This is a genomic window from Streptomyces mesophilus, from assembly GCF_040300965.1.
In the GTDB taxonomy this organism is placed as follows: Bacteria; Actinomycetota; Actinomycetes; order Streptomycetales; family Streptomycetaceae; genus Streptomyces; species Streptomyces mesophilus_A.
In genome coordinates, this window is the sequence record NZ_JBEPEW010000016.1 from 1 (window position 1) to 57671 (window position 57671).

The following is a 57671-nucleotide window of genomic DNA, read 5'->3' on the forward strand; positions in this document are numbered from 1 at the left end:
CGGCCGAGCCCGCCCATCCCGCGAGCGCGGCACGCAGCGTCTTGCGGCGCTGCGCGAAGGCCGCGTCGACGACCTTGAAGACCTCTTCCCGCGTGGCCGTGGTCTCGAGCGGCTCCTTGCGCCGCACCAGCGAGACGAGGCCGCTGTCCACGTTCGGCGCGGGCCAGAAGACGTTGCGCCCGATCGAGCCCGCCCGCTTCACCTCCGCGTACCAGTTGGCCTTCACCGACGGCACGCCGTACACCTTGTTGCCGGGCGCCGCCGCGAGCCGGTCGGCGACCTCCGCCTGGACCATGACGAGGCTGCGCTCGATGGTCGGGAAGGTCGCGAGCATGTGGAGCAGCACGGGCACGGCGACGTTGTACGGGAGGTTCGCGACCAGGGCGGTCGGGGCCGGGCCCGGAAGCTCCCGGACGAGCATCGCGTCCGAGTGCACCAGGGCGAACCGGTCGGCGCGCTCGGGCATCCGCGCGGTGATCGTGGCGGGCAGCGCGCCCGCGAGCACATCGTCGATCTCGACGGCGGTGACGCGGTCGGCCGCGTCGAGCAGCGCGAGCGTCAGCGAGCCGAGGCCGGGACCGATCTCGACGACCACGTCGTCGGGGCGCACCTCGGCGGTGCGCACGATGCGGCGGACGGTGTTGGCGTCGATGACGAAGTTCTGCCCGCGCTGCTTGGTGGGACGTACGCCAAGCGCCGCGGCCAGCTCGCGAATGTCTGCGGCCCCGAGAAGGGCGCCCGTCCCATCGGACTCAGTGGTGCTCACGGTTCAAGGTTACGGGGCGCGCCGGCCCGCTCAGCCCCACATCCAGCCCTGCATCCAGCCCCGCATCCAGCCCCTGCGGCGTTTGAGCAGATCCGAACGAAGTTCGGATGCCGGGGTCCGGGGCGAAGCCCCGGTTTCGGGAAGGGGCGGGTCGGGGAGAAAAGCCCGCCGCAGGCGCCACCCACCCCACCCCAGCCCAGACGCACCCGCACCCACGCCCACACCCTCAAGCCGGGCCCAGCTCACCCGTGCAACCGCCCCCCACAATGCGGCCAAGGACTCGCCCCCCGCTGGACGTACAGCTTCTTCGCCCGATACGTCTGCTCCGAGGCCGGGGCGTCCTGGGGCCGCCCACTCCCGCCGAGCCCCTGCCACGTGCGCGTATCGAACTGGTAGAGCCCGCCGTACGTACCGGACGGATCCGTGATGTGCGGCCGCCCACCCGACTCACACGCGGCAAGACCCGACCAGTTGAGCCCGTCCGCACCGCTCACCGAGGACGGCAGCTGCTTGGTGCCGACCTTGACGATCTGCGTCCGCGGCTCGCGTACGACCTCGGCCTTGAGCCGCCTCGGCTTCTGCTTCACGCCGTTCACGGTCCGCAGCGCGTACGTGACCCGGCGGGCGCCCTGGCGGCCGGGCTGCACCACGACCTCCGTACCGGAGTAGAGCGAGGCGTCCTGGGTGCGCTGCACGTCGAACGCGATCGGCTCCTCGCGCACCTCCTTGCTGCCGGTGACCCGCATGACCGTCACGGTCTGCCCGTCGCGCGGGAAGCTGGCCGGCGGCACGGAGGTGGTGTCCTGACCGCGCAGCGAGATCCCGGCCTGCTCGACGGCCTCGCGCACGGTCGCCGCGTTCGTCCGGATGGTGCGCTCACGGCCGTCGGCCATGATCGTGACGGCGCGCTCGGTGCGGATGTCGAGGTGCAGCCCTTCGCGGGCGATCCGCTTGGACCGCGAGGCCGACAGATACGCGCCCTCCGCCCGCACCCCGAGCTGGCGCAGGGCGCCGTCGACGGTGGGCGCGGTCGTCCAGACCTTGCGGCGCTGGCCGTCGAGGGTGAGGTGCACGGGCCGCCCGTAACGGACCACGACCTCGTCGCCGCTGGCCAGTTCGGTGCCGGGGGCGGGTGCGACGACGTCGTGCGCGCCGACCTCGAGGCCCTCGTCGGCGACGAGTTCGGAGACATCGTCGGCGAAGGTGTGCAGGGTGCGCTCCTTGCCGTCGACGGAGAGTTTCACCGCCTTGTCCTCGGCGACGAAGGCCGAGGTGCCGCCCGCGAGGAACGCCACGACCAGTGCCTGCGGCACCAGGCGGCGCAGCGTCTCGGGCCGCTCGGAGGTCTTCTTGCGCCGCGCGGCCCGGCGCGCCTCGGCCCGTCCGCCGGGGCGGGGCCCGGCGGCGACAGGACCTGACTCATCGGGGGCGACAGGGCCGGGCTCCATGCGAGCGACCGGCTCGACAGGCTCAGGCTGCCGCCCGGACGGAGAAGGCTCGACAGGCGCGGGCTGCGGCCCGGACGGGGGCGGCACGACGGGCCGCGTCTTCTCCTGCCGCAGCTCGGCTCGCGCCTCGTAGGAGGGCCGGTAGGTGTCGTACCGGGCCTGAGCGCCGTACTGCTCCTGCCCGTACGGCGCCTCTCCGTACGGCTCCTGCCCGTACTGCGCCTCCCCGTACTGCTCGCTCACCCCATAGGGGTCGTACGAAGTCCCATGGCTCACGACGTCGCTCCAGGCTCCAGGGGTCCCGATCAAGGGCTCCGGATCAAGCAAGGGGTCCGGATCAAGCGGAGCGAACCTAGCGGAGCATCCGTCACTCTCCCAAGCAGCGCGACTACGCAGTGTCGCGGCGCTGCCCAGCGGTGAGGCGGCAGGGCGTTATCGGTCAGTAATCAAAAGCCCGGGCCGTGTTCGCCGAGACGGCCTCTGCCAGCGCGTCCTCGCCCACATCCGCCACAAGCGCCATCGCCCGCAATGTGACCGGAATGAGATAAGGAGCGTTAGGCCGTCCGCGGTACGGCGCGGGGGTCAGGAAGGGCGCGTCGGTCTCGACGAGGACGAGTTCGAGCGGCGCCGCCACCAGGGCGTCCCGCAGATGCTGCGCGTTCTTGAAGGTCACGTTGCCGGCGAACGACATGAAGTAGCCGTTGCGCGCGCAGACTTGGGCCATCTCCGCGTCGCCGGAGTAGCAGTGGAAGACGGTCCGCTCCGGTGCGCCCTCCTCCTTGAGGATCCGCAGCACATCGGCGTGCGCCTCGCGATCGTGGATCACCAGCGCCTTGCCGTGCCGCTTGGCGATCTCGATATGCGCCCGGAAGGACTTCTCCTGCGCGGCCTTGCCCTCGGGCCCGGTGCGGAAGTAGTCGAGTCCGGTCTCGCCGACACCCTTGACGTGCGGCAGCGCGGCGAGCCGGTCGATCTCGGCGAGCGCCTCGTCCAGGCCCGCGTCGCCGAGCGGCTCGCGGGCGCCCTGCCGCGACCAGCCGTCGGGGTCTCCGTGCACGATCCGCGGCGCTTCGTTGGGGTGCAGCGCGACGGTCGCGTGCACGCTGTCGTGCGCCGCCGCCGTATCGGCCGCCCACTGCGAGCCCTTGAGGTCACAGCCGACCTGCACCACGGTGGTCACGCCCACGGACGCGGCCTTCGCGAGCCCCTCCTCGACCGTGCCGTCCTGCATGTCGAGGTGCGTATGCGAGTCGGCGACCGGGATGCGCAGGGGCTCGGGCAGGGGCGGGGGTGCGTCCTTGGGGCTCATGCCCCGATCCTACGAAGCGCGCCCGCGCCCACGGGAACGCACCGGCCCGACCCCGGGGCTGCCGCCTGTTCCGGCTGCCGGCTAGGGCTGCTGCCTGTTCTTGAACGGGTGCAGGAGATCGGCCAGATGCCAGTGGTGCTCCGGCACCGGGCCCGCGGCCCCGACGTCCGCGCCCTGAGCCGTCTCGTGCTTCTTCGCACGGGGCTTGCGGTCCTTGTGGCCGAGCAGATCGAGGATGGAGGAGACCTGTCCGGCCTGCATGATGCGGACGACATGCCCGCCGCAGTTGAGGCAGGTGGGCCGGGACAACGGCGAGGGGACCCGCTGACCGCCGGCCTTGTAGAGCACGAATTCATTGCCCTTGCCGTCGACGAAATGCTCGATGTCGTACGACTGCTCCCAGCCGTGTCCGCAGCGCATACAGGCGAACGCGTACGACTCATGAACCGTGGCTATCGGATGGGTCGGCAGACTGGTCGGGTCGACGGGGTTCGTCACTGCGGCGGTGGTACGTGCTGCTGCGGCGTCGACGTCGGCGGCGCGGCCGGTGATCTCACTCATGCCAGCTCCTCTTGTCCCTCGGACAAGTACGTCCGGGGTCATCCACGTGCGAAGGAACCATTCGGGTTCCTTCATCCAGTGGACGCCTCGTCCGGCCGGAACGCATCAGGCCTGTCGACTATTGGAGCGTTTTTGGGCGCCTCATGTGGAAAGGGTCCGATGCCCGGCTTAGCCTTTGCTTTTCACGATAGTCCTTTGCCGTCCTTTGGCGACCGGCCCGCCGCATTCTTTGCCGCTACGACGGCATCGAAGACTTCCCGCTTGGGTAGCCCGGCTTCGGCCGCGACCGCCGCGATGGCCTCCTTGCGCCGCTCCCCCGCCTCCTCGCGCACCTGGACCCTGCGCACCAACTCGTCCGCGTCCAGCTCGGCGAAGGTCTCGGGGGCGCCCTCGACGACGACGGTGATCTCTCCGCGTACGCCTTCGGCGGCCCATTCCGCCAGCTCGCCGAGGCCTCCGCGCTTGACCTCCTCGTACGTCTTGGTCAGCTCGCGGCACACGGCCGCGCGGCGCTCGGCGCCGAAGGCCTCGGCCATCGCGGCGAGCGTGTCGTCGAGGCGGTGCGGGGCCTCGAAATAGACCAATGTGCGCCGTTCGTCGGCCACTTCGCGCAGGCGCGACATCCGCTCGCCGGCCTTGCGCGGCAGAAAGCCCTCGAAGCAGAAGCGGTCAACGGGGAGACCGGACAGCGCGAGCGCGGTGAGCACCGCGGACGGACCGGGCACCGCGGTGACCTTGATGTCCTTCTCGACGGCGGCCGCGACCAGGCGGTAGCCCGGGTCGGACACGGACGGCATGCCCGCGTCCGTCACCAGGAGCACCCGGGCGCCGTCGGCCAGGGCCTCGACCAGTTCCGGCGTACGGGCCGACTCATTGCCCTCGAAGTACGACACGACCCGCCCGGTGGTCTGCACCCCGAGCGCCTGGGTGAGCCGGCGAAGCCGGCGGGTGTCCTCGGCGGCGACGATGTCGGCCGTCGCCAGCTCGGCGGCGAGCCGGGGCGGTGCGTCGGCGGTGTCCCCGATGGGCGTGCCGGCCAGGACGAGGGTTCCTTGCTTTCCTGTCACTCCCCCATCCTCGCAGCACAGGGCTGCCGGACGTACGGCGCGATCCGACGCCCGGACCACCCCCGTCCGCTTCTCTCGGCGGGCCGCACCTGGGAAGCCCACAGCCGCGTTCCCTACGATGGCGCGGTGACCTCTGCTCCGTCCCCTCAGCCGACGAGGGACTCCACCGCCCGGCCGGCCCCCGATCCGCAGCAGCCGCAGAGCTGGAGCGCGCGGCTGCGCAGATTCGGGTACACCGCGCAGCCGGGTCTGGACGTGGGGTGGCGCCTGGACCCGCCGTTCACCGAACCGGGTCCGCGCCTGTGGTCGGTGCTCAAGGTGCGCCCCGAATCCCGCCCCGCGCTCACCCGGGCGCTCGGCTGGGGCGGACCGCTGCTCGTCACGCTGTTCGCGGGCCTGCTGCGCTTCTGGCATCTGGGCCGGCCCAATGCGGTGATATTCGACGAGACGTATTACGCGAAGGACGCCTGGGCCCTGCTCAAGCGGGGTTACGAGGTCAACTGGCCCAAGGACTACAACAACACGGTCATCGAGCTCGGCTCGAAGGTGCCGGTCGGCCATGACCCGTCGTACGTCGTGCATCCGCCGATGGGCAAGTGGGTCATCGCGGCCGGCGAGTGGATCTTCGGTCTGACTCCCTTCGGCTGGCGCTTCATGGTGGCGCTGCTCGGCACGCTCTCGGTCCTGATGGTGTGCCGGATCGGGCGGCGGATGTTCCGCTCGACGTTCCTCGGCTGCCTGGCCGGTCTGCTGCTCGCGGTGGACGGGCTGCATCTGGTGATGAGCCGGACCGCGCTGCTCGACCTGCCGCTGATGTTCTTCGTCCTCGCGGCGTTCGGCGCGCTCGTGATCGACCGCGACAAGGCACGGGCCAGGCTTGCGGCGGCCCTTCCGATGGGCGAGGACGGTGTCGTACGGCCCGACGCGAAGATCGCGGAAACGCTCCGCCTCGGCTGGCGGCCCTGGCGGCTCGCGGCCGGTGTCTTCCTGGGCCTGGCCTTCGCGACCAAGTGGAACGGCGGGGTCTTCCTCGCCGCGTTCGGCCTGATGACGGTCCTGTGGGATGTGAGCGCACGCCGGACCGCGGGGGCCCGGCGGCCGTATGTCTCGGTGCTCAAGCGGGATGTGCTGCCCGCGTTCGTCTCGACCGTCCCGGTCTTCTTCGTGACCTACCTCGCGACCTGGACCGGCTGGCTGCTGCACACCGACAAGGGCGACCGCGGCTATCTGCGCGAGTGGGGTGCCGAGCACCCCTCCACCGGGTTCGGCAGCATCTTCCCTGACTGGTGGCGCAGCCTGTGGCACTACTCGCACCAGGTCTGGGACTTCCACGTGGGCCTGGTCTCGCCCCACGACTACGAGTCGAACCCCTGGAGCTGGCTGGTCCTGGGCCGCCCGGTCTCGTACTACTACGAGTCCCCGGCACCGGGGACCGCCGACTGCCCCGCGGACGTGCGCGAGAAGTGCGCCAGCGAGGTCCTGGCCCTGGGCACCCCGCTCCTGTGGTGGGCGGCGTGCTTCGCGATCCTGTACGTGCTGTGGCGCTGGTTCTTCCGCCGCGACTGGCGGGCGGGCGCGATCGCGTGCGCGTTCCTCGCGGGCTTCGCGCCGTGGCTGCGGTACCAGGAGCGGACGATCTTCCTCTTCTACGCGGTCGTCTTCATCCCGTATCTGTGCCTGGCCCTGTCGATGATGATCGGCTCGGTCATCGGCCCACCGGGGTCGAACGAGCGGCGCAGGGTCGTGGGCGTCGTGGGCGCGGGCGTGCTCGCCTTGCTCATCGTCTGGAACTTCATCTACTTCTGGCCCATCTACACCGGCCACACGATTCCGGTGGATTCGTGGCGGGCGCGGATGTGGTTCGACACCTGGGTGTAGCTCGGAAATTGAGAAGGCGGGCGCCATCGGCGCCCGCCTTTTCGTGGTCGTCATTGGTCGTCGTTGGTCACCTCGGGCCGTCTTCAGACGGCCCGGAGACGGCCCAGGATGGGGTGAGGCGTGATCAGAGACTGATCCCCAGTTCGAGCCCCACTCCGGTTCCAACAGACCATTCCTCGCAGACGAGCGTGATTGGGTTGAACCGGCCGTCGGGACACGAAGGCACGGTCGAGTCGTCATCTGGCGTGGGGGAAACGGAAGGCCGCGGTGAGCCGGTGCCGTGCGACGACTCCGCGGACGGCACTGCTGGTGCCTCGGCAAGGACAGCACCTGATGCTGTGCCCACCGCCAGCAGGCCGGCAGCAAGCAGACCTGCGCCGACGGTGGCCATGCCTGCTGTCGTGGCCCGTAGGTACTTACTTGATCGAGTAGTCATATGGTCACGGTGCCCGGAGCGTGGTGAGGCATCACTCGGACGACGCCCGTGTGGGGGAGCGACATCCGCGATGGGGCGACGCCAGCCGGCGCAGGTGCCATATCGGCACAGGTCGGGGAGAGCGTGCCCTCGGGGCAGCGCTCGTACTGCCACGACGGGACACCGAACTTCTGGCCCATCCACACCGGGCACACGATTCCGGTGGACTCGTGGCGGCTCGGATGCGGTTCGACACCTGGGTGTAGCCGGGAATTGGGGGTAGCCGGGAATCGAGAAGCCGCCGCGGGGAATCGAGAAGCGCCGCAGGGCCTACCACCCTCGGCGGGACCGGCCTACGCTCTGCAGGAGAAGGCACGGCACTGCTGAACGCCGACCAGCAGCGACCCGGCTTGCCTCGGCCCCCGGCCCCCGGGCCGTTCGATCGAAGCCCCGATTGCTCCGGCCGGCCGGAGCCGCATCACCGACAACACAGCTCCGGCCTCCGTCCTCCCGGCAAGAGACGGGGTACTCCCGCGATCCCGTCGCCGCGAGGACTCGCCGCGCGAGGGCCGATGAGGGGGAGCCTCGAGACCCCTGCGCGCACGGCCGCCGCTTTCCGGCGGCGGCCGTCCGGCCCACAGGATCCGGACCGGCGCCCACCCTCAGTCTTCTCTCTCGCGCCGGACAAAGCTCCTGCCTTCAACAAGGTCAAGTCGCCCTGCCTCACACGAGGGTGCGGCGACATGGCGGCGGCCGCCGACTCGACGGCGGCCGCATGCCCTGGGTGACCTCGAAGCTTCCCGCGCCGTCGTCACCGAGCACTCCCGGCGGACAGAACCCGGCGGCGTGGAAACCCGGGCCTCGAACCTGCTCCGCGGGACGCACCGGACCCGTTGGCCTCAGCGGGAGTCGAGGCCGGACCCGGCGATCAACACGTACGCCGCAGGCTCGCTCTGCCACGGGAACCCGGCCTCGACCACCGCGCCCGAACGGCACAGGGAGGCCTCGCTTCGACCATAGGCCCGTACGGCTGCGATCGCCCCCCCCTTCGGCCCGACACTGTTACCCCCGGGCGCACCGCGCAGGGCCCCCTCCGTTTTGACGCACCCCAACGAGCGCTCAGGTATAGCAATTCGAGACCTGATATCGCCCCGCGCTGTCACAGCAAGCGCTTAAGCTGCTCTCCATAACTTCCTGAACACGTTCAACACGCAATACGGGGGAACGGGTTCAGGACTCCTGGGGAGGGGAGCGCAGCCATGCGCAATGGAGTCAAAACGGGCCTGGTCGGCGGGGTCTTCACCGTGATGGTGGGAATTGCCGGGTATGGAGCCTTCAATTTGTACAACGGGGTGACGGGGGGAGAGACGGCGAGCGCGGATTCGCCGCCGACTTCGGGGCCTGTGACGGGTGAGGAAGTCACGGAAACGGTCGGAAAGTTCTTCAAGGCCTGGGCGAAGGGGGATGCCGACGCCGCCGCGAATCTCACCAACAACAATGCGGCCGCGTCCAAGGTGTTCGGTTCGTTCGCGGCCGCCGATCTCACCAAGGTGAAGATCGATCAGGGCAAGGTCTCCGGCACCAGCGTGCCGTTCACGGTCTCGGCGACGGTCTCGTACGAGGGGAAGTCCAAGCCCCTTTCGTACAAGAGCGAGTTGAAGGTCGTACGGGGGAAGACGACCGGGGCGGCGCTGATCGACTGGCAGCCGGCGGTGGTCCACCCGGACCTGAAGGAAGGTGACACGTTCGCGGTGGGTCAGGCGGACGACCCGCAGGTCGAGGTCGTGGACCGTGACGACAAGGTGCTGACGGCGGAGAAGTACCCGTCGCTCAAGCCCGTGATCGACGAGCTGCTCAACCGGTACGCGGACAAGGCGGGCGGCAAGCCCGGCCTCGAGCTGTGGATCGAGCGGGCCGACGCCTCCGCGTACAACACACCGCTGGTGACCTTGCAGAAGGGCGAGCCCGGGAAACTGAAGACCCGGCTCAGCGCGACCGCGCAGGCCGCGGCCGAGAAGGCGGTCAAGCTGCGCCCGGAGTCCTCCGTCGTCGCCGTGCAGCCCAGCTCCGGTGACGTACTGGCGGTGGCGAACAACCGCGCGGACGGCTTCAACGCGGCGTTCTCGGGAACGATGGCGCCCGGCTCCACGATGAAGATCGTCACCGCCGCGATGCTCATCGACTACGGAGTGGTCTCCTCCGCCCATGGGCCGGCGCCGTGCACGCCTGACGCGATGTTCCGCGGCCGGACCATCAAGAACCTGCCGGGTCTTCAGCCCGACAAGGGTGCGACGCTGGCCGAGACCTTCTCGCGGTCCTGCAACACCGGCTTCATCAAGCACATCGACGACGACAAGCTCAGCGACAGCTCCCTGACGGACGAGGCGGCGAAGTTCGGGATCGGGCTCGAGTGGCAGACAGGCATCCCCTCCTACGACGGCTCCGTGCCCGCCGACTACAACGAGCGCGCCACCAACGCCATCGGCCAGGGCACCGTCCAGATGAGCCCGTTGAACATGGCATCGATCGTGGCCACGGTGAAGAACGGCGGCACCTTCCTGCAGCCGTCCCTCGTCCCCGGCTCCTACGGGATCAAGCGGGCCCATGCGCCCGGCATCAGCAGTCACGCGGCACAGCAGGTCGCCACGATGATGAACATCACCGCGACCTCGGGCACGGCAAAGGACGTGATGGCGCAGGCGGGCCGCGGCTACAAGGGCGCCAAGACCGGCTCGGCGGAGGTCGACGGCCAGGGCAAGCCCAACAGCTGGTTCGCCGGTTTCCGTGAGGACATGGCGGTGGCAGCCGTGACGCAGGAGGGCGGCCGCGGCGGTGAGTCCGCCGGTCCGATCGTCGCAACGGTCCTGCGCGCCGGTTCCTGACCGGCACCGAACGGGACGGCTGGGGCCCGGGCACACCCGCCCCCAGCCGTCAACCCGGGCAACCACAGCCACGGATGACCTATAGGGTGCCCGGACGGCTAGGCACCGCAGGGCAAGGCGGAGGAACTGGTGGGTAAGCGAGGGCGCTCGGGCGGGCACAACGCCATGGGCAAGGAGACCAAGGTCGCGCTGATCGCGGTCGGCGTCGGGGTCGCGGTCGCGGGTGTGGGCGTCACCGCCTACGCCCTCGTCGGCGGTGGCTCGGACAGCTCCGCCGACGAACCTCTCACACCACAGCAGCTGCAGGCCAAGCCGCTGTCGGCGGCGGAGGTCGAGCAGACCACCGAGCAGTTCCTCGCCGCGTGGGCGAAGGGTGACGCGGCAGGCGCCGCCCGGCTCACCGACGACGCGGCGGCGGCGAAGGCCGCACTCGCCTCGTACGCGAAGGACGCCCATCTGACCGGGGTGACGTTCACGCCGGGCAAGAAGGCCGGCCCCAGGGTGCCGTTCAAGGTGGCGGCCACGGTCTCGTACGAGGGAAAGTCCAAGCCCTACGCGTATGACTCCGAACTGACCGTGGTGCGGACGACGGCGGGCAAGCCGGTCGTCGACTGGCAGCCGTCCGTGGTGCACCCGGGGCTCAAGGCGGGCGACATCCTGCGCGCGGGCGAGGCGGGTACGCCGCCGATCAAGGCGGTGGACCGCAACGGCGGGGAGATCACCGCCGAGAAGTACCCCTCGCTCGGCAATGTGCTCGACGGGCTGCGCGAGAAGTTCGGCGACAAGGCGGGCGGCAGCGCGGGGATCGAGCTGCAGATCGTGCGCGCCGAGCCCGGCAAGGGTGCCAAGGACACGAAGGACACCAAGGGCAAGGACGACGACGGCAAGGCGCTGCCCGACAAGACGCTGCTCACGCTCTCGAAGGGCACCCCTGGCACGGTCAAGACCACCATCAGCCCGACCGCGCAGGCCGCCGCCGAGCGTGAGGTGGCCTCGCGCAGCCGGGCCGCGATCGTGGTGCTCAAGCCGAGCACGGGCGAGATCCTGGCGGCCGCCAACTCCAACCCGTCGGGTATGAACGTGGCGCTGCAGGGGTCGCTCGCGCCGGGCTCCACGATGAAGATCGTGACGGCCTCGATGCTGCTCGAGAAGGGCCTCGCGGGGATCGACAAGCCGCATCCGTGCCCCAAGTACTTCACGTCCGGCGGCTGGAAGTTCCAGAACGTCGAGGAGTTCGAGATCAAGGGCGGCACCTTCCGCTCCAGCTTCGCGGCGTCCTGCAACACGGCCTTCATCTCGCAGGCCGACAAGCTGGGTGACGGCGATCTGACGAAGCAGACGCAGGAGGTCTTCGGCATCGGGCGCGGCAACTGGCAGATCGGCGTGCCGAGTTTCGACGGTGCCGTGCCGGTGCAGTCGGCCGCGCAGAAGGCGGCCTCGCTGATCGGGCAGGGCGGGGTCCGGATGAACCCGCTGAATGTCGCCTCGGTCATCGCCACCGCGAAGACCGGTGTCTTCAAGCAGCCCTACCTCGTCTCTCCCGAGGTCGACGGCCGTCAACTGGCCACGGCCTCGCGCACGCTCGACCCGAAGGCCGCGGCGCAGCTGCGCGAACTCCTCGCGTACACCGCCACGAACGGCTCCGCGGCCGAGGCGATGGCCTCGCTCGGCGGGGACATCGGCGGCAAGACCGGTTCGGCCGAGGTCGACGGCCAGAAGAAGCCCAACGGCTGGTTCACCGCCTGGCGCGGCGACACGGCGGCGGCCGCGGTGATGCAGGAAGGCGGCCGCGGCGGCAAGTCCTCGGGGCCGCTGGTGGCCGCGGTGCTGCGGGCCATCGGCGGATAGCTGCGGGGATGGCGACGAAGGGGGCCCGTCCGACAGGGCGGGCCCCTAGCCTCGGGTCATGACGACCTTCGAGCTCACCCCGGTAGGCACGGTCCGCAACGAGCGTACGGACGTCCAGAACTCCGACCACTGGGGTGCCGTCCGCTCCACGATCGTCTTCGAGGAGCGCTTCGGCGAGGCGTGTCTGCAGGGACTCGAGGGCTTCTCCCATGTGGAGGTCCTCTTCGTCTTCGACCGGCTCCCCGAGCGCGAGGACTACCGCGAGCCCCAGCCCTACCGGGGCCGCACCGATCTGCCGCTGCTCGGTGTCTTCGCCGGCCGCGCCCCGCGCCGGCCGAACCGCATCGGCGTGACCTCCTGCGCCGTCGAGTCGGTGCGCGGCCGCGAGCTGACGGTCGTGGGCCTCGACGCCGTCACGGGCACCCCGGTCATCGATGTGAAGCCGGTGATGCGGGAGTTCCTGCCCGGGAACGTCTCGCAGCCCCAGTGGGTCGAGGACGTGATGTCGGAGTACTTCAAGCCCTGAGCGAGAGTCAGGCCGCCCCCAGCATCAGCCCGATCCCCAGCACCATCACCCCGGCGGCGGCGATCCGGGGCAGTCCGAACCGTTCCTTGAAGAACACCGCCCCGATCGCCGCCCCCACGATGATCGACGACTCGCGCAGCGCGGCGATGGGTGCGAGGGGTGCGCGGGTCTGGGCCCACAGGACGAGGCCGTACGCCAGGACGGACAGGCCCGCGCCGAACAGGCCGCGGACCGCGTACGGCCTGAGCAGGGACGGGAGTTCGCGGCCGTGGCGGGCGAGCGCGTACGCCGGGATCGCGAGGCCTTCGAGGATCATCAGCCAGGCGATGTACCCGAGGGGTGTGCCGGAAGCGCGGACGCCCACCCCGTCGACCACCGTGTAGGCGGCGATCGACAGACCCGTGGCGCCGGCGGCGAGCAGTGCCTGCCAGTGCGGGCGGCTGCCGCGGATGCCCCACAGGGCGAGGCCCACCAGGCCCGCGCAGGCCACCGCGACGCCGGCGAGTTGCAGTCCGCCGATGCGTTCGTCGAGGAAGAGCGCCGCGACCGCCGTCACGACGAGCGGTGCGCTGCCGCGCGCGATCGGGTACATCTGCCCGAAGTCGCCGAGGGTGAACGACCGCATGAGCAGGGCCTGATACGCGATGTGCACGAGCGCCGAGGTGATCAGCGCCCACCAGGCGCCCGCGGCCGGCAGCGGTGCGAAGCACGCGAGCACACCGCCGATGAGCGCTCCGCCGCCCGAAAGCAGCGTGAACGCGAGGAGTTGGTCCTTGATGTGGTGCGCTATCGCGTTCCAGGACGCGTGCGTGACGGCCGCCAGGACGACGGCCGCCGCGACGAGGGGCGTCACGCGGCGGAGTTTTCGCGCACGTCCACCAGCGAGCCGCCGGCATACGAGATCAGGGACTTGGGGTCCATGGGGAACACCGTGTGCGGGGTGCCCGCCGCCGCCCAGACCACCGCGTGGTCGAGCAGTCCGCGGTCGGCGAGGACGCGGGTCTTCGTACGGTGGCCGAAGGGCGGCACTCCGCCGATCGCGTATCCGGTGGTCTCGCGCACCACGTCGGCGTTCGGCCGGGTCACCTTCTCGGCGCCCAACTCCCGCCGTACGAGCTCCATGTCGACTCGCGAGGACCCGTCCATCAGGACAAGAACCGGCACACCATCCGCGGCGAAGATCAGCGACTTCACGATCTCGCTGAGCTCGCAGCCGATGGCCTCGGCGGCCTGTGCGGCGGTGCGGGTGGCGTCCGGGAAGCTGCGGACCTCGGCGAGGACGTCGGTGAGGCCCAGTGCGGTGAGGGCCTCGGCGAAACGGGGATGCGCGGCGGGCTGCGATGCACTCATGGCCGCACGCTAGCGGTCGGTGTACCGGCCACGCGAGTCCGTTTCGCTACCCGGTCGCCGCGTGGGCGGCCCGGACCGCCCGCACCAGAGCCTGCGCCCGTGGATCCGCCGTGACGCCCTTCTGCAGACCGTTCGTCGTGTACCCGAAGGCGATCGACGAGTCGGGGTCCGCGAAACCGAGCGGACCGCCCCGGCCGGGGTGGCCGAAGGAGGACGGGCCGAGCAGCGGGGAAGCGGGCCCGTGCAGCATGTACCCGGGTCCGAAGCGGGTGTTGACGACAAGCGTGCGGTCGGGGCCCGCCGACTCCTCGGTGCGGGCGAGCGCCACCGTGGCCGGCACGAAGAGCGGCCGGTGCCCGTCGACCGGACCGATCAGCGAGGCGTAGAACTTGGCCAGCGCGCGGGCGCCCGCCATGCCGTTCGTCGCCGGGAGCTCGGCCGCGCGGTACGCCGGGGTGTTCTCGTCCGTGGGCGCCAGGGAGGCGAAGGCGCGACGGGTCAGCGAGCCGGGGGCCGCGTACGCCTCGGCGACGGCGCGCTTGGGGCGCAGCCGCAGCCCGTTCCCGACGGCCGGCGGCTCGACGCGCGTGACGGTGCCCGCGCGGTGCTGCTCGGCGTCGGGCAGCCCGATCCACAGGTCGATGCCGCGCGGCCCGGTGATCTGCTCGGCCAGCCACCGGCCCAGGCTGCGCCCGGTGACCCGCCGCACCAGCTCGCCGATCAACCAGCCGTACGTATGCGGGTGGTAGCCGTGGTCCGTGCCCGGCTCCCAGACCGGTGTCTGCGCGGCGACCGCGCGCGGTCCGGCCTCCGGGTCCTCGAACGGGACGGGGGTGTCGAGCACCGGCACACCGGCCCGGTGCGCGAGCAGCTGCCGCACGCGGGTGCGCTCCTTGCCGGCCGCCTTGTACTCGGGCCAGTACGTGCCCACCGGGGCGTCAAGATCCAGCTGGCCGCGCTGGTGGAGCAGCAGCGGGACGGCCGCGGCCACGCCCTTGGTCGCCGAGCGGATCAGGTGCGCGCTGTCCCGCTGCCAGGGCTCGGTGCCGCCGACGTCGCGCACGCCGCCCCACAGGTCGACCACGGGCCGCCCGTCCCGGTACACGGCGACGGAGGCGCCCTGCTCACCGCGCTCGGCGAAGTTGCGTACGAAGGCGTCCCTGACGCCCTCCCAGCCCGGTTCGACCGTGCCCTGGACTTCGGCCTCGACCCCGTTCACGTGACTGGCTCCATTCCGTACCGCCCGGACCTTCCTGGCCCGGCCGGTCACCATGGTGCAACGTGCACCGGTCCCGCACGATTCCGGGGGCCGCACCGGCGAACCTCCCCCTCGGGCCCCGGCCCGTACCCGCGGACCTCCCCCTCAGGCCCCGGCCCGCACCGACCGCGGATCGAACCCGAAGGGCAGCTCCAGACGGTTCGCCCGCATCAGCTCCTCGTCGGCGAGCAGCTCCCCCGTCGGACCGTCCGCCGCGATGACGCCCTCGCTGAGGATCAGGGCGCGCGGGCAGAGTTCGAGTGCGTACGGGAGGTCGTGGGTGACCATGAGGACCGTGACGTCCAACGAGCGCAGGATGTCGGCCAGTTCACGCCGCGAGGCAGGGTCCAGGTTGGAGGACGGCTCGTCGAGGACGAGGATCTCGGGCTCCATCGCGAGCACGGTCGCGACCGCGACCCGGCGCCGCTGGCCGAAGGACAGGTGGTGCGGCGGCCGGTCCGCGAACTCCGCCATCCCCACCAGGGTCAGGGCCTTGTGGACGCAGGCCTCGAGCTCGGCGCCGCGCAGCCCCGCCGCGGCCGGACCGAACGCCACGTCCTCGCGGACGGTGGGCATGAACAGCTGGTCGTCCGGGTCCTGGAACACGATCCCGACCCGCCGCCGCACCTCGGCGAAGTTCGCCTTCACCACGGGCGTCCCGGCCACATGGACGGTGCCCGCTCCCCCGCCGAGGATCCCGTTGAGATGCAGCACGAGGGTCGTCTTGCCGGCACCGTTCGGCCCGAGCAGCGCGACCCGCTCACCGCGCCCGATACGGAAGTCGACGCCGAACAGGGCCTGATGGCCGTCGGGGTACGCGTACGCCAGACCGCGCACTTCGAGAGAGGGCGTCTCGGACGTGTTCACCGAAGCGTTCATGGATGCCGTCACAAGAACCATCCCAACAGACAGACGAGCAGAGCGCAGACGGGCAGCGTGAGCGCGTACGACCACTGGGCACGCGAGGCGGTCACCTCGTCGATCACGGGCATCGATCCCGCGTAACCCCGGCTGACCATGGCCAGATGGACCCGCTCGCCTCTTTCGTACGAGCGGATGAAGAGTGCTCCCGCCGTCTTGGCGAGCACGCCCCAGTGGCGCACCCCGCGCGCCTCGAAGCCGCGGGATTCGCGGGCGATCCGCATCCGCCGCAGCTCGTCGGTGATGACGTCCCCGTACCGGATCATGAAGGACATGATCTGCACGAGCAGCGGCGGGAGCTTCAACCGCTGCAGGCCGAGCAGGAGTTCACGCAGTTCGGTGGTGGAGGCGAGGAGTACGGAGGCGGCGACGCCCAGGGTCCCCTTGGCCAGCACGTTCCACGCGCCCCACAGACCGCTGACGCTCAGCGAGAGACCGGCGACCTCGACGCGCTCGCCCTGCGCGACGAACGGCAGCAGCACCGCGAAGGCCACGAACGGCACCTCGATGAGCAGCCGCTTCAGCAGAAAGCCGGCCGGGATACGGGCCGCGTACGCGACGGCGCCGATCAGGACCGCGTAGAGCCCGAAGGCCCAGACCGCCTCGCGCGGGGTCGAGACGACCACCACGACGAAGGCGAACACGGCGGCGAGCTTGCAGTGCGGCGGCAGCGCGTGCACGGGCGAGTGCCCGTGCCGGTAGAGCTTGTGCGCGTGTCCCGCACCCATGTCAGACCTGTTCCGGCGTACGGGATGCCGAGGCTTCGGCCGCCGAGGTGCGCCGCTTGCGTACGACCACGAAGACGCCCGTACCGACGAGCGCCGTCGCACCGACGCCGATCACGCCCGCGAGGCCCCCCGAGAGCCGCGCGTCGTCCACGTCCTTGACGCCGTAGTCGGCGAGCGGCGAATCGGCGCTCGCGTGCTCACGGCCCTCCGCGCCCTTGTCGAAGCCCTTGTCCGCGGCGACCTTCTCCAGGCCGTCGGGGTCGGCGGAGGCGTAGAAGGAGACGAAGCCCGCGAGGATCAGGGAGGCGACGAGGCCGCCGATCCACACCTTGCGCGGGGAGCGGACGGGACCCTGGACGACGGTGGGCTCGGCATCCACCAGCTCGCCGCCGACGCGCAGCTTGAGCGGGGTCGTCAGACCGCGGGCGCCGTGCACCAGGTCGGGGCGTACGGCGATCACGGCGCCGACGGTCGCGGCGGTGATCGCGGCCTCGCCGATGCCGATCAGCGTGTGGACGCCGACCATGGCCGTGAAGACGGTGCCGAGCGGCACCTCGGTGGTGCCGCCGACCGCGTAGACGAGGACGAACGCGGCGGCCGCGGCCGGCACCGAGACCAGCGCGGCGACGAAGGAGGCGACGGTGACCGAGCGGCGCTTCTTGGGGAGCACCTTCAGGAGCCCGCGGAAGAGCGCGTAGGCGACGACGGCGGTGACCACTCCCATGACCGTGATGTTCACGCCGAGCGCCGTCAGACCGCCGTCCGCGAAGAGCACCCCTTGCAGGAGCAGGACCACGGCTATGCACAGCACACCCGTGAAAGGCCCGACGAGGATCGCCGCGAGCGCCCCGCCCAGGAGGTGTCCGCTGGTGCCGGCGGCGACCGGGAAGTTCAGCATCTGCACGGCGAAGACGAAGGCCGCGACCAGGCCCGCGAGCGGCGCGGTCCGCTCGTCGAGCTCCCTGCGCGCGCCCCGCAGGGACACGGCCACCGCGCCGGCGGCTACGACTCCGGCGGCGGCCGATACCGGTGCGTTGATGAATCCGTCGGGGACATGCATGGCGGGCGCTCCCTCTGCGGGTGGTGAACCGTTCGATGATAGTGGCTTCTTGCGAATGCCTTGCAAGAGCGGCCTGACCACAAGTAATGCCCGCGGACAGCAGGGGTTATATGCGACATAAAAGGGCATAAAGGAATAGTTGCGTTGGGGGTCGCGTCCGTCGGGGCGTGTGCCTCGTCTCAGTGGGTCATGTCTCGTACGCGCGTGGGCAGGCGTGACGTACGGGATGGACGAGTGTGAGGAGCGGTCTCGATGGACCAGGAGCAGCACACCCCGGCGACGGTGGAGGTCTGCACCCGGGCCCATCTGGTCACGGACGCGGACAGCGGCGACACCCACCGCGCGGTGCGGGTCGCGCTGCGCTACTCGCCCGAGCCCGAGAGCGAGGTCCGGATCGTGGTCCTGAACGAGGACACTCCCGGCTGGTCGCTGCCCCGCGAGGTCCTGGAGCAGGGCATGACCGCCCCCGCGGGCAGCGGGACCGCGCGGGTCTGGCCGTGCGGGCGGGTCGCGACGGTCGTGGAGTTCCACACGGCGCAGGGGGTCGCGGTGCTCCAGTTCGACAGCGCGCGCCTGACACGGTTTCTGAGCAGCACGCAGACGACGCCCACTCCCGTCGGGCACTGACTGCGAGTCACGGGCCCGCTCCCGTCATCCACCGACTCCGAGTTGCCGGGCCCCGTTCAGCGGAAAAGCATGAGTAGGTGAGCGACTCTGCTGCGTATCTCCGTTTCCCGCACCTCCACGGCAGCCTCCTGTGCTTCGCCGCCGAGGACGATCTCTGGCTGAGCCCCATCACGCCCGAGGGCGCGGTCCCCGAGCGGGCCTGGCGCCTGACCGTGGACCGCACCCGGGTCAGCCACCCGCGCTTCTCGCCGGACGGTACGCGGATCGCGTACACGACCTGGCGCAGCCTCGACCCCGAGATCCATGTGGTGCCGGTCGCGGGCGGCCCCGCGCAGCGCCTCACGTACTGGGGGAACACCGACACCCGGGTGTGCGGCTGGTCCCCTGACGGCGACATCCTGGCGGTGGCCAGCCACGGCCAGCCCTTCTCGTATTTCTCCTGGGCCTACACCGTGCCGACCGACGGCTCCCCCGGCGGCAAGATGCCCTGGGGTCCGGTCAACGACATCGCGGTCAGCGTCATGGACGACACGCAGCAGACGCTGCTGCTCACCGGAAAGCCGCCGCACGAGCCAGCCGCCTGGAAGCGGTACCGGGGCGGGGCCATGGGCCGGCTCTGGCTGCACGGCAAGCGGCTGCTCGAAGACCTGGGCGGTCATCTCGCCTCGCCGATGTTCGTCCGCGACCGGATCGCGTTCCTGTCCGACCACGAGGGCGTGGGCAACCTCTACTCCTGCACGCCCGACGGCACGGATCTGCGGCGGCACACCGACCACGACGAGTTCTACGCCCGGCACGCCTCCAGCGACGGCGAGCGGGTCGTCTACCAGTGCGCCGGTGACGTATGGCTGGTGGACGACCTGTCCGCGCAGGCCCGGCCGCGGCGCCTGGAAGTACGGCTGGGCGGGCCGCGGGTGGGGCGGCGCGCGTACCAGGTGCCGGCCGCGAACCACGTCGACGGCATCTCGGTGGACACCACGGGACGCGCGAGCGCGGTGTGCGTGCGCGGGTGCCTGTACTGGCTGACCCACCGCGACGGACCGGCCCGCACCATCGTCGACACTCCGGGCGTGCGGGTGCGGATGCCGGAGATGCTGGGCACGAACGGGCAGGTCGCGTACGTCACCGATGCCGACGGCGAGGACGCCGTCGAGATCTCCTATCTGCCGCGCGCCAGCGGCGAACGCTCCCCGCGCCGCCTCGCCTCCGGTGAGGTGGGACGGGTGCAGGAGCTGGTCTCGGCCCCGGACGGCGAGCGGATCGCGATCGCCTCCAACGACGGACGGCTCCTCCTGATCGATGTGACCGAGGACTCCAACGGCGAGGTCACCGAGCTGATCCGGTCCATCAACGGACCGGTGCGCGACCTCGCCTTCTCACCGGACGGCGCCTGGCTGACCTGGTCGCATCCCGGGATCGGACGGACCCTGCGGCAGATCAAGATGGCCCGGATCAAGGACCGTTCGATCATCGATGTCACCAACGGCCGCTTCGAGGACGAGAACCCGGTCTTCACCAGCGACGGCCGCTTCCTCGCGTTCCTGTCCTGGCGCGGCTTCGACCCGGTGTACGACGTGCACACCGGCGACCTGTCCTTCCCGCTGGGCTGCCGCCCGTATCTCGTACCGCTGTCGTCGGCGACCCCGTCGCCCTTCGCGCTGCTTCCCGACGGGCGGCCGGCCGCGGGCGGGCTCGATCCGGTCGAGGGGAACGACGGCGACGGCACGGTGATGGTGGAGATCGAGGGGCTTCCCGACCGTGTCACGCCGTTCCCGGTGGCGGCCTCGAAGTACTCCTCGCTGGCACCCGTCAGCGGTGGCGGGCTGGTGTGGCTGCGCTGGCCGATCTCGGGCGCCCTCGGCGAGACCTTCGCCAACCCGGACGACACCTCGGGACAGCCCACTCTCGAATACTTCAACATCAGCAAGGCCAAGAAGACCGAACTCGTCGGCGACCTCGACTGGTTCGCGCTCAGCGGCGACGGCACCCGGCTCGTGGTCGTCGACCAGGGCGATCTGCGGGCCGTCCCCTCCACGGAGACCGGTGACAGCGACTCGACGGTCTGGATCGATCTGCGCCGTATCGTGCACGAGGTCGACCCGCCCCACGAGTGGCGCCAGGCCTACGACGAGGCCGGCCGCATCATCAAGCACCTGTTCTGGGAGCCGAAGATGTGCGGCATCGACTGGCGGGGGGTGCTCGAGCAGTACCGGCCGCTCGTCGAACGCGTCGCGTCCCCGGACGAGTTCGCGGATCTGCTACGGGAGGTGCTCGGCGAACTCGGCACCTCCCACGCGTACGTCACCCCGGCCCGCCGCAACGAGGGGCCGCCGCACTACCAGCGCGCCCAGGGCCTGCTCGGCGCGAACTTCGTCTGCCGTGACGGGCAGTGGGTGATCAAGCGGATCCTGCCCGGCGACAACTCCGACTCCAAGGCCCGCTCCCCGCTGGCCGGCCAGGGGCTGCGCGAGGGCGCGGTCCTCACCCATGTGAACGGCCGCCCGGTCGACCCGGTCGCGGGCCCCTATCCGCTGCTCGCGGGCACGGGCGCGACCACGGTCGAGCTGACCTTCACGCCCGCCGAGGGCGAGGGCCGCGCGCGCCGGGTCGCGGTGGTCCCGCTGGTCGACGAACGGCCGCTTCGCTATCAGGACTGGGTGGCCAAACGCCGTGAGGTCGTACGGGACTTGAGCCACGGGAAGTGCGGGTATCTGCACATCCCCGACATGGGCGGCTCGGGCTGGGCGCAGTTCAACCGCGATCTGCGCATGGAGGTCTCGCGGCCCGCGCTCATCGTGGACGTACGCGGCAACGCGGGCGGCCACATCAGCGAGCTCGTCGTCGAGAAGCTGACCCGCTCGATCCTCGGCTGGGACCTGACCCGCGACGCCCAGCCCGTCTCGTACGCCTCGAGCGCGCCACGCGGCCCGATCGTGGCACTCGCGGACGAGGCGACCTCGTCCGACGGCGACATGATCACGGCGGCGTTCAAGCTGCTCGGGCTCGGACCGGTCGTGGGCCAGCGCACCTGGGGCGGCGTGGTCGGCATGACCGGGCGGCACAAGCTGGGCGACGGCACGGTCATCACGGTGCCGATGAACGCGGCCTGGTTCGACGAGTACGGCTGGTCCGTGGAGAACCACGGCGTGGAACCGGACGTCGAGGTCCTTCGTACGCCCCTGGACTGGGCGGAGGGCCGCCATGCCCAGCTGGACGACGCGGTGGCGATCGCCCTGGAGCTCCTCGACCAGGACCCGGCCGCCGTCCCGCCGGACTACTCCGCGGTACCGGATCGGCGCCGCCCCAAGTTGCCGCCCCGGCTTTGATGTGCCGAGCGCCCGGAGGCCTTGTCGCGTCTGGCCTGACACAGCGTGACGGAGATCGAAATGCGAGGAATGTCCGAGCGTGTAACGCTGGTCGAGGCCCAATCCCCTCACCCACCTCAGGAGTGAAATCTCATGGGCATTCAGGACCAGTTCAAGGACAAGGCGCAGGAGCTCGCGGACCGCGCGAAGGGCCTGGGACAGGAAGGCTCCGACAAGGCCAGTGAGGCCTCGGAGTCCGCCCAGGACCAGTTCGGCCAGGCGTCGGAGCGTGGCCAGCAGGCCGCCGAGCAGGGCCGCGACAAGGCCCAGGAAGCCGGCCAGAACATGCAGGACAAGTTCGACCAGGACTACGACAGCTGACCGGTCCTGAACACTGAGCGCACCGCACACTGCGCACCGAGGGCGCACCCGGAACTCCGGGTGCGCCCTTGGGTTTTGCCGCGGGTCATCCCCGCTACGTCAGCTCAGACCTCACTGCGAGCCTTCTCATCCGCAGCCCCGCCCGCCCCCACAAGCCCTCGCTTCGTGTCCCCGAACCGCCCCTCGAAGCGCTTCATCTCCCGCGCCCCCACCGTCCCGATCACCGACGGCAGGTAGCCCCGGATGGACTGCATCCCCCGCAGCCACCACTGCCCGTACACATGCGCCGAGCGCCGCTCGATCCCCGCCACGATCCGGTCCACGGCCGGACCCAGCGGATACGTCTTGTTGGACGGCCACGGCAGCCGCGACCTCAACTCCCGCATCACATCGTCCTCGTCGGCCCCGCGCACCATGTCGGTGTCGGTCCACGACAGGTAGCCGACACCGACCTTCACGCCCTTGTAGCCGACCTCGGCCCGCACGCTGTGCGCGAAGGCCTCGACCCCGGACTTGGACGCGCAGTACGCGGACATCATCGGCGCGGGCGTGATCGCCGCGAGCGAGGCGATCTGCAGGAAGTAGCCGCGCGACTCCATCAGGACGGGCAGAAACGCCTGCCCGGTCACGGCCGACCCGATCAGATTGACCTCGATCACCCGCCGCCACGCCGCCATGTCCGCGTCGACGAGCGGACCGCCCGCCGCCACCCCGGCGTTGGCGACCACGATGTCCACCTTGCCGAAGCGCTCCTTCACCTCCTGGGCGACGCGTGCCATCGCCTCGTGGTCGGTGATGTCGGCGTGCCAGTAGTCCGCTTCGGTGTGCAGCCGCGAGCAGACCTCCTTGAGCAGCTCTGGCTCGAGCCCGACCAGGGCGACCTTCGCGCCGCGCGCGGAGAGCTTGCGCGCGAGCAGTTCCCCGACGCCGCGCGCGGCCCCGGTGACGACGGCGACCTGTCCTTCGAGGGCTACCTTGCTCATGCCCCCTCCTTCACTTCGGCGTGGGTGGTGCGTACAGGGGCGGGGGTGTCGCGCACAGAGGCGTAGGCGGCGACGAGTTGACGTATCTGCGCGGTGACGAGATCAGGAGCCTCGACGGGCGTCATATGGCCGATCCCGGGCAGTTGGGCGAAGTCCACGCAGTCGGGCAGCGCCGCCGCGATGGCCTCCGCGGCCTCGGGCGGAGTCATCCGGTCGGCCGTCCCCACGATCACGGCGGTGGGAACGGTGAGCTTGGCGACGCCGGCCTCGATGTCCAGGGCGGCGAGCACACGGCCCCACCCCTGGCGCACCCTGCGCGGGCAGGCGTGCACGATACGGGTGCAGGCGTCGGTCTTCACCGGCGAGGAGCCGGGGCCCATCGTCGCGTACCGCATGATCCGGCGCGCGAGCGGAGTGACCGGCCCGAGCGGCGCCGCGGAGTGCAGCAGACCCCGGGTCAGACGGGTGCGCAGCCGGCCCGCCCGCAGCGGGATCACTGTGGACAGGGTGGCCAGGCGCACCGTGCCCGTGCTGCACAGGAGCACCGCCGCCGCGTGCTCGGCGACCTTGGGCCGCCCGGCCGCCGCCATCAGCGTCATGCCGCCCATGGAGTGCCCGACGAGCACGGCCTGTTCACCGGGTTCGAGCGCGGTGGCGAGCACCGCTTCGAGGTCGTCGACGAGCGCGCCGACGCTATAGCCGGTGGGGCCCGCGGGCGCCGGTGAGCGTCCGTGGCCGCGCTGGTCGTACGCGATGACGCGGTGGTCGCGCGCCAACTCCCGTATCTGCGCGGCCCAGAAGGCCGTCGAACAGGTCCAGCCGTGCACGAGCACCACGGCCGGAGCGGCAGGATCGTCGACGGGTCCGTGCACCTCGACATGCAGCCGGGAGCCGTCGGCCGATACGGCGACCAGTTCACGGGCGGCGACGGGCGGGGCGTAGGGCCCGGTGGTCACATGCATCAGTCTGCTCACGCGCCGACCTTTTCCGTACGGGGCTTCGACTCGGTGTCCGCCGGCCGCGGGGGCCGTACGACTTCGTACTCCGCGAGGTCGACCCGCCGCGTGGCGGACCGGAACTCGGTGGTGGTGCCGGGCCAGACGGTGGTGTTGACCCCGTTCTGGTCCAGGTACCAGCTGGTGCAGCCACCCGTGTTCCACACGGTCCGCTTCATCCGGTCCTGCACGCGCCGGTTCCAGGCGTTCACGGCGGACGGCCGCGCGGCGAGCGCGACCCGGCCACCGAGAGTGTCCAACTGCCGTACGTAATCGGCCATGTAGTTCAGCTGGGACTCGATCATCAGGATCATCGAGGAGTTCCCGAGCCCGGTGTTGGGCCCGATGATCGTCATCCAGTTGGGGAAGCCGGCCGCGGTCGCGCCGCGCAGCGACTTCATCCCGTCCTTCCAGCTCTCGGCGAGCGTCTGCCCGTCCGCGCCGGTCACCCGGTCCGCGATCGGCATATCGGTGACATGGAAGCCGGTGCCGAAGACGATCGCGTCGACCTCGGTCTCGGTGCCGTCGGCGGCGACCAGGGTGTTGCCCCGTATCGACGCGAGACCGCTGGCGACGAGGTCCACATTGGGCTGCGCGAGAGCCGGGTAGTACGTGTTGGAGAGCAGGATCCGCTTGCAGCCGATCCGGTACGTGGGCGTGAGCTTCTCGCGCAGCACCGGGTCCTTGATCGCCCGGTACATGTTGCGCTTGGCCAGCGACTCGATGAGGCCCAGCTCATTGGGCCGCTTCGTGAACGCCTGGACCTGCAACTCCCGTATCCCCCACAGGAGTCCGCGCCTGGCCTTGGACGTGAAGGGAAGCTGCCGGTGCAGCCAGCGCTCCGCGCCGGAGATGGCGCGGTCCGCGCGCGGCAGGACCCAGGGCGGGGTGCGCTGGAAGAGCGTGAGCCGCCGCACCTCCTTCTGGATCTCGGGCACGATCTGGATCGCTGACGCCCCGGTCCCGATCATCGCGACCCGCTTGCCGCGCAGGTCGTAGTCGTGGTCCCACTGCGCCGAGTGGAAGATCTTGCCCTCGAAGGTGTCGATGCCCTCGATGTCCGGGATCTTGGGGTCGGACAGCGGTCCGGTGGCGGAGACGACCACATCGGCCGTCAGCGTGCCGCTGCTCGTCTCCACCTCCCAGTGCAGCCGCTCGGCGTCCCAGCGCATGTGCTTGACCTCGGAGTCGAGGCGGATGTGCGGCCTGAGGCCGAAGGTGTCGGCGACATGCTCCAGATACGCGCGGATGTGCTCCTGCCCCGAGAAGGTGCGCGGCCACTCGGGGTTGGGCGCGAAGGAGAACGAGTAGAGATGGCTCGGCACATCGCACGCGCAGCCCGGGTAGCTGTTGTCCCGCCAGGTACCGCCGACGCGGCCGGCCCGCTCCAGGACCACGAAGTCCGTGACGCCCTCGCGGCGCAGCCGCACGGCGGCCCCGAGCCCGCCGAAGCCGGATCCGATCACCGCCACCCGTACATGTTCGTGTTCGTGCCCTGGTTCGCGCTCACCCTGACGCCCGGCCATGCAGCCCGCCTCCCGAAGTACACGACTGTGCCAGTAACCACTGGCATAGTGGGGAGAGTAGAGCAGCTCCGTACTCATGGGTAGGGGCTGAGCGGGATAAGTTACCGGCGGTACAACATAGGGTGCTGACGTGGCGGAGAAGGCTAACGATCCGAAGGCCCACAGCGGCCGGGCGGCGGTCCGCGAGTACCGCATGACGGAGCTCGCGGAAGCGGCCGGCATCACCGTGCGCACCCTGCGCTTCTACCGCGAGCGCGGACTGATCCCGCCACCGCGCCGCGAAGGGCGCCTGGCCTGGTACGACGAGCACCATCTGGCCCGCCTGCACACCATCGCGGCGATGCTGGAGCGGGGCCACACCCTGTCCGTCATCGCGGAGTTGAACGAGGCCCTGGAGTCCGGCCGCGACGTCGGCGAGATCCTCGGCATCCAGCCCACCGAGGAGACCCCGGTCCGCCTCAGCCCCGAGGAGCTGGCCGACGCCTTCGCCGGCGAGGTCACCCCCGAGAACCTCGCCGCCGCCCTCGACCTCGGCTATCTCGCCCCCGACGGCGACGAGATCGTCCACATCAGCCGCCGCCTCCTGGACGCCTCCACCGCCCTCGTACGCGCCGGGGTCCCGCTCGCCGAGGTCATGCAGGCAGGCGCACGGGTACGTGAACACGCGGACGCCCTGGCCGAGTTGTTCCTCACCACGATCCGTACGTACACCCAGGACGAGAGCATGGAGAAGCTCCGCCCCCTGGCGAAGGCCGTCGTGGAGGCGGAGCTTTCGCTGGCCCTGGACCGGCGCTTGGCGGCGGAGAAGGAATAGCGGACCGGCGGTGACTGTCGCCCTCCTACCGGGGCAGCCACCAACGCGCCTTGTAGATCCCGCCGTCGGTCAGTACGCGCGCCTCATCGGGCAGATGGAAGTCCACCCGAGTCGTCCACCAGGTCTCCTCGAGCCCGGCCTCCGGGACCGTGCTCACCACCTGCCCGGTCCGCGGATCGTCCCCGACGGCCTTCACCTTGGCCCGGCTGATCCGCCCGGCCCCCGCGAAGTCCTGCACGAACTCGCCCCGCCCGATGTCGTACTGGAACACCGCCGCATTCGTCGTCACCCACAGCCGCCCGCGCCGCCCCGCCACCGGGAACAGATCGTGACCGCCGGGCTTGACCCCTGGCAGCGCGACGGCCGAAGTCTGCGTGAGCGTCGGCCGTGCGGGGCTGCCGCCCACCTTGTACGTGACGAGCTCGTCGTCCCCGATCGCCCACAGCACCCGTAGCGCCCGGTCCCAGTGCAACCCGTGCGCGCCCTTCAACCCGGCCTCGGCATACGGCACATCACGCGCTCCCTGCGAGGCCGCGTACAACCGCACGATCGCGCCGGTACTGCCGGCGACGGCGACGTTCCCGTCCGGCAGGATCTCCATGCTGTGCGGATTGAGCAGATCGTCGCCTGGCCCGAGCCCCGCGCCCCAGTACCGCCGCCCGGTCGGATACTCGACGGCGGCCGCGAATCCGAACGAGGCGCAGGTGAGGAGCAGCGTCCGCCCGCGATGCCGCCGCACCTTGGCCTCACTGGGATAGATCCAGCTGATCTCCGGCTGCAGATCGGCGTATCTGCCGTCCCCGAGCGGCGAGAAGGCCCAGAGCGCGTCGTCGGCACTCCACACCGCACGCCCCGAATCGAGCACGAGAATCTTCTTGGACGCCTGATCGGTCACCATCACGGGCGGCGCACCCTTGTCCGCCGCACCGGCCGCCGGCGCGGTGGCGAGCGCGGCACCGAGTGTCGTACCGGCCGCGGCGAACAGCACTGAACGCCGTGAGTACGTCATGAAGTCCCCCTACACACAAGGCAGTTGACTTTCCGGACCGTACGCCCGGCAAATCTGCCACGCCCCCGCAGAACCGGGAACCCCGCCTGCCCCGCCCGGCGCTCGCCCAGGGGAAGAGCGGGCGGCCCACGCGCGTTGCAGCGGAACATGAGGATCGGTGAGGCCGCCAAGGTCAGCGGCGTGAGCGCCAGATCGCTGCGCCACTACGAGGACGAGGGGCTCATCGTCCCGGGACGCTGCGGAAACGGATACCGCGACTACTGCCGCTCCACCCTCGACCGCGTCGGCGCCATCCGCTCCCTCCTGGAGTCCGGCCTTCCCGTGCGGCTCATCCGGGAGCTGCTGCCACCGTCCGGCGCGGACGCGAGCGGGGAGGACGCGGAGTTCCTGCGCGAAGTGGCGCGCTATCGCGACCGCATCGCCGCGCGGATCGCCGGTCTCGTCGAGCAGCAGGAAGCCCTCGACGCGTACCTGCGCCGGGCCGCCGCCCCTCCGGGCCATCGCTGAGCGGGACTTGACCTTGCCACCTGCGTGAAGCTCGTACCTTCCCGGCATGAAGAGCACGGAACACACCCAGAGCACGGAACACACTCAGAGCGCGAAGAACACCGGGCGCCCCACCCAGCAACGCCTCGTCCAGACCTCCCACCGCGGGCCACGGGACCTGACCCTGCTCACGGACCAGCCGGTACCCGTACCGGGCCCCGGCGAATACCTGGTCCGCGTAGGCGCGGCGGGCGTGAACTTCGCTGATGTCATGCAGACCCACGGCACCTACGCCGGTGGCCCCGAGGCGCCCTACCCTGCCGGCTTCGAGGCCGCGGGCGAGATCGTGGCGGCCGGGCCGGACATCGGGCATCCGCTCCCGCCCGGCACCCATGTCGTCGGCACCGGACCGGGCGCCTTCGCTCGGTACATGACGATGCCTGCCGCACAGGCCCTTCCCGTACCCGCCGGCTGGTCCGACGCGCAGGCGCTCGGACTGGTGCTCAACTGGGCCACCGCCCTTGCGGCGTTGAAGCCGCTGGGCCGGATCGAGAAGGGCGAGGCGGTCCTGATCCACGCGGCGGCCGGAGGCGTGGGCCAGGCCGCCGTCCGCCTCGCCCGCCACTACGGAGCGCGGGTGATCGCCACGGCCTCACCGGGCAAGCACGCGACGCTCGAGGCACTCCGCGCCGACCACGTCCTGGACAGCGGCCGCTCCGACCTGGCCACGGAGATCACCCGCTTGACCGGCGGAGTCGACCTGGTCCTCGAATCGGTGGGCCGCTCCACCTTCGCCACCAGCCTGGCGGTCACCAAGCCCTTCACCGGCCGCGTCGTCGTCTACGGCGCGGCCTCCGGTGACGCGACGGTGAGCACCCACGAGCTGGTGTTCACGCACCAGGTCCAGCTGAAGGGCCTGCACATCGGCGCGCTCGCGAGCGCGGCCCCAGGCCTCTACCGCTCGCTGCTCGCCGAACTCACCGAACTCATCGCCGAGGGCGTCTACCCACCGGGCACCCCGCGGATCCACGCCCTGTCCGACGGCAGCTCCGTACTGCGGCAGCTCGCTTCAGGCCGGACCCAGGGCAAACAGGCGCTCGACCCCTGGCGTTGAAAACACAGCGCACAGCCACCGGCGTCAGCTCCCGTAGACGACCGTCACGGGCGCATGATCCGACCACCGCTCCGGATGCGTGGCGGCCCGTTCCACGAACGCCTTCACCGCCCGCCCGGCGAGTCCGGGCGTCGAGACATGGAGGTCAATGCGCCATCCTGCGTCATTGTCGAAAGCCCGCCCCCGGTACGACCACCAGGTGTACGGCCCCTCAACCCCCGGATGCAGCGCCCGCACCACGTCCACGTACTCCTCGTAGACCCGCCCGAGCCACTCGCGCTCCTCCGGCAGGAAGCCGGCGTTCTTGCGGTTGGTCTTCCAGTTCTTGAGGTCCGCTTCCTGGTGGCAGATGTTCCAGTCACCGCAGACCACGACCTCGCGCCCGTCGGCGGCGGCGCGCGTCTTGAGTTCCTTCAGATAGGCCAGGAACTCGCCCATGAAGCGGTACTTCTCGTCCTGCTTCTCGGTGCCCGCCTGCCCCGAGGGGAGATACAGGCTGGCGACCGTGACACCCGGCAGATCGATCTCGACGTAGCGCCCGCCGCTGTCGAACTCGTCCGATCCGAACCCGATCTGCACCCGCTCGGGTGCCCGCCGCGAGTAGAGCGCGACACCGGCGCGGCCCTTGGCCACGGAGGGGGCGAGGACGACGTGCCAGCCCTCGGGGGCGCGTACCTCCGCGGGGATCTGGTCGGCCTCGGCCCGCACTTCCTGCAGGCAGACGACATCGGCTTCGGTCTCCGCGAGCCACTCGGTGAAGCCCTTCTTGGCGGCGGCGCGGATGCCATTCACGTTCACGGAAGTCACAGTCAGCACCCCGGCACGATACCGGCACACTGGTCGGGACCCATCCCACTCAATGCATAGAAGTACGATGATTCGCATGAACATTCAGCCCGTGCGCTACGACCACCCCGATGCGATCAAGCTCGACGACCAGGTGCAGCTGGAGTACGTGGAGCGCTACGGCGACGGTGACGGCGACGCCACCCCGCTCGACGCCGGGATGTTCGTCCCGCCCGCCGGCCTCTATCTGATCGCGTACGACGAGCGGGGCCGTCCGGTCGCGACCGGCGGCTGGCGCACCCAGGACGCGAACGACCAGGGCTACGCGGACGGCGACGCCGAGCTGAAGCGGATGTATGTGGTGCCCGAGGCGCGGGGCCTGGGCCTGGCGCGGCGGATCCTGGCGCTCCTCGAAGAGGACGCGCGCGGCCGCGGGCGTACGCGGATGGTCCTGGAGACGGGTATCGAGCAGCCCGAGGCGATCGCCCTGTACACGTCCAGCGGGTACGCGCCGTGCGCCAAGGTCGGCCACTACCGCTTCCACGACAGCAGCCGCTGCTACGACAAGCCGCTGTCCTGATCCTGAGCTGCGTCCCGAGTGGCGCTCTCGGCGACGACGGCATTGCGCAGATCCAGTACGGCCAGGGCGCCCGAGTCCGGGAGATTCGCGAACCGCAGCCGTGCGCCGAGCACTTGGGCCTGACCAAGGGCGATGGTCAGCCCGAGTCCGAGTCCCGTCTCACGCGCTCCGGTACGGAAGCGCTGGGGCCCGGCCCGCAGGATCTGTTCGGGGAACCCGGGGCCGCTGTCGTACACGCGGAGCACCCCGCTCTCGGCCTCGACGCGTACGGGCGCGCAGCCGTGCCGCAGTGCGTTGCTGACGAGGTTGGCCACAATGCGTTCGAAGCGCCGGGGATCGGTCTCGACCTCGGCGTCGCGCACGACGACGACCTCGACTCCGTCGGCGGGCCCCGCCACGGTCCGCACGGCCTTGCGCACCAGGTCGCCCCAGGCGAGCGGCTCCGTCTCGGCGGTCTCGCTCGAGACGTCGAGCCGTGCCACCTCGATGACGTCGTCGACGAGTTCCCGCAGTCGCTGCGCACTGCCCTGGACGAGCTCGGAGGGCCGTCCCGGCGGCAGCAGTCCGGCGGAGGTGACCATGCCGGCGACGGGGGTGCGCAGTTCGTGCGCGATGTTCGCGGTCACTTCGCGTTCGGCCTGGATCCGGCGTGCGAGGGCTTCGGCCATGGTGTTGACGGCGGTGGTGAGTTTGGCGACCTCGTCCTTGCCGCGCGGTTCGAGGCGTGCGGTGAGGTCGCCGTCGGCGATGCGCTGCGCGGTGTCGGCGGAGGCGGTGAGCCGTCGCCCCAGCCGGGTCGCGACGGCGAGCCCGACCAGGCCGCCGAGCGCGGTGCCGATGGCTCCTGAGATCCAGAGGACCCGGTCCAGATCGCGCAGGGTCCGGGTCTCCCTGTCGTACGAGCGCCGCAGCGCGACGACTGCGTTCCCTTGTTTGCTGGCCGCCCACAGCAGCGGCGGCCCCTTGACGTCACGGTCGAGGTAGACGCCCCATTTCCCGTCCTCGACGGCCTGGCCGAGCGGTTCGGGCAGATCGGGCGGGTTGATCAGGGAGTTGCCCCCGTCGACGCCCGCCGCGTGATCCTGTACGGCGGTCTGCAACCGGTCGCCGATCTGCTGGACGGCGGCGTCGTACTGTGCGCCCACCGTCTGGTGGTGCACGAGGACGCCGATCACGACGGCCACCAGGGCGGCCGTGCCCGCGATCGCGGCACCGATCTTCGTACGGAGTCCCATGGGCCGCTCAGTACACCGGGACGGTGAGCCGGATCGCCTGCAGCTGCACCTTCACGGCCTCGGGCGGCAGCTTCGCGGGATCGTCGGGTACGACACTGGCGCGCCGGTAGTAGGCGACGCGCTCCTGCTGCTGCAGTCCGCTGAGCGTGACGGTCACGTCGTACGGCTCCTTCTCGCACCCCGGCAGACACCAGGACCCGCTCAGCTTGCCGGTGGCCACGGCGGTGGACCCGCCCCAGCTGCTCCACTTGAGGTCGCTGACGGTGACCAGTTCGCTCAGGCCCACGGAGGTCGGCCGGCGCAGCGGCTGCCCCATCGCGTCGGCGACGTACACCGGACCCTTCTGCGGCGAGGGCGATATCGCCGGCCCCTGTACATGCAGCCCGTCCGGCCGGCCACAGCCCACGAGCAGCGCGACACCGCATGCGGCGACGGCCGCACTCAGGACACGCACCACACGACGAGACCGGACAACAGGGGACATACCAACCAAGTATCCACGCCATCCACCGGAGCGGCCGTGACACAGATCGCAGCCCGCGCTCCCACGGTCCCGCACGCGGCTCCCGCGGCCCCGAACACGGCTCCCGCGGTCGCGCACGCAAAGCAAGAACCCCGCCGGAGATTTCCGGCGGGGTTCTCAATTGCGGTGGACCTGTGGGGATTTGAACCCCAGACCCCCTCGATGCGAACGAGGTGCGCTACCAGACTGCGCCACAGGCCCTTGCAACGAGTGAAACTTTAGCACCCCGATCGGGGTGCTTGGAAATCCGTTCCGCGCTGGTCAGGCAGGCGGCCCGGAACAGGGCTCATTCGTTGGCCGCACGCGGGCGCTCGGGGTCCGCGTACTGGTCGAACAGCGGGGTCCGCCCGCGCTCCCGCGAGCGCCGGCCGGAGGCCGCACGGCGGGCGGCGGCCTGCGGGTCGGACTTGGCGGGCCGGGCTTCCGGCTTCTCGGTCTCTTCGGCGGCCGGTGCGGCGGGCCGCGAAGTGGACTGCTGCCCGATCGTCGAGGACCGCGCCGAGCTCCAGGTGTCGGGCGCCCCGAGGTCGACCTCGCCCTGTGCGCGCGGGGCGACCGGCGCGGTGACGTAGGTCGGCAGCGGGACCGGGACGGGCTCCCAACTGTCACCGCGGGCACCGCCGCGGTCGCGCTCGCGCTGCTGGTCGACCCATTCGGCGTGATCGGTCTGCTCGACCAGGGCGCGCCGGTCGGCGGCGAGGTCGGGTCCGGCGGGGCCGCCTTCGCGGGCGGCCGCCTCGCGGCGCTGTGCGGCGCTGCGCTCACGGACGCGGCGTGCGGCGGTCTCGGCGCGACGGCGGTCCATGACGTAGGCGAAGCGCCGGCGCTCCTGGGCCCGCAGATGAAGGATGTACGCGCTCAGGAGTACGGCGGGCAGCGCGGGCGCCCACAGCAGTCCGAGTCCGCCGACCGCGGCGGCGATGGCGCCGACGGTGAAGGCGAGGAAGAGCATCATCGTGGTGCGCCGGCGGCGTGCGAGCACCTTGGAGCGGCGGGCGCGCGCGGCGGCCTCGGCGTCGGGGCGGCGGCGCTCCTTGGGCTCGGGCCGCTCGGAAGCCTGGGGCCGCTCGGCCCGCTCGGCCCGTTCGGGGGCCTGGGCCGGTTCGGCCGTGACCTCCGCGGACTCGGGCGCCGTAGGCGCGGCGAAGGACCGGACGTCGACGGATCCCGTCAGGGATTCCGCGCCGGCCGGCTCCGGCCCGGGCTGGTCGCTCTCGCCCCGGTCCTTGAGGCCCTTGGCGTAGCGGCGCTCCATCCCCGCCCGTCCGGACAGCAGACGGATAGCGGTGGAGAAGCGTTCCGTCGGACGGGCTTCGTTGAGCTCGTCCTGCCTACGGAGCCACATCGGCACCAAGTAGGCGGCCCAGGCCCCGACGATGACTGCGTAGATGAGGCCGCTGCTGCTCACGCCTCACACGGTAGAGGGGTTTCGGTGAGGCCATCTGCCAATTGGCCCGGTGTGTCGCACGATCTGGCTGATATCTCGAACTTTTTTTGTGACTGATGCGATCAGCAGGCTTCGAATACAGGCATATTCACGGTCAAGCGCCGGTCATTTTCGAACAAGTATTTTATTTGCGCGCGATCGCTCAGGCGGTGTCGGTAGCGTTGCGCGGACCGTCCTGAGCCTGGTCACGGTCCTGCAGCGAGGCGATCCTGCGGCTCGCATGCCAGCGCGTGAGCAGCCCTTCGGGCACCTCTTCCGCCGTGAGCGCGAACACCAGGTGATCGCGCCAGCCTCCATCAATGTGGAGATAGCGTGGACGAAGTCCTTCGGAACGGAATCCGAGTTTCTCCACGACTCTGCGGCTCGGTGTGTTCTCGGGGCGAATACAGACTTCGATGCGGTGCAGACCGACCGTACGGAAGCAGTGGTCCACCGCGAGCGCGACCGAGGTCGGCATGACGCCGCGGCCGGCGACCGACTGGTCCACCCAGTAGCCGATATGGCCCGAGCACATCGAACCCCAGGTGATCCCGGCGACCGTGAGCTGGCCGACGAGCCGGCCCTGGTACTCGATGACGAAGGGCAGCATCCGGCCCGCGTTCGCCTCCGCGCGCAGATGCCGGACCATCTGCCGGTACGTGGGCCGGTGGGCGGGCGGCGCGCCCGGGGCGGGCGGCGGGATGGTCGCCTCCCAGGGGCGCAGCCAGTCCCGGTTGCGGCGGTTGACCTCGCGCCAGGGGCGCTGGTCGCGCATCTTTATGGGCCGGAGGACGATATCGCCGTCCACCAGCTCCACCGGCCAGGAAGGGCTGTTCAGCTCGGGCTCCCCGTAACTCCGTCGGCGGGCCTGGGGTGGTCACCGCCGTGCAACTGCTCGACCGCGTGCCGCAGGACGGACTCGAGGACGGCGAGGCCGTCGCGCACTCCCCCGGTCGAGCCCGGCAGGTTCACGATCAGGGTGCGGTTCGCGACGCCGGCCAGGCCCCTCGACAGGGCGGCGGCCGGCACCTTGTCCCGGCTGAACGCCCGTACCGCCTCGGGGATTCCGGGCACCTCGTAGTCGATGACGCGGCGGGTGGCGTCCGGGGTCGCGTCGGTGGGCGAGATACCGGTGCCGCCGGTCGTGACGATCACGTCGTACGCGGCCTCGACGCCGGCCCGCAGCGCGGCCTCGACCGGGTCGCCGTCCGGTACGACCTGGGGTCCTTCGACCTCGAAGCCGAGGCCGCGCAGGCCTTCGGCGAGGATCGGGCCGCCCTTGTCCGGGTACACACCGGCGGCGGCGCGGTTGGAGGCGGTGACGACGAGCGCGCGATAGGTCATGACCGGCTCCAGTCGCCCGACTTGCCGCCCGACTTGGACTCGACCCGTACGTCGGTGATGACGGCGCCCTTGTCGACGGCCTTCACCATGTCGACCACGGTCAGACCCGCCACCGAGACCGCGGTCAGGGCCTCCATCTCGACGCCCGTGCGGCCGGTGGTCTTGACCGTGGCGGTGATCTCCACGGCGTCGTCGGCCACCGCGAGGTCGAGCTTCACGCCCGCGATGTCCAGCGGGTGGCACAGCGGGATGAGGTCGGAGCACTTCTTCGCGCCCATGATGCCCGCGATACGGGCGGTCGCGAGGGCGTCGCCCTTGGGCATGCCCTCGCCGCGCAGCAACGAGATCACCTGGGGCGAGACGAGCACGCGGCCCGAGGCGCGGGCGATGCGCTCGGTCACGTCCTTCCCGGACACGTCGACCATGCGGGCGGCGCCCGCCTCGTCGATATGGGTCAGTCGGTCCTGCGTGCTCATGTGCTGCTGCGCTCCCGGTCGGGCCGTAAAGCGGCCGCACATGGGCCCTGTGCGGGGGCCGAATGTGGGCCGTGTGTGGGCGACACGGTACCTCTACCAGAGGTCGCGCGGTCTGTCGGAGCCTGGCGTCGGCCGAGCGGGCGGGGTGTGGGGGCGCAGCCCCCACACAGACGTCAGCCCAACGGAATGACGTCCAGCTCCGTGCCCGGCGCCACCTCGGTGGTGTCCTCGGGGACGACGATCAGCGCATCGGCCTGCGCCAGCGCCGCGATCAGATGCGAACCGGCTCCGCCCACCGGACGCACGACCCCCGCCTCGGCGTCGTAGGACCCGCGCAGGAACTGCCGCTTGCCCTTCGGTGACGACAGCGGCTCTTCGCAGCGCAGTGCGGCGCGGACGCTCGGACGGTTCACCTCGTCCAGGCCCATGAGGGCGCGGATCGCGGGACGTACGAACAGCTCGAAGGAGACGTACGACGACACCGGATTGCCCGGCAGCGCGAGCAGCGGGGTGTGGTCGGGGCCGATCGCGCCGAAGCCCTGGGGCTTGCCCGGCTGCATGGCGAGCTTGCGGAACTCGATGCCGCTGCCCGCCTCGTCCTCGTCACCGAGGTGCTCGAGTGCTTCCTTCACCACGTCGTACGCGCCGACGCTGACCCCGCCCGTGGTGACCAGGAGATCCGCGCGGATCAACTGGTCCTCGATGGTGGAGCGCAGGGTCTCCGCGTCGTCCGCGACCGCGCCCACGCGGTACGCGATGGCGCCGGCGTCACGGGCGGCGGCGGTCAGGGCGAAGGAGTTGGAGTCGTAGATCTGCCCCTTGCCCAACTCCTCGCCCGGCTGCGTCAGTTCGCTGCCGGTGGACATCACGACCACGCGCGGACGGGGACGGACCCGTACCGAGGCACGGCCGATCGCGGCGAGCAGGGCGATCTGCGACGGGCCGAGCACGGTGCCGGCCGCGAGCGCCTGCTCGCCGGCCTGGACGTCGCTGCCCTGGGCGCGGACATGCGCCCGCGCCCCGGCGGGCCGGTGCACCCGGACCTCACCGCTCGCGCCCTCGGGGGACGCGCTGTGCGGGGTCATGGTGCCGACCGGGCCCGCGCCGAGGCCGCCGTCGGTCCACTCGACCGGGACCACCGCTTCCGCGCCGGGCGGCAGCGGTGCGCCGGTCATGATGCGCGCGGCCTGTCCCGCGCCCACGGTCAGATCGCCCGGGCTGCCCGCCGCGACATCCCCGATGACTTCGAGTACGGCGGGGAACTCCTCGCTCGCGCCCTCGACATCGGCGACCCGGACGGCATAGCCGTCCATGGAGCTGTTGTCGAAGGGCGGCAGCGAGAGCGGCACGGTGACCTCGTCCACGAGGACACAGCCCTGGGCGTCCAGGAGCTGGAGCTCGATCGGCTCCAGCGGCTGGACCGTCGCCAGGATGTCCTCGAGGTGCTCGGTCACCGACCACACGGGGGCGGCCTGATCCGTGGTGCTGCTGCTCAAGACTGCTGCATCTCCTCGGTGACGTAACTGCGAAGCCAGGTCCGGAACTCCGGGCCCAGGTCTTCACGTTCGCACGCGAGCCGGACGATGGCGCGAAGGTAGTCGCCGCGGTCACCGGTGTCATAGCGGCGGCCCTTGAAGACCACGCCGTGCACCGGGCCGCCCTCGTCGGACGTCGCGAGCTTCTGCAGTGCGTCGGTGAGCTGGATCTCGCCGCCGCGGCCGGGCTCGGTGTCCCGCAGTATGGCGAAGATCTCCGGGGCGAGTACATAGCGGCCGATGATCGCGAGGTTGCTGGGCGCATCGGCGGCGTCGGGCTTCTCGACCAGGCCGGTGATCTGCACGACGTCCTCGTCGTCGGTCGGCTTGACCGCGGCGCAGCCGTACAGGTGGATCTGCGCGGGGTCGACCTCCATCAGCGCGACGACGCTGCCGCCCTCACGGGCCTGGATCTCGACCATGCGCTTCAGGAGCGGGTCGCGGGCGTCGATGAGGTCGTCGCCGAGGAGTACGGCGAAGGGCTCGTCGCCGACGTGCGGGGCCGCGCACAGGACGGCGTGGCCGAGGCCCTTGGGGTCGCCCTGGCGCACGTAGTGCATCGTCGCCAGGTCGCTGGACTCCTGGACCTTGGCGAGGCGGTCGGCGTCGCCCTTCTTCTCCAGGGCGGATTCCAGCTCGTAATTGCGGTCGAAGTGGTCCTCGAGCGGGCGCTTGTTGCGGCCCGTGACCATCAGGACGTCGGACAGACCGGCCGCAACGGCCTCTTCCACCACATATTGGATGGCGGGCTTGTCGACCACCGGGAGCATTTCCTTCGGGGTCGCTTTGGTCGCCGGCAGGAAGCGGGTGCCGAGACCGGCTGCCGGGATGACAGCCTTGGTGATCGTGGGGCGCTCAGTCATGTCCCGCACCTTATCTGGCGAGAATGGGCGGAAGCTTTGCCTCCAGTTAATTCATTCTCATTGAGCGCGATTGGGACTGATTTGTGTGAGCGAGCTGTGAGCAGCGACACCGCGAGCAAAGCTGCCAAGGAAGGGTTGCGCAGAGAACTCCTCGGCATGAGGAGGGCATTGACACCGGATGACGTGCAGATGGCCGCGGCCGCCCTCGGCGAGCAGGCGCTGGCCCTGCCCCGGCTGACCGCACCGGGCGCGGTGGTCGCCGCGTATGTCTCGGTCGGACGTGAGCCCGGAACGCGGGTGCTGCTCGATGCGCTACGGGCCCGTGGTGTACGGGTGTTGCTGCCCGTACTGCTGCCGGACAACGATCTCGACTGGGCCGCGTACGAAGGACCTGAACGCCTGTCACCGGCCGCGCGCGGGCTGCTCGAACCGGAGGGCGCCCGGCTCGGGCCCGAGGCCGTCACCGAGGCGGATGCCGTCCTGCTGCCGGGGCTCGCGGTCGATGCGCGCGGCATGCGGCTCGGACGCGGCGGAGGCTCGTACGACCGCGTGCTCGCCAGGCTCGAGCGGGCGCGCGCCCACCCGGATCTGATCGTGCTGCTCTACGAGAACGAGGTGGTCGCGCAGGTTCCGGCGGAACCGCACGACCACCCCGTTCACGCGGTGGTGACCCCCTCGGGGGTGCGCACCTTTACGGCCTGAGCACAGCTGGAGCCCTTACGGCTTGAGCACCAGATGGTTCTCGGTCGCGTCCTCGACGGCCTTCGCCCCGTACGACCAGTCGTAGAGCTCGCCCTTGACCCACTTCTCGGTCTGGTCGGTGTAGTTGGGGCTGTACGCGTGCCCCGACGCACCGGTCAGGTTGATCCACTTGGACTTGTCGAAGTCGGCGAGGTTGACCACCATCCGCATCGACGGCACCCAGATCACCTGGTAGCCGCCGGCCGCGTTCCAGCCGGTCGCGTCGACCGCGGCCTCGCCGCCGCCGAGCTTGTACGGGCCGCGGTTGAGCAGCCACTGCATGAAGCCCGGGCCCTCGGTGCCGATGGTCTGGTTCTTCAGCTCCAGGGTGTGAAGGCGGCCCCAGCTCCAGGTGTCCATGTCCTTGCCGAGCTTGGCGGTCAGCTCCCAGCGCGCGTCCTCCATGGCCCGCGCGAACAGCTGGTCGCGGGTGGTGGTCGCCGTGTCGGTACGGCTCTTGGGCGTCTGCCACCACTCGCTGTCCTCGTCCTTGACGAGCTGCCGTACGACCTCGAACCAGCGGTCGCCGCCGTCCGGCTGCGCCGCGTCCGCATCCCGCTCGCCGCACTCGCGTACGCGCTCGTCGGGGTTGTCGATCGGGCCGGTCTTGTCGGCGGGCTCGACGAGGATGCAGGAGCCCTTGACCCGCAGTTCCTTGGGCAGCTTGTTGCCGAAGGCGAGCTTCAGGATGTTGCGCCAGACGGCGTTGAAGTACGCGGCGGCCGCGGAGTCCGCGTCCTGCGTACCGTCCCAGCCTTCGAGGAGCTTCTGCCCGTCGCGGACGTCGGGGTCCTCGATGTCGAGCTTGAGCAGCATCGGCTTGAGCAGCGTGGCGATCTCGCTGTTCGAGTCCATCTGCATGGTGCGCATGTCCTCGGTCGAGATCTTCCCGCCGCCCTTGAGCTTCCCCTCGATGAGGTCGTTGATCCGCTGGCTGCGCGCGCCGTAGCCCCAGTCCTTCGTCAGTTCGTGCGGGTAGGACTTGTCGACGACGGCCTGGTTGGCGGTCACGATGTAGCCGCGCTCGGGGTTGTACTCGTAGGGCAGAGCCTTGGGCGAGATCCACCCGGTCCAGCGGTACGACGGGTCCCAGCCCGGCGCGGGCAGTGTGCCGTCGTGCTTCGTGGAGCGAGTGGGGATCTTGCCGGGCGCCTGGTAGCCGATGTTGCCCTCGCGGTCCGCATAGATCAGGTTCTGCGAAGGGACCTCGAAGTTCTGGGCCGCGGCCTGGAACTCCTTGAAGTTCGTCGCCCTGTTGAGCGTGAACACGGCGTCCATCGACTTGCCCGCGTCGAGCGCGGTCCAGCGCAGCGCCACCGCGTAGCCGTCGGAGCGGTCCGGGGCGGAGGCGTCGACGGGCGCCTCCTCGCCGACCTTGCCGAGCTCGTCGCTGCGGTCGGAGAGCAGCGGGCCGTTGTTGGTCTCACGGACCGTGATCTTCCGCGCCTCGCCGCCGGCGACCTTGATGGTCTCCTGGCGGGTCTTGAACGGCTGCACCTTGCCGTCGTACAGGTAGCCGTCGCCCTGGATCTTCTCCAGGTAGAGGTCGGTGACGTCCGCACCGAGGTTGGTCATGCCCCAGGCGATCTCCTGGTTGTGACCGATGATCACGCCCGGCATGCCGGAGAAGGTGTAGCCGGAGACGTCGTACTGGCACTTCTCGGAGACGTTCCTGCAGTGCAGGCCCATCTGGTACCAGAGCGAGGGCAGCTGGGGCGCCAGGTGCGGATCGTTGGCGAGCAGCGGCTTGCCGGTGGTGGTGTGCTCACCGGACACCACCCAGGAGTTGGATCCGATGCCGTTGCCGTTGGGGCCGATGGCGTCCGGCATGTTCTCCAGGACCTTGGAGAGGCCGGACAGCTGGGTGTTGAGGGCGGCTCCGGCCGTGCCCTGCGTCGCCGGGTTGCCCGACTGCGGCTGGGTGGCGGTGCCCTTCGGGTTGTACGTGTCCGTCGCGGTATCGACGGCACCTTCCTGCACGATCGGCTTGTGCGTCTCGTACGGGTACTCCGGGTAGAGCTCGCCGATCTGCTTCGGGCCGAGCCGGCTGTACATCAGCGCGCGGTCGATCTCGTCCTGCATGTTGCCGCGCAGATCCCAGGCCATGGCCTTGAGCCAGGCCACCGAGTCGACCGGGGTCCACTTCTCGATCTTGTAGTCGGTGGTGAACCCGAGGGCCGCGTACTCGACCGAGACGTCCTTGCCCGACTTGCCCGCGAGGTACTGGTTGACGCCGTCGGCGTACGCCTGCAGGTACTTCTTCGCCTCGGGCGACAGCTTCTCGTCGTACTCCTGCTGCGCGACCTTGCGCCAGCCCAGCGTGCGCAGGAACGCGTCGGTCTCGACCTGCCCCTCGCCGAACATCTCGGACAGCCGGCCCGAGGTCATATGACGGCGGACGTCCATCTCCCAGAACCGGTCCTGCGCCTGCACGAAACCCTGCGCGCGGAACAGGTCCTCGCTGGTGTCCGCGTAGATCTGCGGGATGCCCTGGGCGTCCCTGCGGACGTCGACGGGGGCGGTGAGGCCCTCGAGGCTGATCGAACCCTTCGTCTGCGGAAGGGAAGCGCGCACGGTGCTGATGCTCCACCAGGCGCCGAACGCGAGGCCCGCGACCAGCGCCACTACCAGCGTGAGCACGATCAGTCGGGCGCGGCGCCCCTTCTTCCGGCCGGCCTTGCGGCCACCCGAAGGGGCGGTGGTGTTCGCGGGCATCGCTGTCCTTGTGGTCCTGGAGCGGTCCTTTGAGTGCAGGAGCAACCTTAGGTGCAGCTCGTCGTACGCCAGGACGCGGTGTCCGTTCCGGCCGTAGGACCGTAGCGGAACGGAGATCTTGCCCGTCAAGGAACCGTTAACGATTAGGTAAGGTAACGAAGTACCCCCTCCCCCGGATCCGGCGGCAGCCCGCTTCGGAGTCCACCCCGCGAGGAAGGAACGGCCACTGACTGTCCATCAGCTCAACGAGCTCCTCTTGATCAGCTCGCTCGTCCTGCTCATCGCCGTCGCCGCGGTACGGATCTCTTCGCGCAGCGGTCTGCCCAGCCTGCTCCTTTATCTGGGCATCGGCATTGCGATAGGCCAGGACGGGATCTTCAATGTCACCTTCAACAATGCCGAGTTGACCCAGGTCATCGGGTATGCCGCACTTGTGGTGATCCTTGCCGAAGGTGGCCTTGGCACCAAGTGGAAGGAAATCAAGCCCGCGTTGCCGGCCGCGGTCGTCCTTTCGACCGTGGGCGTGGCGGTCAGCGTGGGCATCACGGCTGCCGGTGCGCACTATCTCGTCGGGCTCGAATGGCGCCAGGCACTGATCATCGGCGCGGTCGTCTCCTCGACCGATGCCGCGGCCGTCTTCTCCGTCCTGCGCAAGGTGCCGCTGCCCTCGCGCATCACCGGCGTGCTCGAAGCGGAATCCGGATTCAACGACGCCCCGGTCGTGATCCTCGTCGTGGCCTTCTCCTCGGTGGATCCGGTCCACGCCTGGTACGTCCTGGTCGGCGAGATCGCCCTCGAGCTCGCGATCGGCGCGGCCATCGGTCTCGCGGTCGGCTTCCTCGGCGCGTGGGGACTGCGCCATGTCGCGCTGCCCGCGTCCGGTCTCTATCCGATCGCCGTCATGGCGATCGCGGTCACGGCCTATGCGGCCGGCGCCATCGCGCACGGCTCGGGCTTCCTCGCCGTCTATCTGGCCGCGATGGTCCTCGGCAACGCCAAGCTGCCGCACTGGCCGGCCACCCGCGGCTTCGCCGACGGGCTCGGCTGGCTCGCGCAGATCGGCATGTTCGTACTGCTCGGGCTCCTGGTCACCCCGCACAAGCTGCTCGACGACGTCTGGCCGGCGATCCTCATCGGCCTGATCCTGACGATGGTGGCGCGCCCCCTCGAGGTCGTGCTCAGCCTGCTGCCGTTCAGGATTCCCTGGCGTGAGCAGGCCCTGATGAGCTGGGCCGGGCTGCGTGGCGCGGTGCCGATCATTCTCGCGACGATCCCGATGGTGGCCGAGATCGAGGGCAACGAGCGGATCTTCAACATCGTCTTCGTGCTCGTGGTCGTCTACACGCTCGTCCAGGGTCCTACGCTGCCGTGGCTGGCCAAGGCCCTGAAGCTGGGCGATTCCGACGGGGCCGCCGACCTGGGCATCGAATCCGCCCCGCTGGAGCGGCTGCGCGGGCATCTGCTGTCGGTGGCGATCCCGGCGAAGTCCAAGATGCACGGCGTCGAGGTCGCCGAGCTGCGGCTGCCGGCCGGTTCGGCGGTCACGCTGGTCGTCCGCGACGAGAAGTCCTTCGTACCGCTGCCCACGACGGTGCTGCGGCGCGGGGACGAGCTGCTCGTGGTGGCCACGGATCCGGTACGGGACGCGGCGGAGAAGCGACTGCGGGACGTCGGCCAGGGCGGAAAGCTGGCCGGGTGGCTGGGGACGGGGGCGTAAACGCTGGCGTGAACGTTGGCTTAATCGCAGGCGTCGAGCGGCCCGAGCTTGGCAATTCCGAGGCGCGCCTTGCGGAAGACCCGTACAATGAAGGTAACCGCAAACGAATCACCTCTGTCTGATGAAGAGCTGGCGCGTTCGCACGGCGGCCGAGGTCCCCCGCAGGGACCGGGCATCACCGACGATCCCTGCGCACGATGGACAGCTCTCGGCGACGCCAATACGGGCCCGCTACCAGGCAGCAGAAAGGCAAGGACCGTGGTGTCCACGGTCAACTCCCGCCCTGGTTACGGCCAGCTTCTGCGCACTGAAGGCGCACTCTCGTTCGTCCTGCCCGGCTTCGCCGCACGGCAGCCCTTCGCCATGCTCACGATGTCGATCGTGCTCCTTGTGCAGCACACGACCGGCTCGTTCGGCACCGCGGGCGCCGTCGCCGCCGTGACGGGTATCTCCATGGCCCTGTTCGCACCGCAGAGCGGCAAGCTCGCGGACCGCTTCGGGCAGTCGGCCGTCCTGATCCCCGGCGTCCTGGTCAACGCCGTCTCGGTGATCCTGCTCGCCGCCCTGGCCCTCGCGGACGCCCCGCTGTGGGCGCTGTTCCTCGCGGCCGTACCGGCCGGCGCCTCGGTGCCGCAGGTCGGCCCGATGGTCCGCTCCCGCTGGGCCTCCGTTCTCGACCGCCCGGACCGCCGGCACCTGCTGCCGACAGCGGCGGCCTTCGAGTCCGTCACCGACGAGCTCACCTTCGTCGTCGGCCCCGTCCTGGCCACGATGCTGTGCACCGTCGTCCACCCCGGCGCCGGTCTCGCCGCCCAGGCGGTCCTGACCCTCGCCGGCGGTCTGCTGTTCGCCGCGCAGCGCGGCACCCAGCCGGCCCGTACGGCCGCGGGTGATGTTCCCGTGCAGCGAGCTTCGGCCCTGTCGATTCCGGGCGTGCGCGCGCTGGTCGTCGCGATGCTCGGCATCGGCGCCGTCTTCGGCGGCATGCAGGTCTCGCTGACCGCCTTCGCCGAGGAGATCGGCCAGGCGGGCGTGAACGGTCTGCTGTACGGGATCTTCGCGGCCGGCAACATGATCGCCGGTATCGCCTGCGGCGCCGTGGCCTGGAAGATCGGGCCTCGCCGCCGGCTGCTGCTCGGTTACACCGCTCTGACCGCCATGGCCGCCACGCTGTGGACGCTGGACTCGGTCGCGATGTTCGCGATCGTCGGCCTGCTCGTGGGCATGGCGATCGCACCGGCCCTGATCACCGCGTTCACGCTTGTCGAGCAGCTGGTGCCGGCCTCCGGCCGCACCGAGGCGTTCACCTGGCTGACGGGTGCGGTCGCCTTCGGGCAGGCCGCCGCCGTGACCGTGGCCGGACGACTCGCGGACGCGCATGGCGCGAGCTACGGGTTCCTGGTCCCCGCGGTCGCGACCGCACTGGCCCTGGGGACCCTGTTCGCCCTGCGCGGCAGGCTCGCGCCGGCGTCCAAGGGGCGGACCGTGGCACGTGGTGTGGGTCACCGCGCGCTCGCCACGGTGGACTGATCCAGCGGAATACGTCACTATGGAACGTCGTTAGCACTCATCGAGTGAGAGTGCCAGGAGGAAGCAAGTGCCGACGTATCAGTACCAGTGCACCGAGTGCGGCGAAGGCCTCGAGGCGGTGCAGAAGTTCACCGATGACGCTCTGACCGAGTGCCCGAGCTGCAGCGGACGCCTCAAGAAGGTGTTCTCGGCGGTCGGCATCGTGTTCAAGGGCTCGGGCTTCTACCGCAACGACAGCCGTGGCTCGTCGTCGAGCAGCACGCCGGCGTCGTCCTCGTCTTCGAGCTCCTCCTCGGCGAAGTCCTCTTCGGACGCATCGTCGAAGTCGTCGTCCACGTCTTCGTCGTCCTCGTCGTCCTCCTCGTCGTCGTCTTCCTCGTCGACGTCGGCCGCCTGACGCTTCGTACGTTCAGAAGGCCTCTTACGCCTCTTGGCTTTTCGGGAACCCCGCTGCCTCTCCGGCAGCGGGGTTCTCGCGTATGGCTACGCTGATCGCATGGCGAACGCAGAGATCGGTGTGATCGGTGGCTCCGGGTTCTACTCCTTCCTGGAGGACGTGACCGAGGTCACGGTGGAAACCCCCTACGGAGCGCCCAGCGACTCCCTCTTCATCGGCGAGATCGCCGGACGGACCGTGGCCTTCCTGCCCCGGCACGGCCGCGACCACCGGCTGCCGCCGCACCGCATCAACTACCGCGCGAACCTGTGGGCACTGCGCTCCATGGGCGTACGGCAGGTGCTCGGCCCGTGTGCGGTCGGCGGGCTGCGGCCGGAGTACGGGCCGGGCACGCTGCTCGTTCCCGACCAGGTCGTGGACCGTACGAAGGCGCGGGCGCAGACCTTCTTCGACGGGCACCCGCTGCCGGACGGCACGGTGCCCAACGTCGTCCACACCACCTTCGCCGACCCCTACTGCCCGGTGGGCCGCGGCGCCGCGCTCAAGGCGGCGCGCGGGCGGGACTGGGAGCCGGTCGACGGCGGCACGATGGTCGTGATCGAGGGGCCGCGGTTCTCGACCCGCGCCGAGTCGAAGTGGCATGCCGCGATGGGCTGGTCGGTGGTCGGCATGACCGGGCACCCCGAGGCGGTGCTCGCCCGTGAACTGGGGCTCTGCTACACGTCGATGTCGCTGGTGACGGATCTGGACGCCGGTGCGGAGACCGGTGAAGGGGTCTCGCACACCGAGGTGTTGAAGGTGTTCGGGGAGAACGTCGGGCGGCTGCGCGAGGTGCTCTTCGATGTGGTGGGTGCGCTTCCGCAGACGGCGGAGCGGGATTGTCTGTGCACGCATGCGCATGACGGGTGGGATCTGGGGATCGAGCTGCCGTAGGGCCTCGTCCGGCCTTGTACGGGCGGGGTGAATTTCTCGTTCCGGTGAGGGAGTTGTCCACAGGTCGGGGGTTGTCCACAGGGCTCAGCGGGCTTGCGGCGATGCGGGGATCGTGAGGGGCGTTCGACGGCGTCCCTCACGTCAGGCGGTGATTCCCGTGTCCACCACTCGTCCCCTTCCGCACTCCTCCCTGCCCGCGCCTCCCTCCCCCGCTGTCCCCGCGCCCGCATGCGATGTCCCGCACTTCTCCCCTCTTCATGTACGGGGCGGGAGTGCGCGGTTGAGGAGAGCTCTGCGGCGGCGCAGACGCACCCTCGCGGCCGGGCTCGCCGTGGCGGCGGCGACGCTGGCGCTCGGTGGGCGTGCCGCCCCTGAGCCGACGACGGATTCGGGCGCGGCCACGGCCTCGGCCCCTGCCGCCCGGCCAGTCGAGCTGGTCTCCGCTCCCGTACGGATCGCCGATGCCGCGGCCGTACGGCTCCTCGAGCCCGGCGACCGCGTCGATGTGGTGGCCGCGGGGGCGCAGGGCGAGCGGGCGCGTGTGGTGGCCGCGGACGCACGGGTGGCGCAGGTGCCCGAGGCCGGCGAAGAGGGCCTCGACGGCGGCGCGTTGGTGGTCCTGGAGGTTCCACGCTCCGTGTCCACCGCCCTGGTCGGAGCCGGTGTGGGCACGCCGCTCGCGGTGACGTTGCGATGACAACGGCCGTGTGCGGGAGCGAGAGTTCGTCAACTCACCTGTTCGTGTGCATGGATTGGACGCCGCTTCGGCCCGCCGTGCCTAATGGCAGCTTCAGCTTCCATAGCTTCCATTGCACATGCGACGAAAGGCTCCATTGTGAGCGAGGAGAAGCCCAGCCTCTTCGAAGGATTCAAAGCGTTCCTGATGCGGGGGAACGTCGTCGATCTGGCGGTCGCGGTCGTCATCGGCGCGGCGTTCACCAACATCGTGAACTCCGTGGTGAAGGGCGTGATCAACCCGCTGGTCGGCGCGTTCGGCACGAAGGATCTCGACAAGTACAGCTCGTGCCTGAAGGCCCCGTGCGAGTTCAAGAACGGCGAGGTCGTGTCCGGCATCCCGATCATGTGGGGCACGGTCCTCAGCGCCATTCTGAGCTTCGTCATCACCGCGGCGGTCGTCTACTTCCTCATGGTGCTCCCGATGGCCAAGTACCTGGCCAAGGTCGAGCAGCGGCGCAGGGCGAAGGAAGGCGTCCAGGAGACTATGGAGATCACCGAGCTCGAGGTGCTCAAGGAGATCCGCGACGCCGTGGTGGCGCAGCGCGGTCCGGGCAGCCGCGAGTAGCTGCCGCTGCTCAGAGGTGGTGGGGCGGCTTCTCGTCGAGGAAGCGTGCGAGGTCCGCGGCGCTGTCGCCGCTCGACGCCGGCCGCTCTCCCCAGCCCCGGTCCGTGTCGTCGGACGACTGCTGGTCGAGCGGGTCGTCGAAGACCAGCTTGGGCCTGGGCTTCGGCTGCTCGGGCTGCTGCTCGTCCTCGGAGGGCTGCGGGGCGGTGCTCATGCGTCCAGGGTACGTCCGGGGCGCGAGGAGCGGCTCGGGGCGGCCGCCGGCCTCGTACCGGCCGGAGGGCTCGGACGCCTCGTACCGGCCGGAGGGCTCAGACGCCTCGTACCGGCCGGAGGGCTCAGACGGCCCTGAGGCCGTGGGCCTCGAAGATCCGCTTCGCCGCGTCGACCTGCTCGGGTCCCGGCGAAGGCGTCTCGGCCAGGGTGAACGGCATGTCCAGGGCCTCCCACTTGGACTGGCCGAGCTTGTGGAAGGGCAGCACGTCCACGCGCGAGACATTGCCGAGGGAGCCGGCGAATGCGGCGACGCCCTCGACGTTGGCCGGGGCATCGGTCAGACCGGGCACGAGCACGAAGCGGACGTGCACCTCCTTGCCGAGGTCGGCGAGGCGGTGCGCGAAGTCGAGAGTGGGCTGCAGTTCGCGCGCGGTGACCTTCTTGTAGGTGTCGCGGTCCCAGGACTTGATGTCGAGCAGCACGAGGTCGATGTCGCGGAGCATCGCGTCGGTGGCGCGGACGCCGAGAAAGCCCGAGGTGTCCAGGGCGGTGTGCAGCCCGAGCTCGTGCTTCAGGCGGTGGAAGAGCTCACCGGCGAAGACCGGCTGGAGGAGCGGTTCGCCGCCCGAGATGGTGGCGCCGCCGCCCGAGGCCTTGATGAAGGTCGTGTACTTGGCCGCCTCGGCGATCACGTCGTCGGCCGAGGTGCGCTTGCCGTTGCGCATCTTCATCGTGTCGGGGTTGTGGCAGTACAGGCAGGCCAGCGGGCAGCCGGCCAGGAAGGTCACAAAGCGCGTGCCCGGGCCGTCGACACCCGTCGACAGGTCCCACGAGTGCACCGAGCCCTCGATGGGGCGCTGGGTGGCGGCCGCGGCGGGGGTCGTGGGCAGGCTCGTCGGGCTGTGCAGACCGATGCGTTCGTCGGCGGTCGGCGCACCGACGGGGATGTCCTTGCCGAGCAGCACTGTCATGGCACAACTCCCGGAGGGTTCAAGCGGGTTGGTGATCGCGGCTCCCGGGCCCGGAGTGAGGGTTCGGGCCCGGGGCCGCGAGTCTCGGTCGGCTCGTGCTCGCGTTCGCGGCGGGCCGAAGGCCCGGCGCGGGGTGCGCGCCGGGCCGGTGGCTCAGAGCGAGCCGTGGAAGGTGCGGTTGATGACGTCCAGCTGCTGCTCGCGCGTCAGGCGGACGAAGTTCACCGCGTAGCCGGAGACCCGGATGGTGAGCTGCGGGTAGTTCTCCGGGTGCTCCATGGCGTCCTCGAGGGTCGCCTTGTTGAGGACGTTGACGTTCATGTGGAAGCCGTCGCTGGCCATGAAGCCGTCGAGCACACCGGAGAGGTTCGCGATGCGGTCCTCGGGGGTGCGGCCGAGCGCGTCCGGGGTGATCGTGTTGGTCAGCGAGATGCCGTCCTCGGCGTCGTCGTAGTTGAGCTTGGCGACCGACATCGCGGAGGCGATGTAGCCGTGCTCGTCACGGCCGTTCATCGGGTTGGCGCCCGGGGCGAACGGGGTGCCGGCGCGACGGCCGTCGGGGGTGTTGCCGGTCTTCTTGCCGTAGACGACGTTCGACGTGATGGTCAGAACCGACTGCGTGTGCAGGGCGTTCCGGTACGTCGGGTGCTTGCGGATCTTCTCCATGAAGCCGCTGACGATGTTCTGGGCGATCTCGTCGGCGCGGTCGTCGTTGTTGCCGTAGGCCGGGTAGTCGCCCTCGATCTCGTAGTCCACGGCGAGGCCGGTCTCGTCGCGGACGACCTTGACCTTGGCGTGCTTCACGGCCGACAGGGAGTCCGCGGCGACCGAGAGGCCGGCGATGCCGCAGGCCATGGTGCGCAGGATCTCGCGGTCGTGCAGCGCCATCTCGATGCGCTCGTAGGCGTACTTGTCGTGCATGTAGTGGATGACGTTGAGCGCGTGCACGTACGTCTTGGCCAGCCACTCGAGCATCGCGTCGTACTGCTTGGCGAGGGTCTCGTAATCCAGGTACTCGCCCTCGATGGGCTCGAAGCCCTTCACGACGACCTTGCCGGACTTCTCGTCACGGCCGCCGTTGATCGCGTAGAGCAGCGCCTTGGCGACGTTCACGCGTGCGCCGAAGAACTGCATCTGCTTGCCGACCGCCATCGCGGAGACACAGCAGGCGATCGCGGTGTCGTCGCCGTACTTCGGGCGCATCAGCTCGTCGGACTCGAACTGCAGGGCCGAGGTGTCGATGGCGACCTTGGACGCGAAGTCCTTGAAGCCCTTGGGCAGTTGCTGCGACCAGAAGACGGTCAGGTTCGGCTCCGGGGCCGGGCCCAGGTTGTACAGGGTCTGCAGCGCGCGGAACGTGGTCTTGGAGACCAGCGGGCGGCCGTCCTCACCGATACCGGCCATCGACCAGGTGACCCAGGTCGGGTCGCCGGAGTAGAGCTCGTTGTACTCGGGGGTGCGCAGGAAGCGGACGATACGGAGCTTGATGACGAAGTCGTCGATGAACTCCTGGGCCTCGGCCTCGGTGATGCGGCCGGCCTCGATGTCGCGCTGCAGGTAGATGTCGAGGAAGTTGTCGATGCGGCCGATCGACATGGCCGCGCCGTTCTGCTCCTTGACCGCGGCGAGGTACGCGAAGTACAGCCACTGCACGGCCTCGCGGCCGGTCTGCGCCGGGCGGGAGATGTCGTAGCCGTAGGACTGCGCCATCGCCTTGAGCTCGCCGAGCGCCTTGATCTGCTCGGAGGTCTCCTCGCGGCCGCGGATCACGTCCTCGGTCGGCCACTCGGCGTCGAACTGGGCCTTGACGGCCTTCTTGTCCTCGATGAGGCGGTCGACACCGTAGAGGGCGACACGGCGGTAGTCGCCGATGATGCGGCCGCGGCCGTAGGCGTCGGGGAGACCGGTGATGATGCCGGAGGAGCGGCAGGCGCGGATCTCGGGGGTGTAGGCGTCGAAGACACCCTCGTTGTGGGTCTTGCGCAGGTGCGTGTAGATCTCGCGGACCTCGGGGTCGGCCTCGTACCCGTAGGCGTTGAGGGCGCCCTCGACCATGCGCCAACCGCCGTTGGGCATGATCGCGCGCTTGAGCGCGCCGTCGGTCTGGAGACCGACGATCAGGTCCTTGTCGGCGTCGATGTAGCCGGGCTTGAAGGCATCGATACGCGACGGGGTCTTCACGTCGACGTCGTAGATGCCCTTCTCGATCTCCTCCGGGAACATGCCCAGGAGCTTGTTCCACACCGCGGTGGTGCGCTCCGTGGGACCCGCGAGGAACGAGTCGTCGCCCTCGTAAGGCGTGTAGTTCTGCTGCACGAAGTCGCGGACGTCGATGGCGTCCCTCCACAGGCCGCCCTTGAAGCCGTCCCAGGCCTCGTCGTTAACGGTCTTCTCCGCAGGAGTTGCAGTCATCGCCCGAACCTTTCGAGTTCGCGTGTCGCCTCATTGCTACACATCCATTGGACTGCGTTTGATCGATCATTGCGGGCCGCATTGGTCCCTGGTTCGGTACCAATGGTCCCCCCGGCACACCGGCATCGCATGTCGACAGGGCTCTCACCTGCAGTTTTGTCAGGGACCTTGGACCATTGTCCGCTTGTGAAAACTTTCACAAGTTTTTTGTCCCGGGTACGGCAAAGCCCCCGAAAACCGACGGGCGGTCTCCGGGGGCGTGCTGTGACGGTCCCTGTGCCAGGTGGATCAGGACGGCGACTCGGCGCCCTTGCGGGCGTAGAACCACCAGGTGACCACGATGCAGCTGGCGTAGAAGGCCACGAAGCCCCACATCGCGCTGGTCACGGCGAAGTTGGCGAACAGGGCCGGGATGAAGAAGAAGCCGTACGCGGCGATGGCGGCGGTGAAACCGGTGACGGCGCCCGCTTCCATCTCCGTCTGCTTCAGCGCCTTCGCGTACTCGGGCGTGCCCTCGGTCAGGCCCTTCAGGTGCTGGTTGCGGAAGATCACCGGGATCTGGCGGAAGGTCGAGCCGTTGCCGATTCCGGAGAAGAAGAACGCCGCCAGGAAGGAGAGGAAGAAGCCGGCGAAGTTGCCGTCGTTGCCGCCCGCGGGCAGGAAGTTGATCACGCCGATGATCGATACGGCCATGCCCACGAAGGACAGGATGGTGACGCGGGCGCCGCCCATCTTGTCGGCGATCCAGCCGCCGGCCCAGCGGGCGAGGGCGCCGAGGGCGGGGCCCATCCAGGCGTAGGTGGCGACCGAGTAGTCCGGGAACGTGGTCTTGATCAGCATCGGCAGCGCGGCGGCGAAGCCGATGAAGGAGCCGAAGGTGCCGACGTAGAGCCAGGTCATCAGCCAGTTGTGCTTGCGCTTGAAGATGATCTTCTGCTGGCTGAAGGAGGTGGAGGCGGTCTTCAGGTCGTTCTGGCCGAACCAGGCGACGGCGGCGAGCACGATCAGGACGGGCACCCACAGGAAGGCGGCGTTCTGGAGGTAGACCTCGTTGCCGGTCTTGGCGTTGTGCTGGCCGGAGCCGATGGCTATCACCGAGCTGGTGATGACGATCGGGGTGAGCAGCTGGACGACGGAGACGCCGAGGTTGCCGAGGCCGCCGTTGATGCCCGTCGCGTTGCCCTTCTCCTTCTTCGGGAAGAAGAAGCCGATGTTGGCGAGCGAGGAGGAGAAGTTGGCGCCGCCGATGCCGCACAGGGCGGCGATCATCGCCATGGTGGAGAAGGAGGTCGAGGTGTCCTGGATCGCGAAGCCCAGCCACAGGAGCGGGACGATCAGGACGACCGTGGAGATCGCGGTGAAGGTGCGCTGGCCGATCTTCGGGCCGAGGAAGGTGTAGAAGATACGGGCCGTACCGCCGGTCAGGCCGGGGATGGCCGTCAGCCAGAACAGCTGCGAGGTGGTGAAGGAGAAGCCGACGTCCTTGAGGTTCGTCGCGGTGACGCTCCACACCTGCCACACCACGAAGGCGACGAGCAGGGCGGGGACGGCGATCCACAGGTTGCGCTGGGCGACGCGCTTGCCGGTGGACTTCCAGAAGAGCTCGTTCTCCGGCTCCCAGTCGGTGATGGGGCGGCCCGGACGGTACTGCGCGGGGTCGTACGACCGCTGTGCGACCTCGACTGTTTCCTTGACGGCAGGCATGCGCTGTTCCTGGGGGTGAAGGAGTTGATCCGTACCCATCCAGGTTGCGTCCCCCGTATCCGCGGGAGCAGAGGCGTAAGTCGGCTTGTGCGCAGGCCAAGGGCCTGTGTGCGGCTGGACGTTGGGTCCGTGTCCGGGGGACCGTCGGGCCCGGGGTCCTCGCGCGTACGCCGAGCGGACCGGTCCTCGTGCAGGACCGGCCCGTGGGATCGTGGCGCGCGGCTACGGCAGCTCGGGGACGCCGAGGGCAACCTCTGGGTCGTCAAGGCTGACACCGGTGCGCAGGTCGAACTCCTGCTTGTGCATGGGCGAGGCGATGGTGGGGACGCCGTCGCGGCTTCCCATGATGCCGTTCGCCATCACGGCCGCGCCGGAGTACGGGTCGTGGTTGCCGACCGCGTAGAGCTCGCCGGAGCGGTCCTTGAACAGGGCCGCCTCGCTGCCGTCCGGCAGTACGGCGACGCGGCCGCGCCCCGGCTCCAGGTCCTTGACCAGGTCGTCCTTGAAGGAGACACCGTCCTCGGGAGCCGCCGTGAACGGCTTGAAGCGGCGCAGCTTGTCGGGGTCGGCGAGCACCGCGGCCCACTCGTCCTGGTAGGCGGCGACGTGTCGTTCCATCTGCGCCTCCAGCTCGGCGCAGATGCCGAGGGAGTCCTCGACGAGCACCGACTTCAGGTGGTCGAGGCCGCCGTCGATGCGCTCCAGCCAGGCGGACGTGCGCTCGAGGCGCTCGCCCGTACGGACGTAGTACATGAGGAAGCGGTCGATGAGGCGGAAGAGTTCGGCCGCGTCCAGGTCGGCGGCGAGGAGGTCGGCGTGGCGGGGGGTGGTGCCGCCGTTGCCGCAGACGTAGAGGTTCCAGCCGTTGGCGGTGGCGATGACGCCGATGTCCTTGCCGCGGGCCTCTGCGCACTCGCGCAGACATCCCGAGACACCACCCTTGATCTTGTGCGGGGCGCGCAGTCCGCGGTAGCGGAGCTCCAGATCGATGGCGAGCTGCACGGAGTCGCCCTGTCCGAAGCGGCAGAACTTCGATCCGATGCACGACTTCACCGTACGAAGGGACTTGCCGTAGGCGTGGCCGGACTCGAAGCCGGCGTCGACCAACCGCTGCCAGATCTCGGGGAGTTGCTCGGCGCGGGCGCCGAACAGGTCGATGCGCTGACCACCCGTGATCTTCGTGTAGAGGCCGTAGTCGCGGGCGACTTCACCGATCACGATGAGCGCCTCGGGCGTGATCTCGCCGCCGGGCACCCGCGGGACGACCGAGTACGTGCCGTCCTTTTGGAGGTTGGCCAGGTACAGGTCGTTGGAGTCCTGGAGGGCGGCCTGCTCCCCGTCGAGGATGTGGGTGAGGCCGAGCTCCGGGCCGAGGGTGCCGAGTACGTTGCCGACGACCGGCTTGCAGACCGTGCAGCCCTCGCCCTTGCCGTACTTCTCGAGGAGTTCGGTGAAGGAGCGGATGTGCTCGGTGCGGATCTTCTCGTAGATCTCCGAGCGGCTGAGCTCGAAGTGCTCGCACAGGCCCTTGGCCTTCTCGATGCCGGCGGCGGAGAGTTCGGCGTCCAGGACGGCCTGCAGGGTGTTGACGCAACCGCCGCAGCCCGTACCGGCCTTGGTGCACTTCTTGATGCCGCCGAGGTCGGTGATGCCTTCGGCGGCGATGGCCGAAGTGACCTGCGCCTTGGTGACGTTGTGGCAGGAGCAGAGCACCGCGTCGTCCGGCAGCGCGTCGGCGCCGGGGATGTCGGCGGCGCTCACGGGGCCGACGTAGGCCTCGGCAGGGGCGGGGAGCTGCTTGCCGGTGTGCGGCTTCAGCGAGCTGTACGCCTCGGCGTCGCCGACGAGGATGCCGCCGAGCAGAGCCCCGTCGGGGCCGAGGAGCAGCTTCTTGTAGACGCCGTCACGCGAGTCGGAGAAGACGACGGAGACCGCTCCGTCCTTGCCCTCCTGTGCGAACGGGTCGCCGAAGGAGGCGACATCGGCGCCCATCAGCTTGAGCTTGGTGGAGGTGTCGGCCCCGTTGAAGACCTTGATGCCCTCGCCCGCGAGGGCATCGGCGGCGGTCTCGGCCATCTGGTAGCCGGGCGCGACCAGGCCGTAGACCCGGCCGTCGGCGGTCTGTGCGCACTCGCCGATGGCGTAGATGTACGGGTCGGTGGTGCGGCAGTGCTCGTCCACCACGACGCCGCCGCGGTCGCCGACGGCGATACCGGCCTCGCGGGCGAGGCGGTCGCGGGGGCGGACGCCGGCGGAGAAGACGACGAGGTCGGCGTTGATGGTCTCGCCGTTGGACAGGCGCAGCGCGCGGGTGCGGCCGTCGGCGTCGGTCTCGACGCTGCTCGCGCCGACACCGGTGTGCACGGCGACGCCCATGCCCTCGATGGTGGCGCGCAGCGCGGCGGCGCCGCCGTCGTCGACCTGCATCGGCATGAGGCGGGGGGCGAACTCGACGACGTGCGTCGCCAGGCCGAGGGTGCGCAGCGCTCCGGCCGCCTCGAGACCGAGCAGACCGCCGCCGATGACCACGCCGGTCTTCGCTTCCTCGGCGTACGCGGTGAGGGTCTCGACGTCGTACAGGGTGCGGTAGGTGAAGCAGCCCGCGGCGTCGGCGCCGTCGATCGGCGGCACGAAGGGGTACGAGCCGGTGGCCAGGACCAGGGCGTCGTAGCCGACGACGGTGCCGGAGACGGTGGTGACCTTGCGGGCGGCGGTGTCGATGTGTTCGGCGGGGTCGCCCAGGCGCAGGTCGATGCCGTGGCGCCCGAGGAACTCGGCGTCGGTGAGGGAGAGTTCGTCGGGGTCGGTGCCGGTGAAGGCGGAGGACAGGTGAACGCGGTCGTAGGCGACGCGGTCCTCCTCGGCGAGGACGACGACGTGCCAGCCGGGGCCGTCCTCGCCCGCGAAGGCGCCGCGCTCGGCGAGCACCTCCAGGAAGTGCTGGCCCACCATGCCGTGGCCGATCAGTACCAGGGTCTGGGTCATGGTGGTCACTCTCCGGGCATGCGTTGGGGAAGCCTCTGTTTCGACGGTAGGCCGACGCGGGGCGCCTGCCGGGCCGTGAAGGGCCTGTTTGCACAGGTCGTGGGGCCCTTGGGGGGTGGGCCTTGTGGCAGGGCCCATGCGAGTCAGGGGCGGGCGGAATGCGTGGGCGGCGGGCCGGATCGGGGACCACCGGCCCCCTCTCCCCAGGGCTTCCGGCAGATCCGGTGGGTGCGCGGCGTGCGTAGCGTCGAAGGCATGCGCCCTGCTTCTGCCCTCGTCCAGGTGCCCACAGCTGCCCACGTACCCCCCGCCGCCCGTATGCCGCTGCCCCCTGGCACCACGACCGACGACACCACGACCGACGGGACGCCGACCCTCGTGCTCGCCGTGCACGGCAGTGCCGTGCCCGAGGCGGGGGCGACGATCCGGCGGCTGTGCGATGTTGTCGAGGCGCTGGGCGGGATACGTCCCGTCGTGGGGCACATGGACCACCAGGAGCCCTCCCTCGCCGAAGCGCTCGATGAGCTTGCCGAGGCGGGGGTGCGGCGGGCTGTGGTGGTGCCGTTGCTGCTCGGGGACGGGTTTCACCGGACCGTCGACATCCCGGAGGTCGTCGCGGCGCCGCGCCTGCTCGACACGGTGGTCACCGAGGGGCTGAGCGGTGAGTCGGACGTCGCGCTCGCGTTGTACGGACGGCTGCGGGAGGCCGAGGGGCGGGCCGGCGGCCGGGCCGATGCGGTCGTCGTCGCCGCGGCGGGGTCGTCACGGGCGGGGGGCAATGACGGGGCGCGTACCGCCGTGAGCCAGCTGAACGTGCTGCTCGACGCCGAGCGCGGACCGGTCCCGGTGCTGCCCGCGTACTGCTCGTCGTCGGAGCCGACGGTCCCGGACACGGTCGCGCGCCTGCGGGCCGCCGGTTACCGCAACATCGCCGTCGCCACGCATCTCCTCGCCCCCGGCCGGTTCACGCTCGCCCTGGAGCGGGCGGATGCGTGGGCTGTCGCCGAGCCGCTCGCCGACCACCCGCGGATCGCCCGCCTGGTCCTTCGCCGCTACTCGGCAGCGGCGCGCTCCACGGAACACCTGCGCGTGTCCGCCTGACCGTCGGGCTGGGCCCGGTCCCGCGGAGTGCACGGGGGCGGATCCACGTCGCCTCGGCACCGGGTGGACTGGAACAAGTCACGGGCTCCGGGGCGGAGCCACATCACTTCGGCACCGGGTGAACTGGGCCGGTCCGGGCCGGTCTGGGCTGGGCTGGGCTGGGCTGGGCTGGGGCGAGTCAGCGGGGTCCGGGGGCGGATCCACGTCGCCTCGGCACCGGGTGGGCTCGGGCCGAGCCGGCGCGGGGTTCGGTGGGGCGGAGGCCCGTGGCCCAGAACCTCGGGCAGGTCCAGCCTGTGACCTCATCCCCAGGCAGGCTCAGCCTGTGGCCTCACCCCCCGGGCAGGCCCAGCCTGTGGCCTCACCCCCCGGGCAGGCCCAACTGGCGTGCCACAGCAGCGTGGTACGTATGGGCCATGACCAAGAGCAGGGACGCGATCAGCGACGTGCACGGCGTGCGCGTCGGCCATGCGACACGTGCCGGGGACGGCTGGCTGACCGGTACGACCGTCGTGCTCGCCCCCGAGGGCGGCGCCGTGGCCGCCGTGGACGTACGCGGCGGCGGCCCCGGCACCAGGGAGACGGACGCCCTCGATCCGCGGAATCTGGTGCAGCGGATCGACGCGATCGTGCTGACCGGCGGCAGCGCCTACGGCCTGGACTCCGCCTCCGGCGTGATGGCCTGGCTGGAGGAACAGGGCCGTGGCTTCCCGGTGGGCGGCCCGGGCCAGGTCGTCCCCGTGGTGCCCGCCGCCTGCGTCTACGACCTCGGCCGAGGGGGCAACTGGCGGGCCCGGCCGGACGCGTCCTTCGGCCGCGAGGCAGCCGAGGCGGCCTCAGAAGACGTCGTGCAGGGATGCGTCGGTGCGGGCACGGGCGCCGTGGCCGGCGGGCTCAAGGGCGGCGTGGGCACAGCGAGCA

The 57671-nt window shown here is 70.3% G+C and carries 50 protein-coding genes and 1 tRNA gene (1 of these 51 running past the window's edge); 20 read left to right on the forward strand and 31 right to left on the reverse strand.

The features are described 5' to 3' along the window. The 5 genes from rsmA to rsmI all read right to left on the reverse strand — a co-directional run. The coding region (gene rsmA, locus ABT367_RS08650; RefSeq protein ID WP_352250971.1) for a 16S rRNA (adenine(1518)-N(6)/adenine(1519)-N(6))-dimethyltransferase RsmA at positions 1–766 on the reverse strand (766 nt) is incomplete at its 3' end. 242 nt (positions 767–1008) lie between these two features. After that, the gene (locus tag ABT367_RS08655) at positions 1009–2490 is read right to left on the reverse strand and encodes a ubiquitin-like domain-containing protein (protein WP_352250973.1); all 1482 of its coding nucleotides are present in this window, start codon (positions 2488–2490) and stop codon (positions 1009–1011) included. A 163-nt stretch (positions 2491–2653) separates the two neighbouring features. Next, a complete protein-coding gene (locus tag ABT367_RS08660; protein ID WP_352250975.1) occupies positions 2654–3523 on the reverse strand; it encodes a TatD family hydrolase in 870 nt (289 codons plus the stop codon). Between the two features lie 81 nt (positions 3524–3604). Further along, entirely contained in the window at positions 3605–3943 is a 339-nt protein-coding gene (locus tag ABT367_RS08665; protein ID WP_352251116.1) for a hypothetical protein, read from the reverse strand. 323 nt (positions 3944–4266) lie between these two features. Beyond that, positions 4267–5151, reverse strand: coding sequence for a 16S rRNA (cytidine(1402)-2'-O)-methyltransferase (gene rsmI / locus ABT367_RS08670; RefSeq protein ID WP_352250978.1), 885 nt, complete (start codon positions 5149–5151; stop codon positions 4267–4269). 126 nt (positions 5152–5277) lie between these two features. Between rsmI and ABT367_RS08675 the strand changes: the two genes are divergently transcribed. The 4 genes from ABT367_RS08675 (at position 5278) to ABT367_RS08690 (ending at position 12700) form a co-directional block, all read left to right on the forward strand. Further along, the gene (locus ABT367_RS08675) at positions 5278–7029 is read left to right on the forward strand and encodes a dolichyl-phosphate-mannose--protein mannosyltransferase (protein ID WP_352250980.1); all 1752 of its coding nucleotides are present in this window, start codon (positions 5278–5280) and stop codon (positions 7027–7029) included. Between the two features lie 1818 nt (positions 7030–8847). Further along, complete coding sequence (locus tag ABT367_RS08680; RefSeq protein WP_352250982.1) at positions 8848–10326, forward strand: penicillin-binding transpeptidase domain-containing protein; 1479 nt, start codon at positions 8848–8850, stop codon at positions 10324–10326. A 129-nt stretch (positions 10327–10455) separates the two neighbouring features. Beyond that, positions 10456–12174 carry a penicillin-binding transpeptidase domain-containing protein gene (locus ABT367_RS08685; protein WP_434975426.1) on the forward strand — a complete coding sequence of 573 codons (1719 nt, stop codon included), beginning with the start codon at positions 10456–10458 and terminating at the stop codon, positions 12172–12174. Between the two features lie 58 nt (positions 12175–12232). Continuing rightward, entirely contained in the window at positions 12233–12700 is a 468-nt protein-coding gene (locus ABT367_RS08690) for an SAM-dependent methyltransferase (RefSeq protein WP_352250984.1), read from the forward strand. Positions 12701–12707: 7 nt separating this feature from the next. Here ABT367_RS08690 and ABT367_RS08695 read toward each other — a convergent pair whose 3' ends face one another. From ABT367_RS08695 to ABT367_RS08720, 6 genes are all read right to left on the reverse strand, one after another. Then, entirely contained in the window at positions 12708–13553 is an 846-nt protein-coding gene (locus ABT367_RS08695; RefSeq protein ID WP_352250986.1) for a DMT family transporter, read from the reverse strand. Beyond that, a complete protein-coding gene (locus ABT367_RS08700; RefSeq protein ID WP_352250988.1) occupies positions 13550–14050 on the reverse strand; it encodes a YbaK/EbsC family protein in 501 nt (166 codons plus the stop codon). Before ABT367_RS08700 ends, ABT367_RS08695 begins: the two co-directional genes overlap by 4 nt. A gap of 46 nt (positions 14051–14096) precedes the next feature. Further along, a complete protein-coding gene (locus tag ABT367_RS08705) occupies positions 14097–15269 on the reverse strand; it encodes a serine hydrolase domain-containing protein (protein WP_352250990.1) in 1173 nt (390 codons plus the stop codon). Positions 15270–15413: 144 nt separating this feature from the next. Then, the gene (locus tag ABT367_RS08710; protein WP_352250992.1) at positions 15414–16187 is read right to left on the reverse strand and encodes an energy-coupling factor ABC transporter ATP-binding protein; all 774 of its coding nucleotides are present in this window, start codon (positions 16185–16187) and stop codon (positions 15414–15416) included. An 8-nt stretch (positions 16188–16195) separates the two neighbouring features. Beyond that, positions 16196–16957 (reverse strand): cobalt ECF transporter T component CbiQ, encoded by a 762-nt coding sequence (gene cbiQ, locus ABT367_RS08715; protein WP_352250994.1) that lies wholly within the window; start codon positions 16955–16957, stop codon positions 16196–16198. 1 nt (position 16958) lies between these two features. Next, positions 16959–18017: an energy-coupling factor ABC transporter permease gene (locus ABT367_RS08720; protein WP_352250996.1), complete on the reverse strand. Its 1059-nt coding sequence runs from the start codon at positions 18015–18017 to the stop codon at positions 16959–16961. Between the two features lie 252 nt (positions 18018–18269). Between ABT367_RS08720 and ABT367_RS08725 the strand changes: the two genes are divergently transcribed. The 3 genes from ABT367_RS08725 to ABT367_RS08735 all read left to right on the forward strand — a co-directional run bounded on the left by ABT367_RS08725 (position 18270) and on the right by ABT367_RS08735 (position 22330). Continuing rightward, positions 18270–18644: an SsgA family sporulation/cell division regulator gene (locus tag ABT367_RS08725; protein WP_352250998.1), complete on the forward strand. Its 375-nt coding sequence runs from the start codon at positions 18270–18272 to the stop codon at positions 18642–18644. A gap of 77 nt (positions 18645–18721) precedes the next feature. Further along, on the forward strand, positions 18722–21970 hold the full coding sequence (locus ABT367_RS08730; RefSeq protein ID WP_352251000.1) for a S41 family peptidase: 3249 nt from the start codon (positions 18722–18724) through the stop codon (positions 21968–21970). 132 nt (positions 21971–22102) lie between these two features. Continuing rightward, a complete protein-coding gene (locus ABT367_RS08735) occupies positions 22103–22330 on the forward strand; it encodes a hypothetical protein (RefSeq protein WP_352251002.1) in 228 nt (75 codons plus the stop codon). Between the two features lie 104 nt (positions 22331–22434). Here the strand turns inward: ABT367_RS08735 and ABT367_RS08740 are convergent, their stop codons facing one another. The 3 genes from ABT367_RS08740 to ABT367_RS08750 are packed head-to-tail and all read right to left on the reverse strand — an operon-like array spanning position 22435 to position 25834. Next, positions 22435–23313, reverse strand: a complete 879-nt coding sequence (locus tag ABT367_RS08740) for an SDR family oxidoreductase (protein WP_352251004.1) — start codon at positions 23311–23313, stop codon at positions 22435–22437. Beyond that, positions 23310–24287 carry an alpha/beta fold hydrolase gene (locus ABT367_RS08745; protein WP_352251006.1) on the reverse strand — a complete coding sequence of 326 codons (978 nt, stop codon included), beginning with the start codon at positions 24285–24287 and terminating at the stop codon, positions 23310–23312. Before ABT367_RS08745 ends, ABT367_RS08740 begins: the two co-directional genes overlap by 4 nt. Next, positions 24284–25834, reverse strand: coding sequence for a flavin-containing monooxygenase (locus ABT367_RS08750; RefSeq protein WP_352251008.1), 1551 nt, complete (start codon positions 25832–25834; stop codon positions 24284–24286). The genes ABT367_RS08745 and ABT367_RS08750 overlap by 4 nt, the downstream gene beginning before the upstream one ends. Before the next feature lie 193 nt (positions 25835–26027). On the opposite strand from ABT367_RS08750, the gene ABT367_RS08755 reads away from it, so the two are divergent. After that, positions 26028–26648, forward strand: a complete 621-nt coding sequence (locus tag ABT367_RS08755) for a MerR family transcriptional regulator (protein WP_352251120.1) — start codon at positions 26028–26030, stop codon at positions 26646–26648. 25 nt (positions 26649–26673) lie between these two features. Here the strand turns inward: ABT367_RS08755 and ABT367_RS08760 are convergent, their stop codons facing one another. Next, a complete protein-coding gene (locus tag ABT367_RS08760) occupies positions 26674–27657 on the reverse strand; it encodes a DUF6528 family protein (protein ID WP_352251010.1) in 984 nt (327 codons plus the stop codon). A 147-nt stretch (positions 27658–27804) separates the two neighbouring features. On the opposite strand from ABT367_RS08760, the gene ABT367_RS08765 reads away from it, so the two are divergent. Further along, positions 27805–28164: a MerR family transcriptional regulator gene (locus ABT367_RS08765; RefSeq protein ID WP_352251012.1), complete on the forward strand. Its 360-nt coding sequence runs from the start codon at positions 27805–27807 to the stop codon at positions 28162–28164. A gap of 46 nt (positions 28165–28210) precedes the next feature. After that, on the forward strand, positions 28211–29257 hold the full coding sequence (locus ABT367_RS08770) for a zinc-binding dehydrogenase (protein ID WP_352251014.1): 1047 nt from the start codon (positions 28211–28213) through the stop codon (positions 29255–29257). Between the two features lie 24 nt (positions 29258–29281). Here the strand turns inward: ABT367_RS08770 and ABT367_RS08775 are convergent, their stop codons facing one another. Beyond that, the gene (locus ABT367_RS08775) at positions 29282–30094 is read right to left on the reverse strand and encodes an exodeoxyribonuclease III (RefSeq protein WP_352251016.1); all 813 of its coding nucleotides are present in this window, start codon (positions 30092–30094) and stop codon (positions 29282–29284) included. A 46-nt stretch (positions 30095–30140) separates the two neighbouring features. Here ABT367_RS08775 and ABT367_RS08780 point away from each other — a divergent pair, with 46 nt between their 5' ends. Next, on the forward strand, positions 30141–30623 hold the full coding sequence (locus tag ABT367_RS08780; RefSeq protein WP_352251019.1) for a GNAT family N-acetyltransferase: 483 nt from the start codon (positions 30141–30143) through the stop codon (positions 30621–30623). Here the strand turns inward: ABT367_RS08780 and ABT367_RS08785 are convergent. The 9 genes from ABT367_RS08785 to galU all read right to left on the reverse strand — a co-directional run bounded on the left by ABT367_RS08785 (position 30602) and on the right by galU (position 38025). Beyond that, complete coding sequence (locus ABT367_RS08785; protein ID WP_352251021.1) at positions 30602–31858, reverse strand: sensor histidine kinase; 1257 nt, start codon at positions 31856–31858, stop codon at positions 30602–30604. The two genes, ABT367_RS08780 and ABT367_RS08785, sit on opposite strands and share 22 nt — an antisense overlap. Before the next feature lie 7 nt (positions 31859–31865). Further along, entirely contained in the window at positions 31866–32312 is a 447-nt protein-coding gene (locus ABT367_RS08790) for a hypothetical protein (protein WP_352251023.1), read from the reverse strand. 196 nt (positions 32313–32508) lie between these two features. Beyond that, a tRNA-Ala gene (locus ABT367_RS08795) sits at positions 32509–32582 on the reverse strand. Between the two features lie 85 nt (positions 32583–32667). Then, positions 32668–33789, reverse strand: coding sequence for a divisome protein SepX/GlpR (gene sepX / locus ABT367_RS08800; protein WP_352251025.1), 1122 nt, complete (start codon positions 33787–33789; stop codon positions 32668–32670). A 181-nt stretch (positions 33790–33970) separates the two neighbouring features. Then, positions 33971–34582, reverse strand: a complete 612-nt coding sequence (locus ABT367_RS08805) for a GNAT family N-acetyltransferase (protein WP_434975429.1) — start codon at positions 34580–34582, stop codon at positions 33971–33973. A gap of 59 nt (positions 34583–34641) precedes the next feature. After that, positions 34642–35151 (reverse strand): MogA/MoaB family molybdenum cofactor biosynthesis protein, encoded by a 510-nt coding sequence (locus ABT367_RS08810; protein ID WP_352251029.1) that lies wholly within the window; start codon positions 35149–35151, stop codon positions 34642–34644. Further along, positions 35148–35627 carry a cyclic pyranopterin monophosphate synthase MoaC gene (moaC, locus tag ABT367_RS08815; protein ID WP_352251031.1) on the reverse strand — a complete coding sequence of 160 codons (480 nt, stop codon included), beginning with the start codon at positions 35625–35627 and terminating at the stop codon, positions 35148–35150. Before moaC ends, ABT367_RS08810 begins: the two co-directional genes overlap by 4 nt. A 173-nt stretch (positions 35628–35800) precedes the next feature. Then, a complete protein-coding gene (glp, locus tag ABT367_RS08820) occupies positions 35801–37123 on the reverse strand; it encodes a molybdotransferase-like divisome protein Glp (RefSeq protein WP_352251033.1) in 1323 nt (440 codons plus the stop codon). Then, a complete protein-coding gene (gene galU / locus ABT367_RS08825) occupies positions 37120–38025 on the reverse strand; it encodes a UTP--glucose-1-phosphate uridylyltransferase GalU (RefSeq protein ID WP_352251035.1) in 906 nt (301 codons plus the stop codon). Before galU ends, glp begins: the two co-directional genes overlap by 4 nt. A gap of 96 nt (positions 38026–38121) precedes the next feature. Here galU and ABT367_RS08830 point away from each other — a divergent pair, with 96 nt between their 5' ends. Beyond that, positions 38122–38727, forward strand: coding sequence for a 5-formyltetrahydrofolate cyclo-ligase (locus ABT367_RS08830; protein ID WP_434975427.1), 606 nt, complete (start codon positions 38122–38124; stop codon positions 38725–38727). Positions 38728–38742: 15 nt separating this feature from the next. On the opposite strand, the gene ABT367_RS08835 is transcribed toward ABT367_RS08830, so the two are convergent. Continuing rightward, positions 38743–41481 carry a penicillin acylase family protein gene (locus ABT367_RS08835; protein ID WP_352251040.1) on the reverse strand — a complete coding sequence of 913 codons (2739 nt, stop codon included), beginning with the start codon at positions 41479–41481 and terminating at the stop codon, positions 38743–38745. Between the two features lie 226 nt (positions 41482–41707). Between ABT367_RS08835 and ABT367_RS08840 the strand changes: the two genes are divergently transcribed. The 6 genes from ABT367_RS08840 (at position 41708) to mscL (ending at position 47361) form a co-directional block, all read left to right on the forward strand. Then, positions 41708–43198: a potassium/proton antiporter gene (locus tag ABT367_RS08840; protein ID WP_352251122.1), complete on the forward strand. Its 1491-nt coding sequence runs from the start codon at positions 41708–41710 to the stop codon at positions 43196–43198. A gap of 258 nt (positions 43199–43456) precedes the next feature. Further along, positions 43457–44728, forward strand: coding sequence for an MFS transporter (locus ABT367_RS08845; RefSeq protein ID WP_352251041.1), 1272 nt, complete (start codon positions 43457–43459; stop codon positions 44726–44728). Between the two features lie 67 nt (positions 44729–44795). Further along, positions 44796–45125, forward strand: coding sequence for an FmdB family zinc ribbon protein (locus ABT367_RS08850; RefSeq protein ID WP_352251043.1), 330 nt, complete (start codon positions 44796–44798; stop codon positions 45123–45125). 99 nt (positions 45126–45224) lie between these two features. Continuing rightward, positions 45225–46058 carry an S-methyl-5'-thioadenosine phosphorylase gene (locus ABT367_RS08855; protein ID WP_352251044.1) on the forward strand — a complete coding sequence of 278 codons (834 nt, stop codon included), beginning with the start codon at positions 45225–45227 and terminating at the stop codon, positions 46056–46058. A 280-nt stretch (positions 46059–46338) separates the two neighbouring features. Further along, positions 46339–46755, forward strand: coding sequence for a hypothetical protein (locus ABT367_RS08860; RefSeq protein ID WP_352251046.1), 417 nt, complete (start codon positions 46339–46341; stop codon positions 46753–46755). 138 nt (positions 46756–46893) lie between these two features. Beyond that, entirely contained in the window at positions 46894–47361 is a 468-nt protein-coding gene (gene mscL / locus ABT367_RS08865; protein ID WP_352251048.1) for a large conductance mechanosensitive channel protein MscL, read from the forward strand. 10 nt (positions 47362–47371) lie between these two features. Here mscL and ABT367_RS08870 read toward each other — a convergent pair whose 3' ends face one another. The 5 genes from ABT367_RS08870 to nirB form a co-directional block, all read right to left on the reverse strand. Further along, entirely contained in the window at positions 47372–47575 is a 204-nt protein-coding gene (locus ABT367_RS08870) for a hypothetical protein (RefSeq protein WP_352251050.1), read from the reverse strand. A 124-nt stretch (positions 47576–47699) separates the two neighbouring features. After that, positions 47700–48548 carry a pyruvate formate-lyase-activating protein gene (pflA, locus tag ABT367_RS08875; protein WP_352251052.1) on the reverse strand — a complete coding sequence of 283 codons (849 nt, stop codon included), beginning with the start codon at positions 48546–48548 and terminating at the stop codon, positions 47700–47702. Between the two features lie 153 nt (positions 48549–48701). Further along, a complete protein-coding gene (gene pflB, locus ABT367_RS08880) occupies positions 48702–50960 on the reverse strand; it encodes a formate C-acetyltransferase (protein ID WP_352251054.1) in 2259 nt (752 codons plus the stop codon). A 288-nt stretch (positions 50961–51248) separates the two neighbouring features. Then, a complete protein-coding gene (locus ABT367_RS08885) occupies positions 51249–52664 on the reverse strand; it encodes a NarK family nitrate/nitrite MFS transporter (RefSeq protein WP_352251056.1) in 1416 nt (471 codons plus the stop codon). A 222-nt stretch (positions 52665–52886) separates the two neighbouring features. Next, a complete protein-coding gene (nirB, locus tag ABT367_RS08890) occupies positions 52887–55649 on the reverse strand; it encodes a nitrite reductase large subunit NirB (RefSeq protein ID WP_352251058.1) in 2763 nt (920 codons plus the stop codon). Between the two features lie 255 nt (positions 55650–55904). On the opposite strand from nirB, the gene ABT367_RS08895 reads away from it, so the two are divergent. Together ABT367_RS08895 and ABT367_RS08900 are read left to right on the forward strand one after the other, a co-directional pair. Continuing rightward, positions 55905–56750 (forward strand): sirohydrochlorin chelatase, encoded by an 846-nt coding sequence (locus ABT367_RS08895; protein WP_352251060.1) that lies wholly within the window; start codon positions 55905–55907, stop codon positions 56748–56750. Positions 56751–57166: 416 nt separating this feature from the next. Beyond that, positions 57167–57671: the beginning of a P1 family peptidase gene (locus ABT367_RS08900; RefSeq protein ID WP_352251062.1), read on the forward strand. Its footprint extends 662 nt past the window's final position; 505 of the gene's 1167 nt are visible here — the first part of the coding sequence; the start codon lies at positions 57167–57169; its stop codon lies beyond the right edge, outside the window.

What these genes read in the sequence shown, in the direction of transcription:
- ABT367_RS08740 (WP_352251004.1), bottom strand. Translation starts at nt 23,313, where the DNA reads ATGAGCAAGGTAGCCCTCGAAGGACAGGTCGCCGTCGTCACCGGGGCC.
- ABT367_RS08750 (WP_352251008.1), bottom strand. Translation starts at nt 25,834, where the DNA reads ATGGCCGGGCGTCAGGGTGAGCGCGAACCAGGGCACGAACACGAACAT.
- ABT367_RS08895 (WP_352251060.1), top strand. Translation starts at nt 55,905, where the DNA reads ATGCGCCCTGCTTCTGCCCTCGTCCAGGTGCCCACAGCTGCCCACGTA.
- ABT367_RS08835 (WP_352251040.1), bottom strand. Translation starts at nt 41,481, where the DNA reads ATGCCCGCGAACACCACCGCCCCTTCGGGTGGCCGCAAGGCCGGCCGG.
- ABT367_RS08760 (WP_352251010.1), bottom strand. Translation starts at nt 27,657, where the DNA reads ATGACGTACTCACGGCGTTCAGTGCTGTTCGCCGCGGCCGGTACGACA.
- ABT367_RS08770 (WP_352251014.1), top strand. Translation starts at nt 28,211, where the DNA reads ATGAAGAGCACGGAACACACCCAGAGCACGGAACACACTCAGAGCGCG.
- pflA (WP_352251052.1), bottom strand. Translation starts at nt 48,548, where the DNA reads ATGACAGTGCTGCTCGGCAAGGACATCCCCGTCGGTGCGCCGACCGCC.
- ABT367_RS08700 (WP_352250988.1), bottom strand. Translation starts at nt 14,050, where the DNA reads ATGAGTGCATCGCAGCCCGCCGCGCATCCCCGTTTCGCCGAGGCCCTC.
- ABT367_RS08870 (WP_352251050.1), bottom strand. Translation starts at nt 47,575, where the DNA reads ATGAGCACCGCCCCGCAGCCCTCCGAGGACGAGCAGCAGCCCGAGCAG.
- ABT367_RS08885 (WP_352251056.1), bottom strand. Translation starts at nt 52,664, where the DNA reads ATGCCTGCCGTCAAGGAAACAGTCGAGGTCGCACAGCGGTCGTACGAC.
- ABT367_RS08660 (WP_352250975.1), bottom strand. Translation starts at nt 3,523, where the DNA reads ATGAGCCCCAAGGACGCACCCCCGCCCCTGCCCGAGCCCCTGCGCATC.
- ABT367_RS08720 (WP_352250996.1), bottom strand. Translation starts at nt 18,017, where the DNA reads ATGCATGTCCCCGACGGATTCATCAACGCACCGGTATCGGCCGCCGCC.
- ABT367_RS08725 (WP_352250998.1), top strand. Translation starts at nt 18,270, where the DNA reads ATGGACCAGGAGCAGCACACCCCGGCGACGGTGGAGGTCTGCACCCGG.
- ABT367_RS08710 (WP_352250992.1), bottom strand. Translation starts at nt 16,187, where the DNA reads ATGAACGCTTCGGTGAACACGTCCGAGACGCCCTCTCTCGAAGTGCGC.
- ABT367_RS08755 (WP_352251120.1), top strand. Translation starts at nt 26,028, where the DNA reads ATGACGGAGCTCGCGGAAGCGGCCGGCATCACCGTGCGCACCCTGCGC.
- ABT367_RS08855 (WP_352251044.1), top strand. Translation starts at nt 45,225, where the DNA reads ATGGCGAACGCAGAGATCGGTGTGATCGGTGGCTCCGGGTTCTACTCC.
- nirB (WP_352251058.1), bottom strand. Translation starts at nt 55,649, where the DNA reads ATGACCCAGACCCTGGTACTGATCGGCCACGGCATGGTGGGCCAGCAC.
- ABT367_RS08665 (WP_352251116.1), bottom strand. Translation starts at nt 3,943, where the DNA reads ATGCGCTGCGGACACGGCTGGGAGCAGTCGTACGACATCGAGCATTTC.
- ABT367_RS08785 (WP_352251021.1), bottom strand. Translation starts at nt 31,858, where the DNA reads ATGGGACTCCGTACGAAGATCGGTGCCGCGATCGCGGGCACGGCCGCC.
- ABT367_RS08780 (WP_352251019.1), top strand. Translation starts at nt 30,141, where the DNA reads ATGAACATTCAGCCCGTGCGCTACGACCACCCCGATGCGATCAAGCTC.
- pflB (WP_352251054.1), bottom strand. Translation starts at nt 50,960, where the DNA reads ATGACTGCAACTCCTGCGGAGAAGACCGTTAACGACGAGGCCTGGGAC.
- moaC (WP_352251031.1), bottom strand. Translation starts at nt 35,627, where the DNA reads ATGAGCACGCAGGACCGACTGACCCATATCGACGAGGCGGGCGCCGCC.
- galU (WP_352251035.1), bottom strand. Translation starts at nt 38,025, where the DNA reads ATGACTGAGCGCCCCACGATCACCAAGGCTGTCATCCCGGCAGCCGGT.
- cbiQ (WP_352250994.1), bottom strand. Translation starts at nt 16,957, where the DNA reads ATGGGTGCGGGACACGCGCACAAGCTCTACCGGCACGGGCACTCGCCC.
- ABT367_RS08810 (WP_352251029.1), bottom strand. Translation starts at nt 35,151, where the DNA reads ATGACCTATCGCGCGCTCGTCGTCACCGCCTCCAACCGCGCCGCCGCC.
- ABT367_RS08805 (WP_434975429.1), bottom strand. Translation starts at nt 34,582, where the DNA reads ATGCGCGACCAGCGCCCCTGGCGCGAGGTCAACCGCCGCAACCGGGAC.
- ABT367_RS08765 (WP_352251012.1), top strand. Translation starts at nt 27,805, where the DNA reads ATGAGGATCGGTGAGGCCGCCAAGGTCAGCGGCGTGAGCGCCAGATCG.
- ABT367_RS08735 (WP_352251002.1), top strand. Translation starts at nt 22,103, where the DNA reads ATGGGCATTCAGGACCAGTTCAAGGACAAGGCGCAGGAGCTCGCGGAC.
- ABT367_RS08690 (WP_352250984.1), top strand. Translation starts at nt 12,233, where the DNA reads ATGACGACCTTCGAGCTCACCCCGGTAGGCACGGTCCGCAACGAGCGT.